55 protein-coding genes, 1 tRNA gene and 1 pseudogene (1 of these 57 only partly in view) are annotated in these 55,800 nt (G+C 65.3%); 46 read left to right on the plus strand and 11 right to left on the minus strand.

Annotation, left to right across the window (positions count from 1 at the left end):
* Positions 1–215: 215 nt before the first annotated feature.
* A tRNA-Ser gene (locus KO516_RS10285) sits at positions 216–305 on the minus strand.
* A 224-nt stretch (positions 306–529) separates the two neighbouring features.
* Between KO516_RS10285 and KO516_RS24545 the strand changes: the two genes are divergently transcribed.
* A complete protein-coding gene (locus tag KO516_RS24545) occupies positions 530–658 on the plus strand; it encodes a hypothetical protein (protein WP_256444177.1) in 129 nt (42 codons plus the stop codon).
* A 288-nt stretch (positions 659–946) separates the two neighbouring features.
* Positions 947–1,462 carry a DUF2478 domain-containing protein gene (locus KO516_RS10290; protein ID WP_216003700.1) on the plus strand — a complete coding sequence of 172 codons (516 nt, stop codon included), beginning with the start codon at positions 947–949 and terminating at the stop codon, positions 1,460–1,462.
* A gap of 84 nt (positions 1,463–1,546) precedes the next feature.
* Here the strand turns inward: KO516_RS10290 and KO516_RS10295 are convergent, their stop codons facing one another.
* Entirely contained in the window at positions 1,547–1,879 is a 333-nt protein-coding gene (locus tag KO516_RS10295) for a helix-turn-helix transcriptional regulator (protein WP_216003701.1), read from the minus strand.
* A 361-nt stretch (positions 1,880–2,240) separates the two neighbouring features.
* Between KO516_RS10295 and KO516_RS24740 the strand changes: the two are divergent.
* The 10 genes and pseudogenes from KO516_RS24740 to KO516_RS10340 form a co-directional block, all read left to right on the plus strand.
* Positions 2,241–2,516 (plus strand): annotated as a pseudogene (locus KO516_RS24740) (succinylglutamate desuccinylase/aspartoacylase family protein); the annotation flags it as partial.
* 193 nt (positions 2,517–2,709) lie between these two features.
* The gene (arsB, locus tag KO516_RS10300; RefSeq protein WP_216003702.1) at positions 2,710–3,762 is read left to right on the plus strand and encodes an ACR3 family arsenite efflux transporter; all 1,053 of its coding nucleotides are present in this window, start codon (positions 2,710–2,712) and stop codon (positions 3,760–3,762) included.
* Positions 3,759–4,040 carry a hypothetical protein gene (locus KO516_RS10305; RefSeq protein WP_216003703.1) on the plus strand — a complete coding sequence of 94 codons (282 nt, stop codon included), beginning with the start codon at positions 3,759–3,761 and terminating at the stop codon, positions 4,038–4,040. The genes arsB and KO516_RS10305 overlap by 4 nt, the downstream gene beginning before the upstream one ends.
* A complete protein-coding gene (gene arsH / locus KO516_RS10310; protein ID WP_216003704.1) occupies positions 4,037–4,753 on the plus strand; it encodes an arsenical resistance protein ArsH in 717 nt (238 codons plus the stop codon). Before KO516_RS10305 ends, arsH begins: the two co-directional genes overlap by 4 nt.
* Positions 4,754–4,817: 64 nt before the next feature.
* Complete coding sequence (locus KO516_RS10315; RefSeq protein ID WP_216003705.1) at positions 4,818–5,135, plus strand: helix-turn-helix transcriptional regulator; 318 nt, start codon at positions 4,818–4,820, stop codon at positions 5,133–5,135.
* 64 nt (positions 5,136–5,199) lie between these two features.
* Positions 5,200–6,390 carry an MFS transporter gene (locus KO516_RS10320; protein ID WP_216003706.1) on the plus strand — a complete coding sequence of 397 codons (1,191 nt, stop codon included), beginning with the start codon at positions 5,200–5,202 and terminating at the stop codon, positions 6,388–6,390.
* An 83-nt stretch (positions 6,391–6,473) separates the two neighbouring features.
* Positions 6,474–6,764, plus strand: coding sequence for a metalloregulator ArsR/SmtB family transcription factor (locus tag KO516_RS10325; protein WP_216003707.1), 291 nt, complete (start codon positions 6,474–6,476; stop codon positions 6,762–6,764).
* Positions 6,761–7,819 (plus strand): permease, encoded by a 1,059-nt coding sequence (locus KO516_RS10330; RefSeq protein ID WP_216003708.1) that lies wholly within the window; start codon positions 6,761–6,763, stop codon positions 7,817–7,819. Before KO516_RS10325 ends, KO516_RS10330 begins: the two co-directional genes overlap by 4 nt.
* A 12-nt stretch (positions 7,820–7,831) precedes the next feature.
* Positions 7,832–8,068 (plus strand): thioredoxin family protein, encoded by a 237-nt coding sequence (locus tag KO516_RS10335; protein ID WP_216003709.1) that lies wholly within the window; start codon positions 7,832–7,834, stop codon positions 8,066–8,068.
* A gap of 91 nt (positions 8,069–8,159) precedes the next feature.
* Positions 8,160–8,564, plus strand: coding sequence for an OsmC family protein (locus tag KO516_RS10340; protein WP_216003710.1), 405 nt, complete (start codon positions 8,160–8,162; stop codon positions 8,562–8,564).
* Between the two features lie 188 nt (positions 8,565–8,752).
* Here KO516_RS10340 and KO516_RS10345 read toward each other — a convergent pair whose 3' ends face one another.
* Positions 8,753–9,772, minus strand: a complete 1,020-nt coding sequence (locus KO516_RS10345) for a 1-aminocyclopropane-1-carboxylate deaminase (RefSeq protein WP_216003711.1) — start codon at positions 9,770–9,772, stop codon at positions 8,753–8,755.
* A 155-nt stretch (positions 9,773–9,927) separates the two neighbouring features.
* Between KO516_RS10345 and KO516_RS10350 the strand changes: the two genes are divergently transcribed.
* The 5 genes from KO516_RS10350 (at position 9,928) to KO516_RS10370 (ending at position 14,912) form a co-directional block, all read left to right on the plus strand.
* Entirely contained in the window at positions 9,928–10,389 is a 462-nt protein-coding gene (locus KO516_RS10350; RefSeq protein WP_216003712.1) for an Lrp/AsnC family transcriptional regulator, read from the plus strand.
* Between the two features lie 177 nt (positions 10,390–10,566).
* Positions 10,567–11,025: a (2Fe-2S)-binding protein gene (locus KO516_RS10355; RefSeq protein ID WP_216003713.1), complete on the plus strand. Its 459-nt coding sequence runs from the start codon at positions 10,567–10,569 to the stop codon at positions 11,023–11,025.
* A 3-nt stretch (positions 11,026–11,028) separates the two neighbouring features.
* Positions 11,029–13,191: a xanthine dehydrogenase family protein molybdopterin-binding subunit gene (locus KO516_RS10360; protein ID WP_216003714.1), complete on the plus strand. Its 2,163-nt coding sequence runs from the start codon at positions 11,029–11,031 to the stop codon at positions 13,189–13,191.
* Positions 13,192–13,194: 3 nt separating this feature from the next.
* Positions 13,195–13,791 carry an Isoquinoline 1-oxidoreductase subunit gene (locus KO516_RS10365; RefSeq protein WP_216003715.1) on the plus strand — a complete coding sequence of 199 codons (597 nt, stop codon included), beginning with the start codon at positions 13,195–13,197 and terminating at the stop codon, positions 13,789–13,791.
* Between the two features lie 206 nt (positions 13,792–13,997).
* On the plus strand, positions 13,998–14,912 hold the full coding sequence (locus KO516_RS10370; protein ID WP_216003716.1) for an AEC family transporter: 915 nt from the start codon (positions 13,998–14,000) through the stop codon (positions 14,910–14,912).
* 9 nt (positions 14,913–14,921) lie between these two features.
* Here KO516_RS10370 and KO516_RS10375 read toward each other — a convergent pair whose 3' ends face one another.
* From KO516_RS10375 to rocF, 3 genes are all read right to left on the minus strand, one after another.
* Positions 14,922–16,211: a sorbosone dehydrogenase family protein gene (locus tag KO516_RS10375; RefSeq protein ID WP_216003717.1), complete on the minus strand. Its 1,290-nt coding sequence runs from the start codon at positions 16,209–16,211 to the stop codon at positions 14,922–14,924.
* A 74-nt stretch (positions 16,212–16,285) separates the two neighbouring features.
* The gene (locus KO516_RS10380) at positions 16,286–17,608 is read right to left on the minus strand and encodes an NtaA/DmoA family FMN-dependent monooxygenase (RefSeq protein ID WP_216003718.1); all 1,323 of its coding nucleotides are present in this window, start codon (positions 17,606–17,608) and stop codon (positions 16,286–16,288) included.
* Positions 17,609–17,824: 216 nt separating this feature from the next.
* The gene (rocF, locus tag KO516_RS10385; RefSeq protein WP_216003719.1) at positions 17,825–18,754 is read right to left on the minus strand and encodes an arginase; all 930 of its coding nucleotides are present in this window, start codon (positions 18,752–18,754) and stop codon (positions 17,825–17,827) included.
* 426 nt (positions 18,755–19,180) lie between these two features.
* Between rocF and repA the strand changes: the two genes are divergently transcribed.
* From repA to repC, 3 genes are all read left to right on the plus strand, one after another.
* Complete coding sequence (gene repA / locus KO516_RS10390; protein WP_216003720.1) at positions 19,181–20,383, plus strand: plasmid partitioning protein RepA; 1,203 nt, start codon at positions 19,181–19,183, stop codon at positions 20,381–20,383.
* Positions 20,383–21,327, plus strand: a complete 945-nt coding sequence (gene repB / locus KO516_RS10395) for a plasmid partitioning protein RepB (RefSeq protein WP_216003721.1) — start codon at positions 20,383–20,385, stop codon at positions 21,325–21,327. The genes repA and repB overlap by 1 nt, the downstream gene beginning before the upstream one ends.
* A 225-nt stretch (positions 21,328–21,552) precedes the next feature.
* Positions 21,553–22,674 (plus strand): replication initiation protein RepC, encoded by a 1,122-nt coding sequence (gene repC / locus KO516_RS10400; RefSeq protein ID WP_371742069.1) that lies wholly within the window; start codon positions 21,553–21,555, stop codon positions 22,672–22,674.
* A 953-nt stretch (positions 22,675–23,627) separates the two neighbouring features.
* Here repC and KO516_RS10405 read toward each other — a convergent pair.
* Positions 23,628–24,269 (minus strand): GntR family transcriptional regulator, encoded by a 642-nt coding sequence (locus tag KO516_RS10405; RefSeq protein ID WP_216003723.1) that lies wholly within the window; start codon positions 24,267–24,269, stop codon positions 23,628–23,630.
* A gap of 188 nt (positions 24,270–24,457) precedes the next feature.
* On the opposite strand from KO516_RS10405, the gene KO516_RS10410 reads away from it, so the two are divergent.
* The 8 genes from KO516_RS10410 to KO516_RS10445 all read left to right on the plus strand — a co-directional run bounded on the left by KO516_RS10410 (position 24,458) and on the right by KO516_RS10445 (position 33,717).
* A complete protein-coding gene (locus tag KO516_RS10410; protein ID WP_216003724.1) occupies positions 24,458–26,065 on the plus strand; it encodes an ABC transporter substrate-binding protein in 1,608 nt (535 codons plus the stop codon).
* Entirely contained in the window at positions 26,065–27,015 is a 951-nt protein-coding gene (locus KO516_RS10415) for an ABC transporter permease (protein ID WP_216003725.1), read from the plus strand. The genes KO516_RS10410 and KO516_RS10415 overlap by 1 nt, the downstream gene beginning before the upstream one ends.
* Positions 27,012–27,869, plus strand: a complete 858-nt coding sequence (locus KO516_RS10420; RefSeq protein ID WP_216003726.1) for an ABC transporter permease — start codon at positions 27,012–27,014, stop codon at positions 27,867–27,869. The genes KO516_RS10415 and KO516_RS10420 overlap by 4 nt, the downstream gene beginning before the upstream one ends.
* Positions 27,866–28,801: an ABC transporter ATP-binding protein gene (locus KO516_RS10425; protein WP_216003727.1), complete on the plus strand. Its 936-nt coding sequence runs from the start codon at positions 27,866–27,868 to the stop codon at positions 28,799–28,801. The genes KO516_RS10420 and KO516_RS10425 overlap by 4 nt, the downstream gene beginning before the upstream one ends.
* A gap of 8 nt (positions 28,802–28,809) precedes the next feature.
* Positions 28,810–29,823: an ABC transporter ATP-binding protein gene (locus KO516_RS10430; protein ID WP_252737526.1), complete on the plus strand. Its 1,014-nt coding sequence runs from the start codon at positions 28,810–28,812 to the stop codon at positions 29,821–29,823.
* A gap of 1 nt (position 29,824) precedes the next feature.
* Positions 29,825–31,411, plus strand: coding sequence for a gamma-glutamyltransferase family protein (locus KO516_RS10435; protein ID WP_216003729.1), 1,587 nt, complete (start codon positions 29,825–29,827; stop codon positions 31,409–31,411).
* Between the two features lie 237 nt (positions 31,412–31,648).
* Entirely contained in the window at positions 31,649–33,040 is a 1,392-nt protein-coding gene (locus KO516_RS10440) for an ATP-binding protein (RefSeq protein ID WP_216003730.1), read from the plus strand.
* On the plus strand, positions 33,037–33,717 hold the full coding sequence (locus KO516_RS10445) for a response regulator (protein WP_216003731.1): 681 nt from the start codon (positions 33,037–33,039) through the stop codon (positions 33,715–33,717). The genes KO516_RS10440 and KO516_RS10445 overlap by 4 nt, the downstream gene beginning before the upstream one ends.
* A 36-nt stretch (positions 33,718–33,753) precedes the next feature.
* On the opposite strand, the gene KO516_RS10450 is transcribed toward KO516_RS10445, so the two are convergent.
* The gene (locus tag KO516_RS10450) at positions 33,754–34,659 is read right to left on the minus strand and encodes a LysR family transcriptional regulator (protein ID WP_216003732.1); all 906 of its coding nucleotides are present in this window, start codon (positions 34,657–34,659) and stop codon (positions 33,754–33,756) included.
* Between the two features lie 108 nt (positions 34,660–34,767).
* Between KO516_RS10450 and KO516_RS10455 the strand changes: the two genes are divergently transcribed.
* Positions 34,768–35,772 carry a zinc-binding alcohol dehydrogenase family protein gene (locus KO516_RS10455; protein WP_216003733.1) on the plus strand — a complete coding sequence of 335 codons (1,005 nt, stop codon included), beginning with the start codon at positions 34,768–34,770 and terminating at the stop codon, positions 35,770–35,772.
* A gap of 219 nt (positions 35,773–35,991) precedes the next feature.
* Positions 35,992–36,801 carry an SDR family NAD(P)-dependent oxidoreductase gene (locus KO516_RS10460; protein WP_216003734.1) on the plus strand — a complete coding sequence of 270 codons (810 nt, stop codon included), beginning with the start codon at positions 35,992–35,994 and terminating at the stop codon, positions 36,799–36,801.
* A gap of 8 nt (positions 36,802–36,809) precedes the next feature.
* On the opposite strand, the gene htpX is transcribed toward KO516_RS10460, so the two are convergent.
* Together htpX and KO516_RS10470 are read right to left on the minus strand one after the other, a co-directional pair.
* Positions 36,810–37,718, minus strand: a complete 909-nt coding sequence (gene htpX, locus KO516_RS10465) for a zinc metalloprotease HtpX (RefSeq protein WP_216003735.1) — start codon at positions 37,716–37,718, stop codon at positions 36,810–36,812.
* Between the two features lie 54 nt (positions 37,719–37,772).
* Positions 37,773–38,174, minus strand: a complete 402-nt coding sequence (locus KO516_RS10470; RefSeq protein WP_216003736.1) for a response regulator — start codon at positions 38,172–38,174, stop codon at positions 37,773–37,775.
* Positions 38,175–38,311: 137 nt separating this feature from the next.
* On the opposite strand from KO516_RS10470, the gene KO516_RS10475 reads away from it, so the two are divergent.
* The 15 genes from KO516_RS10475 (at position 38,312) to KO516_RS10545 (ending at position 53,481) form a co-directional block, all read left to right on the plus strand.
* Positions 38,312–38,941 (plus strand): hypothetical protein, encoded by a 630-nt coding sequence (locus KO516_RS10475; protein WP_216003737.1) that lies wholly within the window; start codon positions 38,312–38,314, stop codon positions 38,939–38,941.
* A gap of 51 nt (positions 38,942–38,992) precedes the next feature.
* On the plus strand, positions 38,993–39,601 hold the full coding sequence (locus tag KO516_RS10480; RefSeq protein WP_252737527.1) for an aspartate/glutamate racemase family protein: 609 nt from the start codon (positions 38,993–38,995) through the stop codon (positions 39,599–39,601).
* 220 nt (positions 39,602–39,821) lie between these two features.
* Positions 39,822–41,423 (plus strand): ABC transporter substrate-binding protein, encoded by a 1,602-nt coding sequence (locus tag KO516_RS10485; protein WP_216003738.1) that lies wholly within the window; start codon positions 39,822–39,824, stop codon positions 41,421–41,423.
* 79 nt (positions 41,424–41,502) lie between these two features.
* The gene (locus tag KO516_RS10490; RefSeq protein WP_216003739.1) at positions 41,503–42,456 is read left to right on the plus strand and encodes an ABC transporter permease; all 954 of its coding nucleotides are present in this window, start codon (positions 41,503–41,505) and stop codon (positions 42,454–42,456) included.
* A gap of 3 nt (positions 42,457–42,459) precedes the next feature.
* Positions 42,460–43,356: an ABC transporter permease gene (locus tag KO516_RS10495; RefSeq protein WP_216003740.1), complete on the plus strand. Its 897-nt coding sequence runs from the start codon at positions 42,460–42,462 to the stop codon at positions 43,354–43,356.
* Entirely contained in the window at positions 43,343–44,389 is a 1,047-nt protein-coding gene (locus KO516_RS10500) for an ABC transporter ATP-binding protein (protein WP_216003741.1), read from the plus strand. Before KO516_RS10495 ends, KO516_RS10500 begins: the two co-directional genes overlap by 14 nt.
* Positions 44,390–44,450: 61 nt before the next feature.
* Complete coding sequence (locus tag KO516_RS10505; protein ID WP_216003742.1) at positions 44,451–45,425, plus strand: ABC transporter ATP-binding protein; 975 nt, start codon at positions 44,451–44,453, stop codon at positions 45,423–45,425.
* A gap of 3 nt (positions 45,426–45,428) precedes the next feature.
* Entirely contained in the window at positions 45,429–46,595 is a 1,167-nt protein-coding gene (locus tag KO516_RS10510; protein ID WP_216003743.1) for an amidase, read from the plus strand.
* Positions 46,592–47,056, plus strand: a complete 465-nt coding sequence (locus KO516_RS10515; protein WP_216003744.1) for a RidA family protein — start codon at positions 46,592–46,594, stop codon at positions 47,054–47,056. Before KO516_RS10510 ends, KO516_RS10515 begins: the two co-directional genes overlap by 4 nt.
* Before the next feature lie 112 nt (positions 47,057–47,168).
* Positions 47,169–49,481 (plus strand): mechanosensitive ion channel domain-containing protein, encoded by a 2,313-nt coding sequence (locus KO516_RS10520; protein ID WP_216003745.1) that lies wholly within the window; start codon positions 47,169–47,171, stop codon positions 49,479–49,481.
* Between the two features lie 301 nt (positions 49,482–49,782).
* Entirely contained in the window at positions 49,783–50,592 is an 810-nt protein-coding gene (locus KO516_RS10525; protein WP_216003746.1) for a transporter substrate-binding domain-containing protein, read from the plus strand.
* A gap of 115 nt (positions 50,593–50,707) precedes the next feature.
* Positions 50,708–51,352 carry an amino acid ABC transporter permease gene (locus KO516_RS10530; protein WP_216003747.1) on the plus strand — a complete coding sequence of 215 codons (645 nt, stop codon included), beginning with the start codon at positions 50,708–50,710 and terminating at the stop codon, positions 51,350–51,352.
* Positions 51,349–52,008, plus strand: a complete 660-nt coding sequence (locus KO516_RS10535) for an amino acid ABC transporter permease (RefSeq protein WP_216003748.1) — start codon at positions 51,349–51,351, stop codon at positions 52,006–52,008. Before KO516_RS10530 ends, KO516_RS10535 begins: the two co-directional genes overlap by 4 nt.
* Before the next feature lies 1 nt (position 52,009).
* The gene (locus KO516_RS10540) at positions 52,010–52,795 is read left to right on the plus strand and encodes an amino acid ABC transporter ATP-binding protein (RefSeq protein ID WP_216003749.1); all 786 of its coding nucleotides are present in this window, start codon (positions 52,010–52,012) and stop codon (positions 52,793–52,795) included.
* Positions 52,792–53,481 carry a UTRA domain-containing protein gene (locus KO516_RS10545; RefSeq protein WP_216003750.1) on the plus strand — a complete coding sequence of 230 codons (690 nt, stop codon included), beginning with the start codon at positions 52,792–52,794 and terminating at the stop codon, positions 53,479–53,481. Before KO516_RS10540 ends, KO516_RS10545 begins: the two co-directional genes overlap by 4 nt.
* 116 nt (positions 53,482–53,597) lie before the next feature.
* On the opposite strand, the gene hutI is transcribed toward KO516_RS10545, so the two are convergent.
* A complete protein-coding gene (gene hutI, locus KO516_RS10550; protein WP_216003751.1) occupies positions 53,598–54,770 on the minus strand; it encodes an imidazolonepropionase in 1,173 nt (390 codons plus the stop codon).
* Positions 54,771–54,848: 78 nt separating this feature from the next.
* On the opposite strand from hutI, the gene KO516_RS10555 reads away from it, so the two are divergent.
* On the plus strand, positions 54,849–55,800 hold the 5' portion of the coding sequence (locus tag KO516_RS10555) for a formimidoylglutamate deiminase (protein ID WP_216003752.1). The gene runs 365 nt beyond the window's last position; only the first 952 of its 1,317 coding nucleotides appear in the window; the start codon lies at positions 54,849–54,851; its stop codon lies off the right edge, out of view.

Raw genomic sequence — 55,800 nt, forward strand, 5'->3', positions numbered from 1 at the left:
TGAATCCTGACCCTAGGCCGAGGGTGCGGACGAGATTCTTGGCCAGTTTGCCGGAGGTGTAGGCCATCGGACGTACCACCTTTCATACCACGGAACGAACAGAACCGAGCACAATCGAAGTGAACCGAACGCAACCAACGAACGAGAATAAGCGCATAATTCCATATACTTATACGCTATCAAGCGCCCCAAGGCCATTCAATGAAAATGGTAGGTGGCGGAGACGAAGGGATTCGAACCCTCGAGACCCTTCCGGGCCTACTCCCTTAGCAGGGGAGCGCCTTCGACCACTCGGCCACGTCTCCGTCGACGCGTATAGCCAAGGGAACATGGGGGTTACAAGGCTATTCTGCCTGTCTCCGAAAAAAACTCTGTCCCAGCAAAAACCTGTTCAAAGTGCACTGAAAGGTAGGGAACGGCACCGAATTTGGACAAGGTCGGAGGTGGTTCTGGAAATCTGAACAGCCGGGATAGGTGGATTTTCCGCGCAACAGCAGCATGATGCTGCGAGCGACGAAAAGACAATGGCATGACGATCACGCCGGACCACAACCCGGCATTCAAGTCGAAAGTGGCGGTGGCCGCTATCAAGTTGGAGAAAATCTTGGTCGAACTGGCGCAGGATGTCGAGCTGCACGCGAACCAGATCAAGCAGTAGCGTGATCAGCTTCCTCAGGGCGCGACCGGCGTGTTTGGTGATGAATGGCCAAGAGGCACGGTTTCGGCGGATATCACGCGGGAAACGCACTCGCACAGCTCACCGATGTTGGAGGGCGTATAAAGCCCATTTGTCTACTCCGGACGGGGTCCCGTTACCGAAGTCCTGAGCCTAAAACTTACATCCGAGGCGCAGCGGGCGTATCGGCGGCCCCGAACCGAGGAAATCTGTTTGCGGCGCCGCCGCGCCCAAGCCACCATGGCGGGCACAAGGCAACGGGAGGCATCGATGCTGGGATATGTGACAGCCGACGGCGCAGGACAGGCGGACCGGCTGATCGCCGCTGCGGCGCAGGCGCTTGGCGCACAAGGCGTGCGGCTGGCAGGCGCGGTACAGGTGAACCTCGACCGCGGGGCAGAGCACAAATGCGCCATGGATCTGCACATCCTGCCGGGCGCGGATGTGGTGCGCATCAGTCAGGATCTTGGCAGCCAGTCGCAGGGCTGCCGGCTGGATCCCGACGGGCTGGAACGCGCGGCGGGCCTTGCACGGGCGGCGCTGGATCGCGGGGCCGACCTGTTCATCGTCAACAAGTTCGGCAAACAGGAAGCCGAAGGGCGCGGCTTTCGCCCGCTGATCAACGAGGCGCTGTCTTGCGGCATTCCAGTTCTTGTCGCCGTAAGCGGCGGCCATCTCGCCGCGTTCGAGGCCTATGCCGACGGTCTTGGCACCGCGCTGACACCGGATCTTGCGTCATTGCTGAACTGGGCCGAAGCGCTGATCCCCAGCGCGGTCCGCGCCTGACGGCGTGGTTTGGCGACGGACCGACCGCGTCAATCGCTGTCTGCATCTGGCCTCGGGCAACGGGCGTGATTGCCCGGCGAAACCCTATGCGCGCGGGTCCAGCAGGCACAGAACCTCCGAGCAGTTCTCGATCCGCCCTTCGCAGCAATCCGCCAGCAAAAAGGTGATCAACGCGCTGACCGCGGACAGGTTGGCCGCGTAGTGGATTTCGCGCTGGTGCCGGGTCGCGGTCAGGAGGCCTGAGCGCTTCAGAATCCCCAGATGGCCCGACAGGGTCGAGGGCACGATGTTCAACCGCCGCGAGATCTCCAGCACTGGCAGCCCGTCCGGGCCGACCCGTATCAACAGCCGGAACACCGCGATCCGCGAGGGTTGGGCAAGGGCTGCAAAAGCATCGATGGCGGTGTCTTGATCCATATTTCGTCAATGCCCGAATTAACGAAGCTTGACAAGCTCCGAAACGTGACTTAGCCCGGACTGAATTCGGTGATTGCCGAAATGACGACGATACACCAACCGCAAGGACGACGCGCGAGGGGGCAGGCACGGCTGGCGATCAGGCGACACCCCCGCTGCGCCGGATCGAAGACCGCCCTTCGCGGCGGCATGAAACCCGCATCAGGAGGCCGACATGTCGGGCACGCAGATCACCTCCGAAATCGACCTGAGCGCACAGGCGGGATATCTGCTTGTGCCGCATTGCGTGCAGCGTTCGGCCTATGGCTGGATCCCAGTGCCAGTGGCGACGATCCCTAGCAGCAACGGGTTGATCGTGGTGATGCTCAGCGGGGTTCATGGCGATGGATATGCAGCGCAGATCTCCCTGCCCCGGCTGGCGCGCGACATGTCGCCAGAGCAGATCCGCGGGCACATCCTCCTGTTGGCGATGACAAACCTGCCCGCCGCGCATGCCGGGCTGCGGGTCTCGCCGCTGGACGATGGCAATCTGAACCGGCTGTTTCTCGGAGATGCTTCGGGCACGCCCACGGACATGATCGCCGACTACCCCGAAAACACCCTGCTGCCGATGGCCGATTACCTGATCGTTCTGCACCCGGGTGGCACGCCGTTGTTCTATCCCGCCACGCTGCTGGGCGCGGTGGTCGGGATGGCCGCCATTCTCGGCGTCAAGATGCCGATAAGGGACGCATTCTGGCAACCGTCATCACCGGCGGCAACACCGCCCCTGCCCGCTTTGCCGAGCTGCTCGGCAACCCCGTCACGCCTCAGAAACAGGACATTTGACCATGACCGATACACCCAATTCCGGCTCAGACGCCATGGGCGCGTTCGAGCGCTACCTGACGCTATGGGTCGCCCTTGCGATGATCGCCGGCATCGTGATCGGGACCGTCGCGCCGGGGCTGGTGTCCGCCATCGCCAGCGCCGAGATTGCCTCGATCAACCTTGTCGTCGCGGTGCTGATCTGGGCCATGGTCTATCCGATGATGGTCAGCGTCGATTTCGGCGCGGTAAAGGGCGTGGCCCGGCAACCCAAGGGGCTGATCGTCACGCTGGCGGTGAACTGGCTGATCAAGCCATTCACCATGGCCTTTCTTGCGGTGCTGTTCTTTGATCATGTGTTTGCCCCCTTCATCGCGCCCGAAGATGCCGCGCAATACATCGCCGGGCTGATCCTGCTCGGGGCCGCGCCCTGTACCGCGATGGTGTTCGTCTGGTCGCAACTGACCCGGGGCGATGCGACCTACACGCTGGTGCAGGTGTCGGTGAACGATCTGATCATGGTTGTCGCCTTCGCGCCGATCGTGGCGTTTCTTCTGGGCGTCACAGATATCGTCGTGCCGTGGGAAACGCTGGCGCTGGCCACCGTGCTTTATGTGGTTCTGCCGCTGCTGGCCGGGCTGGCCACCCGCCGCGTGCTGCGCAGCGCCGAGCGGATCGAGGCATACACCGCCCGCGTCAAGCCGTGGTCGGTGGTCGGCCTGATCCTGACCGTGGCGATCCTGTTCGGCCTGCAGGGCGAAACGATCCTGCAACACCCCTTTTTGATCGCGCTGATCGCGGTGCCGATCGTCATCCAGTCTTACGGCATCTTCGCGCTGGCCTATGGCGCGGCCTATGTCATGCGCGTGCCGCACCGCATCGCGGCGCCCTGCGCGATGATCGGCACCTCGAATTTCTTCGAGCTGGCCGTCGCCGTCGCCATCAGCCTGTTCGGCCTGAATTCCGGCGCGGCGCTGGCAACGGTGGTCGGGGTGCTGGTCGAGGTGCCGGTGATGCTCTCGCTCGTCGCCTTCGCCAACCGCACCCGCGCCCGCTTCCCCGAGACATCCGCATGACCTTTGATTTCGGCGCAGTCATCGACCGGCGACAGGTGCATCCGAAGGTGCCGGGGCAGGACGGCGCGGGGCTGTTTGCCGCCAGCGTCGCCGACATGGATTTCCGCCCGCCCCCGCCGGTGATGCAGGCGCTGGCGGAGCGCCTCGCGCATGGGGTGGTCGGCTATGAACCCGTGCCGGATGGGCTGATAGCAGCGCCGCGCTGCCGACCCGGCCGGACACCCGGCCCAGATGCACGACAGCACCATGATCCAGACCGAAAAAGGAACCCGAAATGAGTGACACGCCAAATCTGGACGAGGCCCATTTCCGCCCCATCGAGGCCGACCGGCTTGGGGCCTGCGATCCGGCGGCAAACCCGCCGAAGATCCTGCTGCTGTACGGCTCGCTGCGCGAGCGCTCGTTCAGCCGCCTGCTGAGCGAAGAGGCCGCCCGGGTGCTGACCCGCTTTGGCGCGCAGACCCGCTTCTTCAACCCCTCGGGCCTGCCGCTGCCGGATGATGCCGAAGCCAGCCACCCAAAGGTGCAGGAATTGCGCGATCTGGTCACATGGAGCGATGGCATGGTCTGGTGTTCTCCGGAACGCCACGGCGCGATGACCGGCATCATGAAGGCGCAGATCGACTGGATCCCGCTGTCGCTGGGGGCGGTGCGCCCAACGCAAGGCAAGACGCTGGCGCTGATGCAGGTCAGCGGCGGCTCGCAAAGCTTCAACACCGTCAACCAGATGCGCATCCTCGGGCGCTGGATGCGGCTGATCACCATCCCCAACCAGTCCTCGACGCCCAAGGCGTTCCTTGAATTCGGAGAGGATGACCGGATGATGCCCTCGCCCTATTACGACCGGATGGTCGATGTGATGGAAGAGTTGATGAAATTCACCGTTCTGACCCGGGAACGGTCCGATTACCTCGTGGACCGCTATAGCGAGCGCAAGGAAACCGGCGAGGCGCTGATCGCGCGCGTCAACGCCAAAGCCGCCGGGATATAGGGATTTGCCAAGGGCGCGGCAAAGAATCCTTCTAAATAACCGGATTTCTGGTTATTTAGGGGGCATGACCCTCAGCAGCCCCCATGCCCGCGCCTTTGCCGCCCTTGGCCACGATGCCCGCCTGTCGATCTTTCGTCTGCTGGTAAAGGCCGGCGATCAGGGATTGCGGGTTGGCGATATTGGCCAGCATCTGGATCTTGCGCCCTCGACGCTGGCCCATCACCTGTCGACGCTGGTCAGCGCCGGGCTGGTCTTGCAGGATAAACAGGGGCGCGAGGTGTTCAACAAGGTCGATTATCCGGCGATGCTGCGCGTGCAAGCGTTCCTGTCCGAAGAATGCTGCACCGGCGTCGCGCTGCGCCCGGGGCAGGATGCCGCATGAGCGCGCCGCGCCGGTCCTATTGCCCCGGCCTGGCTGTTGCGCCCCTGGCATCCGGCCTGACACGATGACAGAGACGATCACCCTTGCCCCGGCGCCGCGATGGCCGGTGATCTCTGCGCTTGGCGTGGTGATGATCTTTACCTGGGGCAGCACCTATTACCTGATGGCCGTGCTCGCGGCGCCGATCGCGCAGGACACCGGCTGGAGCCTTGAGGCGATCACCGGCGCGCTGTCGGCCGGGTTGCTGACGGCGGGCCTTGCCTCGCCCGCCACCGGGCGCGCCATCGCCGCTTATGGCGGGCGGCCGGTTCTGGCCTTTGGCTGCCTGTTGATTGCCATCGGCCTGTTGATCGTTGCGGCGGCAACGCAGATCTGGATATTCTGGGCTGGCTGGCTGGTGCTGGGGTTCGGCATGGCGGCGGGGCTTTACGATCCGGCCTTTGCCGCGCTGGGGCGGCTTTATGGCCTCGATGCCCGGAGCGCGATCACGCAGCTGACCCTTTGGGGCGGGTTTGCCAGCACGCTGTGCTGGCCGCTGTCGACCCTGTTGCTTGACACTTGGGGCTGGCGGGGCGTGGCGGTGGCCTATGCGGTGATCCATCTTTGCGGCACCCTGCCGCTGATCCTGCTGGCCATTCCCGCAGCCCCTGCCAGAGCCAGCCGCGACCACAGGCACAGCGCCCGGCTGCCAGATCTGAGCCGCAAAGAGCGCCGGATCTTTGCCCTGATGGCCGCAATGCTGATCCTCAATGGGCTGGTGGTCGTCACCATCGCGACATGGCTGTTCACCTTCCTTCAGGCCGAGGGCGTGAGCCTTGCGACGGCGGTTGCCCTTGGCACGTTGATCGGGCCGGCGCAGGTCGGCGCGCGGGTGCTGGAGATGGCCGGGCGCGGGCGCCATCACCCGATCTGGACCTTGGCTGCGGCAACGATCGCCATTGCCGTCGGCCTGTGTCTGCTGGCGCTGGATCATCAGCTCGCTGGCGCGGCGCTGGTGATTTTCGGCGGCGGCAACGGGCTGTTTTCCATCGCGCGAGGGTCTTTTCCGCTGAGCGTTTTCGGGGCCGAGCGCTATCCGGCCCTCATGGGGCGTCTGGCGCGCCCATCGCTTGTCGCGCAGGCCGTGGCCCCGATGCTGGGGGCATGGATGATCGGCTGGTCGAGCCCGCAGGAAACGCTGATGCTCACCGCTGCGCTGGCGCTGGCGAATATCGCATTGCTGGCGATGATGTGGGGCGCGCTGCGGCAGAAATAATTCTGCCCGCACCCTCGCTGGTTGATCAGGATCAAGGCCCGCGACCTCTTTATATGCGCAAATGCGCATATAAAGGAGCGCCCATGATTGTCCCGACCCTCTGTGCCCTCGCCGAACCGACACGCCTCGCCGCCATACGGCGGCTCCGGGATGGGCAAGAGCATTGTGTCTGCGAATTGATGGATGCCCTTGGCGCCACCCAAAGTCGGATGTCGCGTCATATGCAGGTTCTGAAACAGGCCGGGCTGGTGGTGGACCGGCGCGATGCGCAATGGGTCCGCTACCGGTTGAACCCGGCTCTCAGCCCGGAACTTGCAAGCATGCTCGACGCGATTCTGATCGCGCAGGACAGTCTTGAAAGGAAAGCCGCATGAGCGCCGAAACACATGCCCCGATGTCCCGTCACAAAGCGCCCGACTGGCTCTGGTACGTGGGCGTGCCCGCGATTGGCGCTGCCCTGTATCTGCTCTACGGTCAGCTCAGCCCGATCGCCGAATGGATCACATCCTTGTTTCCGGTGGCGCGCGACAGCCATAGCGGCGAGGCGATTGCCTTTTTTGCCTATGACGTGCCCAAGGTGCTGCTGCTGCTGACCGGCATCGTCTTTGTCACCGGCGTTCTGCGCAGCTGGTTCAGCCCGGAAAAGACCCGCGCCATTCTTGCCGGCAAGAACGCGGTCTGGGGCTATCCGCTGGCCTCGTTTCTGGGCGTGCTGACGCCGTTCTGTTCGTGTTCTTCGGTGCCCTTGTTCATTGGCTTCGTCTCGGCGGGGATTCCGCTGGGCGTGACGTTTTCGTTTCTGATCGCCGGGCCGATGGTCGGGCCGGTGGGCCTTGGGCTGCTGTATGGTCTGGTCGGCTGGCAGATCGCGACGATCTATCTGGTGTTCGGCTTTACCATCGCCAACGTGGCCGGGTTCGTTCTTGGGCGGCTTGGGTTGGAACGGTATCTGCAGGACTGGGTGCGCGAGTTGAACGCCGGCCCCGTGGGCGATTTTCCCGAAGAGCGGCTGACGCTGGTGGACCGCCTGAAGATCGGTCTGGAGCAGGTGCGCGAGATCGTCGGCAAGGTCTGGATCTGGGTGCTCGCGGGCATCGGCATCGGCGCGGTGATCCATGGCTATGTGCCCGAAGCGGTGATGCTGCGGATCATGGGCGACGACGCATGGTGGTCGGTGCCCGCCGCCGTCGTCGTGGGGGTGCCGATGTATACCAATGCGGCCGGTGTCATTCCCATCGTCGAGGCGCTTCTGGACAAGGGCGCGGCCCTTGGCACGACGCTGGCCTTCATGATGTCGGTGATCGCCCTGAGCCTGCCCGAGATGATCATCCTCAAACAGGTGCTGAAACTCCGCCTCATCGCGATTTTCATTGCCGTCGTGGCGGCTGGCATTCTGGCCACCGGCTATCTGTTCAACATCCTGCTCTGAAAGGTCTCTGCGATGAAAACCGTCAAAATCTACGGCCCGGGCTGCAAACGCTGCGAGGCCACCGAAGCCATGGTCAGGGACACGGCCGCCCGGCTGGGCGTGAAGGTCACGGTGGAAAAGATCTCTGATGCGAAATCCATCGCCATGGCGGGCGTGATGTCCACGCCGGGGGTTTCGGTCGATGGCAAGCTGGTCCACGCGGGCGGATTGCCGGATGCGGCAAAGCTCGAAACCTGGCTGAGCGCATAAACCGCGCCCTGCCCTGCCGGTGCGCCCCTCCGGCGGTTGCCGCTGCGCGGCGCGCTGGCAGGGCGGCCTTGCAACAGATGGAATGGGACCGATGCTTGAGTATCACGTCACCGCACGGCGGCTCGACAGCCACGGCTCTGAGGCCGAGGCCAAGCAGGCGCGGATCGTGCTCGACACTGACATGGCGGGCAGAGCCGACGCCTTCAACCCGGCCGAGATGCTGCTGGCCAGCCTTGCGGCCTGTCTTCTGAAGGGGGCCGAGCGGGTGACCCCGATGCTGGCATTCGACATGCGCGGCATCGAGATCAGCCTGCACGGCACCCGGCAGGACAGCCCGCCAAAGATGCTGCGCATTGCCTATGACATCGTCGTGGAGACCGACGAGAGCGACCAGCGCCTTGCCCTGCTGCACCGCAACCTGCGCAAATACGGCACGATCTCCAACACGCTGGCCGAGGCAACCGAGCTTGTCGGCACGATCCGGCGCAAGGCCTGACGCAAGCGAGGCGCCATCACCAGTGCCCGCGTCTGTAAGCCGGAAAATGTCGTGGCGGCCCCCGCCCCTGATCCGATCCCCCTGCACACAGCGGGTGTCGGCGCGGCTCATCCCCTGCGGGATGCTCATCCGGGGCACGCAGGGGAATTGGCTGGGCCGCCCGGCGGATCGTGGGCGGCGACGCTAAGTCAGCCGTCTTTGTAATGATAGCTGTAGCCGTTCAGCGCGGGCGCACCGCCAAGATGGGCATAAAGAACTCTGGACCCTTCGGGAAAGACCCCTTTCCTCGTCAGGTCGATCATGCCCTGCATGGATTTGCCTTCATAGACCGGGTCGGTGATCATCGCCTCGGTGCGCGCGGCAAGTCGGATAGCCTCGTTGGTATCGGTTGAGGGCACGCCATAGGCGGGATAGGCATAGTCGGGGTTGATGACGATTTCATCCTCGCGCAGCGCGCGCCCCAGCCCGACCAGCTCGGCGGTTCTGTCGACGATGCCGCGCAGCTGCGCCCGGGTCTGATCCGGGGTGCCAGAGGCGTCGATGCCGATGACCCGATCGGCGCGATCCTGCGCCGCAAAGCCAACGATCATCCCGCCTTGCGTCGAGCCGGTGACCACGCAGACCACGATATAGTCGAACTGAAAGCCAAGCTCCTGTTCCTGCTCGGCGACCTCTTCGGCGAACCCGACATAGCCAAGCGCGCCGAACTTGTGCACCGACGCCCCCGCCGGGATCGCATAGGGCTTGCCCCCGGCCTCGCGGACCGACTGGATCGCGTCTTCCCAGCTTTTGCGAATGCCGATATCGAACCCGTCATCGACGAGACGGCTGTCCGCGCCCATCAGCCGGGTCATCTGGATATTGCCGACCCGGTCATAGACCGCATCATGATGCGGCACCCAGCTTTCCTGAATCACCACGCATTTCATCCCCAGCTTGGCCGCCGTCGCCGCCACCATGCGGGTGTGGTTGGATTGCACCCCACCGATGGAAACCAGCGTGTCGGCCCCCTCGGCGATGGCATCGGGCACGATATATTCCAGCTTGCGCAGCTTGTTGCCGCCCATCGCCAGCCCGGAATTGCAGTCTTCGCGCTTGGCGTAGATCTCGACCTTACCGCCAAGCGCCTCGGTCAGGCGCGGCAGGTGTTCGATCGGCGTCTTGCCGTAGGTGAGCGGGTAGCGTGCGAATGGTTCAAGCATCGACATCGGGCGTCTCCAAAATGGGTGTCTGCCCTGACGGTAGCGAAAACCTCTGGAAAGGTGCTTCCAAACTTGCCCGATTATTTGCGCATCTGTATGGATTACAGGTTACGCAATCGCCTAAATTCGCAAAACTAGCATAAAAAACGGAAGATTCTTTCATGGGCGATCTGGACCGAATCGACATCAATATCCTGCGGGCCCTGCAAAGCGACGGTCGTCTGAGCAATGCCGATCTGGCGGCGCGGGTGAATGTCAGCCCGGCCACCTGTCATCGCCGGACCCAGCGGCTGTTCGAAGACGGGTTCATCACCGGCGTCCACGCCCAGATCGCGCCAGAGCCGGTCAACCTTGGATCGGTCGTCATGGTTGGCGTGGTTCTCGATCGCTCGACGCCGGAAAGCTTTGCGGCCTTCGAACAGGCGGTGATCGGGATGAAAGAGGTGCTTGATTGCAACCTCGTGGCGGGCGATTTCGACTACCTGCTGAAGATCCGCGTTCGGGACATGTCTGATTTCAACAAGCTGCACGGCAAGCAACTGATCGCCTTGCCGGGCGTGCGGCAGACCAGAACGTTTTTCGTAATGAAGGAGGTCAAGGACAACGCCCCCTTGCCGTTCTGACACGCCGCTACAAATCTAGGCCTCCGCGCCCGAAAACCACCCTGCGCCAGAGCGGCCTGCACTTGCGGGCAGCGCGCCATGCGGCCAGCCGCCCTTCTGCGATCTATAGACACTGCGACAAAACGTCCTACCTGCCCCTGCAAGCCCAGCAAAGACGCAGATCCAACGGAGGACCGCATGGCCAGGTTCGAACTCAACGGCAAAGAGGTGACGGTCGACGTCCCCGATGACACCCCCCTGCTTTGGGTGCTGCGGGACGAGTTGAAGATGACCGGCACAAAATTCGGCTGCGGCGTGGCGCAATGCGGGGCCTGTACAGTGATGCTCGACGGCATGACCCGGCGCAGCTGCGTCACCCCCATCGGCACCATCGACGGCAGCTCTGTCACCACCATCGAAGGCATCGACGGCCCCGAGGCGCAGGCCGTTCAGGCGGCGTGGGAAAATCTCGACGTGCCGCAATGCGGCTGGTGCCAGTCCGGGCAGGTGATGAGTGCCACTGCGCTGCTGCTCGAAATTCCGAAGCCCAGCGACGAAGATATCGACAACGCCATGGCCGGCAACATCTGCCGCTGCGCCACTTATGTGCGCATTCGCAAGGCGATCCATGACGCCGCCGACACGCTGGAGGGTTGAGCCATGACCAAGATGAACCGCAGAGGGTTTCTGGCCTCTTCCGCCGGGCTGGTGATCGGCCTGTCGCTGCCCATTGCCGCCCGCGCCCAGTCGGGCGCCGCCGCCGCGCTGTCCGGCGGGGCCACGGGGGATGCCAGCTTTGCGCCCAACGCCTTTGTGCGGGTGGCGCCCGATGACACCGTCACGGTGATGATCAAGCATATCGAATTCGGTCAGGGGCCCTATACCGGCCTGTCCACCCTCGTTGCCGAGGAAATGGATGCCGACTGGTCGCAGATGCGCGCCGAGGCTGCCCCCGCCAACAACGCGCTCTACAAGAACCTTGCCTTTGGCTTGCAGGGCACCGGCGGGTCGACCGCCATGGCCAACAGCTACATGCAGATGCGCAAGGCCGGGGCGGCGGCACGGGCGATGCTGGTGGCTGCCGCTGCCGCCGACTGGGGCGTCGATGCGTCGGAAATCACCGTTTCAAAGGGCGTTGTCCGCCACGGCGACAAGACCGCCAGTTTCGGCGCGCTGGCCAATGCCGCCGCGCAGCTGACCCCGCCCGAGGACCCGCCTGTCAAGACCGCCGATCAGTTCGTGCTGATCGGCACCGATCTGCCCAAGCTCGACACCGCCGCCAAGACCAATGGCACCGCGACCTTTACCATGGATCTGTACCGCGACGGCATGCAGACCGTCACCGTCGCCCACCCGCCGAATTTCGGCGGAACCGTCGCGTCCTTCGATGCGGCAGAGGCGCTGAAGCTGCCCGGCGTCAGCGCCGTGCAGCAGATCCCGCAGGGCATCGCGGTTTACGCAGCCTCGACCTATGCGGCGATCAAGGGGCGCAACGCGCTGCGCATCGACTGGGATGACAGCAACGCCGAGACCCGATCGAGCGATGAAATCTACGCCGCCTTTTCCGAAATCGCCGCCGAGGGGGGCAAGGATGCCGAACTGATCGGCAATGGCGCGACCGGTATCGACGGCGCGGCGCAGATCATCGAGGCAGAGTTCCGCTTTCCCTATCTTGCCCACGCCCCGATGGAGCCGCTCGACGGGGTGATCGAACTGCGCGAGGACGGGGTCGAGGTCTGGATGGGCTCGCAATTCCCGGCGCTCGACCTGCCCGCCGTGGCGGGGGTGCTGGGCCTTGATGCCTCGGCCGTGACGGTGAACGTGATGCTGGCGGGCGGCAGCTTTGGCCGGCGCGCGCAGGACACCGCCCATTTCGCCGCCGAGCTGGCCGAGGTCGCCAAGGCAGGCGGACCGGGCACCTATAAACTGGTCTGGACCCGCGAAGACGATCTGGCGGGCGGCTATTACCGCCCCCTGACCGTACACCGCATGCGCGCCGGGCTGGCCGAAGACGGCACGCTGCTGGGCTGGGAAGACGTCATCGCCAACCAGTCGATCATGGCGGGCGGCCCGATGGCGCAGATGATGCAGGACGGCATGGACCCGACCGCCTATGAGGGCGCGACCAAGATGCCCTATGATCTGCGCCATGCGCGCATCGGCTGGGCGCAGGTGGACAGCCCGGTGTCGGTGCTGTGGTGGCGCTCGGTCGGGCATTCGCACACCGGCTACGCCACCGAGGTGTTTCTGGACATGGTGCTGGAGGCGCAGGGCAAAGACCCGGTGCAGGGGCGGCTAGAGCTGATGAAACCCGAGGCGGGGCGCGATCGCGCGGCGCTGGAAAAGGTGGCGCAGATGGCGGGCTGGGATGGAACCAAGGTCAGGGATGGCAAGGGCTACGGCGTCGCGCTGCATGAAAGCTTTGAGACCTATGTCGCCCAGATCGCCGAGGTCGAGGATCGCGGCGGCATGCCGCACGTCACCCGCGTCTGGTGCGCCGTCGATTGCGGCGTGGCGGTCAATCCCAACGTGATCCGCGCGCAGATGGAAGGCGGCATCGGCTTTGGCATCGGCAGCGTGCTGTTCGACGAGATCACGCTGGCACCGGGCGGCACGGTGATGCAGTCGAATTTCGACACGTACCGCATGTTGCGCATTCACGAGATGCCCGACGTGATGGTCGAGATCATCGCCTCGGACGCCGATCCCACCGGCGTTGGCGAGCCGGGCCTGCCGCCCATCGGCCCGGCCATCGCCAATGCATGGCGCGCCCTGAGCGGCACCAATGTCACCACCCTGCCCTTCGCCAAAGCCGGAGTCTGAGCCATGAAGAAGATCCTGATCGCGGCGCTGCTTTGCGGTGCGCCCGCGCTTGCCGACACGGTGGACGGGCTGCGCACCCCCGATGAATTCGCCGGCATCGAGTCCGAGGCCGACCGCTCGGTCGCGCTGTTCGAGGAAATGCTGGTGGTGATCGAACACCCGCGCTGCATGAATTGCCACCCGGTCGACAATTCGCCCCGGCAAGGCATGCAGATGCAGATGCACCAGCCCCCCGTGGTGCGCGGCGTGGCGGATTTCGGCGCGCCGGGGATGCGCTGCACCACCTGCCATGGCTCCGAGAACGTCGCCTTTGCAACCGGAAGCGGCTCGATCCCCGGTCATTCGCCGTGGCAGCTGGCCCCGCTCAGCATGGGCTGGATCGGCAAGAGCGCGGCCGAGATCTGCGCCCAGCTCAAAGACCCCGAACGCAACGGCGGCAAGACCCTTGCGGATCTGCACGAGCACAACGCCGAAGACGGGCTGGTCGGCTGGGGCTGGCATCCGGGCGACGGGCGCGAGCCGGTGCCCGGCACGCAAGAGATATTCGGACAACTGACGCAGGCATGGATCGACACCGGCGCCGCCTGCCCGGCGGGCTGACCCCGCAGCATCCCCCCTTGCCCAAGCCAATGCCACGCCTTGGGCAAGGCTGTTCTTCGCGCTATGCCTCTGGACGGTCAGGCGCGTCTGACCCTTGAAGGCGGGCCGCGCGCGTTGATCCTGATTTGCCCGGATCGGCGGCTGGTTCCGGCGGGCTTTGCGCGCTATGGCTGAGCGACGCATCGCTGCAAAGGACAGTCAGCCGCATGTTATTCCTCACGATCTGGCCGCTCTTCGCGTTGATCTGCCTTGGCTTTGCACTGGCCGCGCGCGGCTTTCCGGCAGAGACGTTCTGGCCCGCCGCCGAACGGCTCAACTATTTCGTGCTGTTCCCGGCGCTGCTGGTGTCGAGCCTTGCCAATGCCCCGGTAAACGATCCGGCGCTGCTGCGCCTTGGGGGGGCGGCGATCGCCACGATCTGCGCCGCCGCCGCGCTGCTGTGGGGGCTGCGCCTGCTGCGCCCCCTGCCCGCCGCGCGCTTTGGCCCGGCGCTTCAGGGCATCGTGCGGTTCAACACCTATCTGGCGCTGTCGCTGCTGGCGCTGCTGGGCGGGCCGGACGCGCTTGAGCGGGCGGCGATCTATCTTGCGCTGGCGGTGCCGCTGGTCAACGTGCTGTCGATCCTTGCGCTGAGCGAGGGCAGCGCCGCGCGCCAACCGCTGCGCCTTGCGGCGACGATGCTACGCAATCCGCTGATCCTTGCCTGCCTTGTCGGCTTTGCGCTGGCGTTGAGCGGCATCGGGCTGCCATTGGGCACGCAAAGCCTGCTGAAACTGCTGGGTCAGGGCAGCCTGCCGCTGGGGCTACTCTGCGTTGGCGCGGCGCTGAACCTGCCGGCGCTGCGGCGCAATCTGTCGGCGCTCGCCGGGGCGGGGGCCGCACGGCTGTTGCTGATGCCGGGGCTGGCGGCAATCGTTGGCCATGCCTTTGCCCTGCCCCGGACCGAACTTCTGGTGTTGATCGTGTTTTCTGCCGTGCCCACCGCGCCAACCGCTTACGTGCTGACCCGGCAGTTGCGCGGCGATGGGCCGCTGATGGCCGGGATCGTCACCGCCCAGACCCTTGCGGCGCTGGCCAGCCTGCCGCTGGTGCTTTGGCTGGTCAGGGCCTTGGCGGGATAAGCCGGGGCGCTAGGCCCCGCTCACCCGCCAGATGACATCCCCGACATCGTCGGCCATCAGCAGCGAGGCCTTGTCCGGCCCGATGGTGACGCCGACAGGGCGGCCATAGGCGGTCTTTTCGTCTTCCGACAGGAAGCCGGACAGGATGTCGCGCGCCGGCCCGCTGGGGGCACCGTTTTCGAAGGGCACAAAGATCAGCTTGTAGCCGCTTAGCTTCGAGCGGTTCCACGACCCGTGCTGGCCAATCACCATGCCATCCCCGAACCCCGGCAAGGTGCCCGCTGGCATCCAGCACAGCCCGAGCGACGCGGTGTGCCCGCCAAGCGCATAATCGGGGGTGATGGCGCGCGCCACCAGCGCAGCGTCCTGCGGCACCCGGTCATCGACCGTCTGGCCCCAGTAGCAATAGGGCCAGCCGTAAAAGCCGCCCTCCTGCACCGAGGTCAGGTAGTCGGGCGGCGTTTCGTCGCCCAGCCCGTCGCGTTCATTGACCACCGTCCAGAGCGCGCCGGTGGTCGGCTCCCACGCCATGCCGACGGCGTTGCGCAGCCCCGAGGCAAAGATCCGCGCCTCGCCGCTTGCCACGTCCAGCTCCCAGATCGCGGCGCGGCCCTCTTCGGCCTCCATCCCGTGATCGCCGATATTCGACAGCGATCCGACCCCGGCATAGATCCGGCTGCCATCGGGCGAGGCCAGCAGGCTGCGCGTCCAGTGGCCGCCCGGTTTGAAATCCACCAGCTTGCGCCCGCTGCCCTGCAACGAGGTCGCCCCCGCAACATGGTCGAACTCTACGATGCCGTCGGTGTTGCCAAGGTAAAATTTATCCCCCACCAGCGCCATGCCAAAGGGCTGGCTCTGGTTCTCGACAAAGACCTCGCGCTGCTCGGCCACGCCATCGCCATCGGCGTCGCGCCACAGGCTGACGCGGTTGGCGCTGACCCCGATGGCCTTGACGCGGCGCATGGTCGCCTGCGCCGCGTGATCCATCAGCTTGCGCGGCGGGCGGGCCTCTCCCTTGGATTCAGCCACCAGAACATCGCCATTGGGCAAGACCTCGATCCAGCGCGGATGGTCCAGCCCGCTGGCAAAAGCGTTGACCTTCAGCCCCGGCGCGCAGGTCGGGACATGGCCGTCTTCCCAGCCTTTGGCGGTGGGCATCTTCAGCGTCATGATGCCCTGTTTGCGGGCCTCGGGGATTTGCGGGGCCGTGCCCACGGCCTGATGGGCGGGTGCGCCAATGCGGCGGGCAAGCGCCACGGCGCCGCCCACCAATGCGGTCGCTTTCGCAATAAGTTCCATGTCTGGCCTCCGGTGATATCTGGCGCGACCGTAACGGGTCTGGTTTGCCCGCAACAGGGCAATCTTCTGCCCGCCTAGAAGGCCAGAAGATTGTCGCGCAGCGTGGCGTGTTCGTAGTTTTTGCGCACCAGCCCGCGGCGCTGCAAGGCTGGCACCAGCCCATCGGTGATCCCCGCCAGCGAGCGGCGCGACAGATCGCCCAGCGTGATCAGGAAGCCATCGCCGCCAGCGGTCTGCATCACCTCTTGCATCTGCGCGGCGACGCTGTCGGGCGTGCCGACCAGATCGACGCCATAGCCCTTGCTGGCGGTATCGAGCACCGCTTCGCGCAGCGTCCGCGCCCCCGCCCGTTCAAGGAACTGCTTCAGACTGCTCTGGTGGCCGTTGGTTGTCAGCTCGCCCACCGGCTGGTCGAGATCGAATTCCGAAAAGTCGATGTTGATGGTCCAGCCCAGCCGGGCAAGGCGCATATCCATGTTCTGTTCGGCCTCGATCCGGCGTTGGTCGGCCTTCCAGCGGGCCATCTCCTCGGTTTCCTCGACGATGGGCGAGATCAGGAACAGCACCTTGCAGCTGTCCGGGTCGCGCCCGTTCTGCACCATCTGCGCGCGGACCTGATCGCGATAGGCGCGCATGTTCTCGGCCCCGTGGGGCGCGGCGACGATGGTATCGGCATGGCGCGCCGCAAATTCGATGCCCATCTTCGAGCCGCCCGCCTGCGCGATGACCGGGCGCTCCTGCACTGTCGGGCCGGAATTGAGCGGCCCGCGCGAGGCATAGTATTCACCCTGAAAATCGATGGTGTTGACCTTGGCCGGATCGAACAGCTGGCCCTGATCCTCGCCCGGCACCAGCCCGCCGACCTGCGCGCCCGGCGCCCAGCTGCCCCAGAGCCCCTTGACGATCTGCGCGTATTCCTCGGCCATGACATAGCGCTGATCATGTTCGGGCATCGCCGGCATGCCGAAATTCTGCGCCGCGAAATCCGAAGATCCGGTGACCATGTTCCACCCGGCCCGCCCGCCGGAAATCTGGTCGAGCGTGCCGGTGATGCGCGCCGTCAGATAAGGGTGATAGGCAAAGGTCGACAGTGTCGGCACGATCCCCAGCCGCGAGGTGGCCGCCGCCAGCAGCGTCGCCACCACCGAGGGTTCCTGACGCGGGATGCACAGCCCGGTTTTCAGGAACAGATCGCGCGAGCCCTGCCAGTTCTCGCCCACATAGATCGAATCCTCGATCAACAGGTAATCGAAACAGGCCCGTTCCAGCCCCTGCGCCAGCTCTTTGAAAAAGCTGGCGCTCTGCCAGTCCTGCCCGATGGTGCCGATGAAGGGCGCGCCCCAGGCATGGACGCTGGATCCCTGCAGGAAATACGACAGGTGAAACGGGTTCGGCATGGTCAATCCTTTGCGGCAAGGCGATCCGGGGGCTGCGCCCGCGCAATCATCCACAGTTGGGTGATCGCGAATGGGCGGACCAGCCAGACCGGGCGCGAAAAACCTTGATCCTGCAAATATCACCGATGCGAAAATTCGCAGATCCGACAATCTGCGCCGATTTCCTGTGCAGCTCGCAAATCCGGGGCCGACCAGCGCCCGCCCCGGCGCGGTTGTTCAGAAGGAACTGCGCGTCATCCGGTCCAGCACGCGGCGACCAAACAGGCTTGCGGTGAGATCGCAGAGCAGCTTGGCGGTCTTGCCGCGCTCGTCAAGGAACGGGTTCAGCTCGACCAGATCCAGCGAGGTGACAAGGCCGCTGTCGCAAAGCGTCTCCATGATCAGATGCGCCTCGCGGAAAGTGGCGCCGCCGGGCACCGTGGTGCCGACGGCAGGCGCGATTGCAGGGTCGAGGAAATCCACGTCGAACGAGACGTGCAGCATCGCCCTCGCGGCCTGCACCCGCGCCAGAAAGGCGCGCAGCGGCACCAGCACGCCGGTCTCGTCGATGGCGCGCATGTCATGCACCTCGAGCCCGATTTCGGTGATGCGCGCGCGCTCGGCGCCATCGACCGAGCGAATGCCCATCATGCAGACGTTGCGCGGATCGACAGCGGCCTGCAGCGGCGGATAGCCCTCGCACCCCGGCTGGCCGGTGAAATAGGCCACCGGCGTGCCGTGCAGATTGCCGCTTTGCGAGGTTTCAAGCGTGTGCAGATCGGGATGCGCGTCAAGCCAGAGCACGAACAGCGGGCGCCCCTGATCCTGCGCGCGCCGCGCCATGGCCGGAACGGTTCCCGCCGACAACGAATGATCGCCGCCCATGAAGATCGGCAGATCGCCCGCCTGCCCCGCGTCATAGGCCGCCTGCGTCAAGACCTCGATCCAGGCGGAGGTTTCCGCCAGATGGTGCAGCGCCGGGTTGGCATGGGCCTGCGGCTCTTGCGGGGCGATGCTGACATCGCCCAGATCGTTGACCTGCCATCCAAGCGCGGCCAGATCCTCGGCGAGCCCGGCGGTGCGCAGGCTGGCCGGCCCCATCAGGCAGCCACGTTGCGATGCGCCGGTCTCGATCGGCGCGCCAAGAAGGGCACAGGTCTGGGACATTGGAGGGTTCCTTGTTCTTTGCTTCGCCGGGGCCGTCAGCCCTGAGACATGGATGCACGGCGGGGCCGCATGGGTAAAGGTGCCGATCACCGGTTTCGCGCGCCGCCCGCCGGGAATCATCCACAGGGCGGATCGGGCTGTTGCGGCCCAAGCTGACCGGGCGATTGCCTGCGGGCCAAACTGGGCGCCGGGGCGTCAAAATCGGGCAGAATCGCGGTTTTTCCATGGAATACAACCGGCTATCCGACGGCGCAAAGCCATTGCCTAAGCTTTCGTTCGATCCTGCGACCGCTTGGGATCAAGAAAATTGTTGTGGATCCAACTCTTGCGTGCAATTAACTTTATCGACGCAAAAACGCGCCAGACGCGCCGTTACGCGTCGACATGAAGACGGTCCGACAAGAGGCCACAAGAGGCAAGAGCAGCATGACCTCGACCGAGACGAATATCGGCGGAAATTCCGTCGCCCATTCGATTTCCGCGAACGCCGAGCGCCTGTCTCTGGCGCTCAATGATCACATGCGCAACAGCTTCCGGCCCGAAAGCCGCAAGACCCTGCGCCGGTTCAGCGCCGCCGAAGTGTCCGAGCTGACCGGCATCAGCATGTCGAACCTGCGCACCCGGCATCAGGATGGCGATTTCCCCGAGGTCGAGACCGACAGCCGCGGCCGCCGCTCTTATACCGCCGAAGAGATCGACCAGATCCGTCATATCATGGCCCGCACCGGTCGCAACGGCGACACCTACCTGCCGGGCCGCCGCGATGGCGACAAGATGCAGATCATCAGCATCGTGAATTTCAAGGGCGGCTCGTCGAAAACCACCAGCGCGATCCATCTTGCGCAGCGCTATGCCCTGCGTGGATATCGCGTTCTGGCACTAGATATGGACCCGCAGGCCAGCCTGACCACCATGTTTGGGTACCGGCCCGAAATCGAATTCGCCGAGGGCGGCACGATCTACGACGCGCTGCGCTACGAAGACCCCCTGCCCCTGAGCGAGATCATCCGCAAAACCTATTTCCACAAGCTCGATCTGGCCCCCGCCGGGCTGATGCTGTCGGAATACGAGACCGAAACCGCCTATGCGCTGCAACATCGCATCGAGCCGCCGTTTACCCAGCGGCTCGCCGTCGCGCTGGACGAGATCGAAGACGACTACGACCTCGTGATCATCGACTGCCCGCCGCAGCTGGGCTTTACCACCATGTCGGCGCTGCTGGCCTCGACCGGGCTGCTGATCACTGTGGTGCCCTCGATGCTCGACGTCGCCTCGATGGCGCAGTTCCTCGAAATGGCGGGCGAGACGATTCGCGCGCTCGAAGACGCGGCCGGGACGATCGATTGGGATTTTCTAAAGTTTCTCGTTGCACGCTACGAGCCGACCGATGTGCCGCAATCGCAGATGGCCGGGTTCCTGCGCTCGATCCTGCTCGACCAAGTGCTCAACGCGCCGATGCTGAAATCCACCGCGATTTCGGATGCGGGCATGACGCAACAGACGATCTACGAAATCGACCCCGGGCAGGTTGTCCGCAAGACGCTTGAGCGCATTCTCGAAAGCGTCAACGGGGTCGCCGATGAATTCGAGGCCACGATTCAGGCCGCATGGGGACGGGGTACCGACTGATGGCACGACGCAACCTGTTTCAGCCCCCTCCCCCGCCGAGCGATCAGCCCGCCCCGGCAAAGCCGCGCTTTCCCGAGACCGGCACCATGAGCGGCGTGCGCTCGACGCTCAAGGATCTGTCGAGCAATGCCGTGCGTGAACTCGACCCCGATTTGATCGACGATGGTGGCCCCAGTGACCGGCTTGCCTTTGGCGAGGCCGAGGTCGATGCGCTGGCCGCGTCGATCCGCGCCCATGGCCAGCAGGTGCCGATCATGGTGCGCCCGCTGCCCGATCAGCCCGGACGATTCCGCGTGGTCTATGGACGGCGGCGTCTGCGGGCGTTGCGGGGGCTGGGACTCAAGGCCAAGGCGCTGGTCCGCTCGCTCTCCGACGAAGAGGCGATTCTTGCGCAAGGCCATGAGAACAGCCAGCGGCTTGACCCGTCCTTCATCGAAAAGGCGCTGTTCATCCGCGAGCTGTCCGATGCGGGCTATGCGCCGGAGATCGTGATGGATGCGCTGGCCGTCGACAAGCCGATGCTGTCGCGCATGAACAAGGTGGCGCGGCATATTCCGGCGGCGGTCATCCAGCAGGTCGGCCCGGCGCATGGCATTGGCCGGCGGCGCTGGGAAGACATGGCGGATGCGGTGCGCGATGGCGACATCGACCTTGTCGCGCTGACCGCGCCGATGCCCTTCGACACGGTCGCATCTTCGGATGCGCGTTTTGAAATGCTCGCAGCTGCCGTGGCAGGGCGCCAACAGAAACCGCCGCGCGCCTCGGGCGCAACCCCCGTCATCCACAGCGATGGCACCAGAATCGCCGAGCTTCGCAGCACCGCCCGTGCCCTGACGCTGAAGCTATCGCGCAGCGATGCGCCGGGCTTTGCCGATTGGCTCGAAGCCAATGCCGAGGACGAGTTGTCGCGGCTGTATGACATCTGGTCGTCGCAGCGCGACTGACCGGACATTCCCAAGAAACCCAGAAAAGGAGCACGACGCAGCCCGGAAAAGAAAGAGCCCCCCAAAGTTTCCCTTGGAGAGCCCGATCTGTGCTTTGCACCCTCAGATCTAACAGCTTCTCCGCCACAGTCAACACCGGCCGATTCGGCTGGGTGTCTTTTTGCGTCTTTTCGTTGAAAAAGTACGTTGGGGGTCATCCGAATTTTTGGATGCCGTGATTAAGCGATGGCATTTACCGAAGTCTCCGCGCCACATCGGCAGCGGCAATCAGAGCTGTTGTCCACGGACAACCTTCCAGAGCGGCATGTCGTCATGTCGGTGCTGCGGCGTGCCGCATCGCTGATCGGCCTCAAGCCCCCTGCCCTTGCGACGCTGGACGCGTTGCTGTCCTGTCTTCCGCCAAAGCGGCACCATCACACGGTGTTCGCCTCGAATGAAACGCTGGTGGCGCGGCGCAACGGTGTCACAGACCGGACGATCCGCCGTCACGTGGCGCTGCTGATCGAGGCCGGGCTGATGGTTCGACGCGACAGCGCCAACCGCAAACGCTTTGTCAAACGCAGTCGCAGCGAAGGGCTTTGCCTGCGCTTTGGCTTCGATCTGTCGCCGCTTTACGCGCGCTTCGCGGAACTTGCGGAACTGGCCGCGCAGGCGGATGCGCTTGGCGAACGACTGGCGCTGCTCAAGACCCGCCTGCGCGCGCTGTCGGCGCGCCGCCTTGCCGCCGATCCAGATGATGCGCTGGCCAGCGAGATCCTGCGCGCCCTGCGCCGCAAGCTGACCGAAACCGACTGCGAAATGCTTCTGGCGCGGCTTGGACAACCCTGTGAACATATCCTCGAATCCGACGTCGCAGCGCCGCAGATGTCCGCCAGCGACAGCCAAAATGTCCGCCACCATCAGAACTCAAATAAAGAACTTATTGATAAGACCGATCCGATCGATGTTCGTGACGTGCTCGACGCCTGCCCCGAAGCGAGGCTCTACGCCCAAGCGCCGATCACCACTGACCGTGATCTTGTACGCCACGGGAGGTTGCTTGCACCGATGCTTGGCATAGACCCGACGATCTACGCCAAAGCCGAACGGAACGCTGGGCCTGGTTGCGCTGCGATTGCGACGCTGTCGATTTTGCAACTTGGCGACAAGGTCCGATCAGCTGGCGCCTATTTCTATCGGCTACTGCTTGGGAAGCCCGACGAGAGGTTCGACCCCTCGGCATTGCTGCGCCATGTGCGCAACGTCAGTTGTCCGCGGACAACAACTGCGGCGCAAACGCAGGAGCAAGCCTTTGGCGTTGTCCGCGGACAACGGTCCGGGACTGGCATGTCTCTGCTGACCAGTTGAGATTCTTCCCAGTGCACATAGACGAGCGTCACAACAAAAGGCAGCGATACCGAAAGCGGCTCACAAGGCTCTTGCCCGTGCAAAATGCGCTTGAACTTGGCACCCGTCAGGTGCGGTCAACCAGTGACCCGGCACAGGCAGATCTCCGGGTGAAGGCCAGGCGTATCTTCGCCATTCCACCAAAACCGTCGGGCACCGCTGATCCGGATCCTGCACGAGATTGCCCTGCGTGGGCTTGAGTCCAAGATGATCAGACGGCAGCAAGCAAGCCACGCCGGAGCGTCTGATTTCTAAATCTGAACCATTTCACGGAAAGCTCCGCTCAGAGATCCCGGCGCCGCTGCGCGCCCGCACGGGGTCGACTTGCCTCGCGGTGTTTCTTAAACCGAGCGAACCGCAGAAATTCACGCCGCCCGCATCGTCGCCAAAGTGCAGCTGATGAACGAGCGTCTGGAGTTCAGCCCAAGCTGGCGTCACTTCATTGCCATGGCGCGGCAGTCCATCGCGCATGACCTATAGGGGCAGGGCGGTCGTCAGTCCCATCACCAGACAGTCGATATTGTCCCCGGACAATCTGGTGCAACGCGCTGCGCTGCGGGGCCTGCCGGGGGCGACGATCACCGCGTGTCCCGTCGCATGTGTGCCAAGGGGGCTGCACAGCGGCATCCGAGAAAAGGGCAAGCCCTCGTTCGCCCTGGGGCGATTGCTCGCCGCCGCGCATGGTGACGTTTATCAACAATGTCGCGCAGCTTGGCAGACCAGATGAACTGTCGGCTGCTTGTGCAATGTTCCGCGATGATCGTTGCAATTTTTGCCGCATCGCGCCGGGGGGCGGGATTGGAAAATCTGTCGATCTGGCCTTGCCGCCCATTGGCAGCGTTGCCGCGAGGATGGCAGGCATCGCGCGCCGGCTCAGAGGGCAGCGCTTTGAGGCCGCCGGGCCTGTCGCGGCCTCAGCCGTCGGTCTTTAGAAGGTCGGTCAGGGTGATGAAGGAAGACGCCACATGTTCGCGCATCTTCAGGCGGGTGGTTTCGCCATCACCTTGCAGGATGGCTTCGGCGATGGCGGCGTGTTCGCGCCGGGAGCTGTCGAGCCGTCGGCCATCAAGCGCGAAGTTGCGCGACCGCCAGACCTGTGTGCGCAGCGTCAGTTCCGCGTGGCTGGCAGAGAGCGTGGCGTTATGGGCACCCTGATTGATCTGCGCGTGAAAGCGCCGGTTGATCTCGGCGTAGGTCTGGGCGTCATCGCCGCAGGCGCGGCCTTCTTCAAGGATCGCCTGAAGCTGCCTGCGCTGAATTTCCGTCATCCGCCGCGCCGCAAGCGCCGCGATGGCGGATTCGATTTCGCCCACTGCCTCGAACAGATCCTGCAGATCGCTGGCCTGCATCTTGCGCACGAAAAAGGCGCGCCTTGGACCGCGCTCGGCAAAATTCGCCTGTTCAAGCCGGTGCAGGGCCTCGCGAATGGGCGTGCGCGAAACATGGAACCGTTCGGCCAGCGTGACCTCTGCCAGCTGCTCACCGGGGGCAAAGGTGCCCGATGCGATCCCGTCAATCAGCAGATCGTATATATTTTGGGCAGTTCTTTCGCTCATGCCGATATCATCCTTAAATGTACCCTTTTATCTTGTTACTGTATACATATCGGGTCAACTTGTTTTTCAGTGAGGCGATGCGGACAGAAACCCCGGATCGCCCGCTTTACAGGAACGGACAGAGCGGAACGCCGCCGGAAGCGACTCTTCGAAAGAAGTGAACAGGCCAACAGGAGTGACAACGGACTATGACCAAGATCGACCACAAGAAAATTCTCGCAGAACGGATGTCTGCCCGGCTCGGGCGCCGCGCCGTTCTCAAGGGCCTTGGCGCGGGCATTCTAGCCGCAACCGCCGGCGGTGCCTTTCCCAACGTTGCCAAGGCGCAGCAATCGGGCCATCTGAAGATCGCCTCGGTCAAGGTGATCGATACGCTCGATCCGCATTTCACCGGCTTCCTGTCGGCGATCCAGATCATCAACAACATCCACAATGGCCTGCTCAAGATCAGCTATGACGGTAGCCAGGTGACGTTCGAGCCGGATCTGGCCGAAAGCTGGGATCTCGAAGACGAAGTGACCCATGTCTTCAAGCTGCGCGACGGGGTGAAGTTCCACGACGGCACGCCCTGCGACGCCGAGGCGGTGAAATTCTCGTTGCTGCGCGTCAAGGAGGGCGAGCCTGCCTCGCCGCACGCGTGGAAGCTGGCGCTGCTCGACAGCATCGAGGTGGTCGATCCGCTGACCATCAAGCTGACCTTCTCGGAACCTTATGCCTTCCTGCCGGTGGCGCTCAATGGGTCCACGGGCCGCGCGGGCACCATCGTCTCGCCCGCTGCCGTGCAGAAATACGGCGCCGATTATGGCCGCAACCCGGTCGGCACCGGGCCGTTCAAGTTCGTCTCTTGGCGCGACAATGACGCCATCGAGCTGGAAGCCAACACCGAGTATTTCGAGACCGGGCTGCCGAAGCTGGAAAAGGTCACCTTCGTGCTGATGCGCGAGGCCTCGACGGCGCTGGCGGCGCTGATGTCGGGCCAGATCCACGGCATGACCGATTGCCCGATGCAGCTGGTCGATCAGGTCGATGCCTTCCCGAACGCCACGCTTTATGGCGAGATCGAGGGCAACTACACCTATGTCGGCATGAACTGCCAGCGCGCGCCGTTTGATGATGTCAACCTGCGCCGCGCCGTGGCTTGGGCGCTGAACCGCGACACGCTGGTCAAGCAGGCCTATTTCGGGCGTGCCCAACAGGCCTATACCCCGATCTCCCCGCCGATGACCGGTTATTTCGACCCCAATATCGCGACCTCGGGCCGCGGCCAGTGGTTCGATCTGGACAAGGCCAAGGAATTCCGCGCCAAGGCTGCCAATCAGGGCGAAATCGAAGTCACCTATATGATGGCCGAACGCGGCCCCGTGGGCACCCGCATCGCGCAGACCGTCGCGCCGATGCTGGCCGAGATCGGCATCAAGGCCAATCTCGAACTGGTCGAACCCGCCTCTTGGGTGCAGCGCCGCAACGGCGGCGATTTCGATCTGTACGATTTCGAATGGGTGGCCGACCTCGACCCCGAGGAAACGCTGTACCCGGAATGGAAATCGGACGGGGCGTGGAACTTCTGCCGCTGGGTCAACACCGACTTCGATGACCTGTGCAAGCAGGCCAGCACCGAGCTGGACGTGGCCGCCCGCGCCGCGCTCTATCACCGCGCCGAAGACCTTCTGATGGATGAAGCGCCCTGCGCGATGATGGCGCATATGCCGATCTACAAGGTGTTCTCGAACGAGGTGAAAGGGTTCAACTACATCCCCGCCGACCTTGTGAACCTGCACACGGTGAGCCTCGGCTGATGATACGACAGGCTTTCGGCAAGGTCGGGCAGACGCTCGTCGTTTTGTTCATCGTCTCGTTTGCCAGCTTCGGGTTGCTGAAGCTGGCGCCGGGCGATCCGATCCAGATCATGCTGGGCTCGGAATACTCGCCGGAAGCCTATGCCGCGCTTTCGGCACAGCTGGGTCTGGATCAACCGTTCCTGACCCAGTACCTCGATTGGGCGAAGAACTTTGTGCAGGGCGACTGGGGCACCAGCTACGTCGCCCGCACAGACATCTTCACCTATGGTTTCCTCGAAGCTCTGCCGGTGACGCTGACGCTGGCGAGCTTTTCGCTGGCCTTCGCGATCCTGATCGGGGTGCCGCTCGGGGTGCTCTCGGCGGTGAAGAAAGACACGATCTTTGATGCGGGCGCGGCGGTGTTCGCGCTGACCGGCACGGCGTTCCCGTCGTTTCTGCTGGGCATCCTGCTGATCTGGTTCTTTGGCGTCAAACTGGGGCTGTTCCCGGTCATGGGCTATGTCAGCCCGTGGCAGGATTTCTGGGGCGGCATCTATCACATGATCCTGCCGGCGCTGACCCTGTCGACCTATTTCATCGCGATGATCACCCGGCTGACCCGCGCCACGCTGATCGAGGTTCTGGCCCAGCCCTATATCGCCGCTGCGCGTGCACGGGGCGAGCCGGGCTGGCGGGTGATCTGGGTGCATGGCGTGCGCAACATCGCGCTGCCGCTGGTCACCATTCTGGGGCTGCAACTGGGCACATTGCTGCAAGGCACGGTGCTGACCGAAACCGTGTTCAACCTGCCGGGGATCGGGCAGATGCTGACCTCGGCGGTGCTGGGGCGCGAATATGGCGTGGTGCAGGCCGGCGTGATGATGACCGCAACGCTGTTCATCGTGGTCAACCTGCTGGTCGATCTGTCCTATCCGTTCCTTGATCCGCGACTGAGAGACCGCAAATGACCCTGGTGGAACCCGCACGGCGGGGCGCGCGCTCGATCTTCCTGCGCCGCCCGTTCTTTACCCTCGCGCTGCTGGTGGCGGTGGGCTACGTCCTCGCCGCGATCTTTGCGCCCCTTGTTGCGCCCTACGATCCGGTGGCGCAGGATTTCAACGCTATGATGCAGGCGCCAAGCGGCGCGCATCTGATGGGCACCGACAGCTACGGGCAGGACATCCTGTCGCGGGTGATCTTTGGCGCGCGCTATGCGCTGATCATCGGCTTCTTTGCCGTGGCCATCGGCGCCATCGGGGGGCTGATCGTCGGGCTTGCGGCGGGACTGTCGGGGGGCTGGGTCGAATGGGCGCTGATGCGGCTGATCGACAGCATCCTTGCGCTGCCCTCGCTGATCCTCGCGGTGGCGTTCATCGCCATTCTGGGGCAGGGGGTCGACAAGGTGGTGATCGCGGTCGGCCTGTCGATGATCGGCCCGTTCGCGCGCACCGTGCGCGCCGACGTGTTGCAGGTGCGCGTGCAGCTGTTCGTCGAGGCAGCGGGGCTGATGGCCATTCCGCGCGCGGTGATCATCTGGCGCCACATCCTGCCCAACGTGATCTACCCGCTGGCGGTGCAGGTCACCATTCGTATCTCCGAGGCCATTCTGGTCTCGTCCTCGCTGTCCTTCCTTGGCATCGGGGTCACGCCCCCGACCCCCGACTGGGGGCTGATGATCGCCGAAGGGCGGGCCTTTGTCAGCTTTGCGGCGTGGATGTCGGCGATGCCCGGCTTTGCGCTGGCGCTGCTGCTGATCGCGCTGTCCATCGTCGGCGATGGCATCCGCGAGGAATTCGACCCCAAGCTCAAGGGCAAGGCATGACGGCGCTTCTGAACATTCAATCCCTGACCGTCGATCGCGGCCCGGCGCGGATTCTCGACCGGGTGACGCTAGAGGTCGGGCAGGGCGAAACCGTCGCGCTGGTCGGGGAATCCGGCGCGGGCAAATCCACCATCGCCACCGCGATCATGCGGCTGCTGGGCGAGGCGCAGACCTCGGGCCAGATCACGCTGGACGGGGCGGGCGATCTGCTGGCCCTGCGCGAACGCGACATGGTGGGCCTGCGCGGGCGCCGCCTGTCGATGATCTTTCAGGACGCGGGGGCGGCGCTCAACCCGTCCTATACCGTGGGGCGGCAGCTGATCTCGGCGGTGCGCCGCAACCTCGGGCTGGACAAGACGGCGGCGCGCGCCCGCGCCATCGAGTTGATGACGCAGGTGGGCATCAACGACCCCGAGGCGCGGCTGACCGCCTATCCCCACCAGCTTTCGGGGGGCATGCAACAACGCGTCATGGTGGCCATCGCGCTGGCCGCCGATCCCGATTTGCTGTTGGCGGACGAGCCGACCTCGGCGCTGGACGTGACGATTCAGGCGCAGATCGTGCGGCTGATCCTTGCCCAGACCAAGGCGCGCGGCGCGGCCTGCATCTTTGTGCTGCATGATCTGGCGCTGGCCAGTCAGGCCTGCGACCGGATCGTGGTGCTGTATGCCGGGCAGGTGGTCGAATCCGGCCCGGCGCGCGACGTGCTGGAAAACGCCCGCCATCCCTATACGCGCCAGCTCAAATCCTGTGTGCTGGAAATCGGCACCCGCGATCTGATCGCCCCCGAGGGCACCGTGCCATCGCATCGCGACATGCCGCGCGGCTGCCGCTTTGCGACGCGCTGCCCGCGCGTGCAGGATCGCTGCTGGGCCGAAGCCCCCCCGCTGGAGGGCGGCGCGCACAGCTTTGCCTGCTGGAACCCGGAATGAGGAAGCCGATGCAAAACGCAGAGCGCCCGGTCTTTGAACTGGTCGATGTGGAAAAGGTGTTTCAGGTGCGCAAGCCCGGTCAACGCTTCGGGCGGCAGACCGTGGGGCTGCATGCGCTTGACGGGGTGCGGCTGTCGGTGGGGCAGGGGGCCTCGCTGGCGCTGGTGGGCGAAAGCGGGTCGGGCAAATCGACGCTGCTGCGGGTGCTTCTGGGGCTGGATGCGCCAACCAACGGGCAGGCGCTGTATCGTGGCCGGGCGATCCGCGAGGCCCGCGCGGGCGGCAGCGATTTCGCCCGCGATGTGGCGATGGTCTATCAGGATGCGCGCGGATCGCTGAACCCGCGCATGACCATCGGCGCGCTGCTGGCCGAACCGCTGCGCCGCTTTGCCGTGGTGCCCGAGGCGCAGATCGGCGCGCGGGTGGAACAGTTGCTGACCCGCGTGGGCCTGCCCGCCGATGCCGCCGCGCGCTATCCCGCCGCGCTGTCGGGCGGTCAGGTGCGCCGCGTCGCCATCGCCCGCGCGCTGGCATCTGAACCCTCGGTGCTGGTGGCGGATGAGGCGGTGTCGGGGCTCGATGTCTCGACGCAGGCGCAGCTACTTTCGCTGCTACGCCGGCTTCAGCAAGAGATGGGGCTGACGCTGGTCTTCATCACCCATGACCTTGGCGTCGCCAGCTATCTTTGCGAGAACATCGCCATCATGTACCTTGGCCGCATCGTCGAAACCGGCCCCACCGATGCGGTGCTTGCCGCCCCGGCGCATCCCTATACCGCCGCCCTGCGCGCCGCCGCGCCGAGCTTTTTCCAACCCATCGCGGAGCCGCTTCCGGGCGAGATCCCAAGCCCGCTCGACCTGCCTGCAGGGTGCCGGTTCTCCGGGCGCTGCCCACGGGTGCAAGGCGATTGCCACGCAAGCGATCCGTATCTGGCGCGGGCGGGGGAGGGGCGCTCTGTCGCCTGCCTTCACCCGCTTGCCTCACCGCAGGCCAGCGCATTGGCCGGAACCTTTCAGGACTGACATGACCTTCGATTTCTTCTCCGCCCGCCGCCCCGAAACCCTGTCTTCGAACGCGATGATCGCCACTTCGCATCCGCTGGCCACCGCCGCGGGGGTCGAGATTCTGACCAGCGGCGGCAGCGCCGTCGACGCGGGCCTTGCCGCGCTTGCGGTGCAATGCGTTGTCGATCCGCTGATGACCGGCATTGGCGGCGATTGCTTTGCGCTTTATGCGCCCAAAGAGGGCGGCGTGAAGGCGCTCAACGGGTCCGGGCGCGCCCCGGCGGGGGCCACCGTCGCGGCGCTGAAAGCCGCCGGGCTGAGCGACGAGATCCCCCAGACCAGCCCGCATGCGGTGACCATCCCCGGCGCGATCTCGGCCTGGTGCCTGCTGCATCGCGATCACGGCACGATGCCGATGGCGCGGCTGTTTGCGCGGGCCATCGGCTATGCGGAAAACGGCTTTCCCGTCACCCCCCGCGTTGCCGCCGACTGGGCTGAAAACGCCGCGCTGATCGGGCAGGACGCGCCCGCGGCGGCGGTATTCCTGCCGCAGGGCCGTGCGCCCCGCGTCGGTGAAATCATCCGCCAGCCGTTGCTTGCGGATCGCCTGCGCGAGATTGCCGAAAAGGGCGCGGCGGGGTTTTACACCGGCGACACCGCCGCGAGCATGGCGGCCCATCTGCAATCGCTTGGCGGGCTGCACAGCGAGGCCGATTTCCATGCCGGCGAAAATCAGGCGTTCTGGACCACGCCGATTTCCGCCCGCTACAACGATCTCGATATCTTTGAATGCCCGCCCAACGGGCAGGGGGTGGCGGCGCTGCTGATCCTGCGCATCCTGTCGAAATTCGACCTTGGCCCCGATCTGCCGTTGGCCGACCGCATCCACCTGCATGCCGAGGCGACGAAGCTGGCCTATCACCACCGCGATGCGCTGCTCGCCGATCCGGAGCAATGCCCGGGCCTCGCCGAAACGCTGCTGTCCGATGCGGTAGTCGATACCCTTGCGGCGCGCATCGACATGGCCCGCGCCATGCCCCCGGCGCTGTGGGACGAGCCCGAGCACGAAGACACCATCTACCTGTCGGTGGTCGACGCCGATGGCAACGCGCTAAGCCTGATCAACTCGATCTTCCACGGCTTTGGCTCGACCCGGCTCGATCCGAAAACCGGCGTGCTGTTCCATTCGCGCGGCGCCAGCTTCCGGCTGATCGAAACCCACCCGAACGCCATCGCCCCCAACAAGCGCCCGATGCACACGATCATTCCCGGCATGGCGGTGCAGGATGGCAAGGCGGTGATGCCCTTTGGCGTGATGGGCGGGCATTATCAGGCGGCCGGGCAGGCGGCCTTTGTGTCGGGCGTCAGCGATCTTGGTCTGGACCTGCAGGCGGCGATGGATGCGCCGCGCAGCTTTGCCGTCGGCGAGGTGCTGCAGATCGAGCCGGGCGTGCCGCAGGATGTCCGCGAGGCGCTGCAGGCGCGCGGCCATACGCTGCAGGTGGTGACCAGCCCGCTTGGCGGATCGCAAGCCATCCGCATTGGCGATGGCGTGCTGCATGGCGGCAGCGATAGCCGCAAGGATGGCTCGGCGCTCGGGTTCTAGGCACTGGTGGCGTGATCCGCCCCGCGTTCAGGTCGGCCCCCGATGCGCCTTTGGTGCGCCGGGGGCCGATGTGTCTTGGAAATGAGCGTTCGCCGCGCGCGGATCGCTCCGCAGGCGCGGGCAGGGGCAATAAACAATCGCTTGATTGGACGGCGCGCCCAAGGCGCGGCTATACGCGGCCCGATGCATTCTGCCTGCACAATCGCAGGCCATCACCGGGAAATGGACCGCGCACCTATGTCACTGACCACAAAGATATTCCTCGCCATCGCTGTCACCGCGGCGCTGGTGATCGGGACCATGTCGCTGTTGGTGGCCTTGTCGATGCGGGACGGATTCTCGCAATATCTGCTGCGCGGCGAACTGGCCCGGTTCGACCGGCTGGTGGACGAACTGGCCCTCGCCTTCGATCCGGGCAGTCCGGGCTGGCCACAGCTGGCGCATGACCCGCGGGCGTGGCACGAATTTGTGCGCAGCCACTTCGCCCCGCCCGGTGTGCCGGAGCTGAGAGAGATCGCTGGCGATCCGCTGTTGATCGCAGGCCGATTGCTGCTGCTGGACCCGTCCGGTGCGCCGATTGCCGGGGCGCCGCCGCGCACCGAGCGCTATGAGCAGCGCCCGATCTGTTTCGATGGCGATTGCGGCACCGAAGGCCCGCTTGGCTATCTGCGGCTGAACGCAGCGTCGCTTTCGGACAGCGCCAGCGATGCCTTCTTCATTCGCGGGCAATATGCCTCACTGGCGTTTTCCGCGCTGGTTGCATTGCTGATTTCCGGCGCGGCGGCGTTTGTGATCGCCCGGCAGGTTCTGCTTCCGATCAAGCGGCTGGAAGCGGGGGCAAAGAGCCTTGCATCGGGCGATTACAGCGAAAGGATCGATCTGGATCGCAGCGACGAGCTGGGCGATCTGATCGGGCATTTCAACACGCTGGCCGAAACGCTGGCGCGGACCTCGCGGGCCGAACGCGAATGGATTTCCAACACCACCCACGAGCTGCAAACCCCGCTGTCGGTGCTGCGCGCGCAGATCGAGGCCCTGCAGGATGGCGTGCGCCGGGCCGACCCGGAAACGCTGGCCGAAATGCACGCGGCGCAGATGCGGCTGTCGCGCCTCGTGCAGGATCTCAAGATCCTGACCTATGCGCGCGAGGCTGAATTCGTCGCCGATCTGACCCGCCATGATCTGGTGCAGATCGCCGCCGAGGCGGTCGAAGTCGCGCGCCCGGCCCTGAGCGGCGCGGGCATCGACATTGTCTGCGCCTTCCCCGACGGGCTGGACGTGTCCTGCGACCGGCTGCGGATCGCGCAGGTGTTCGACAACCTGTTGCAGAACGCCGCGCGCTATACCGATGCCCCCGGCACGGTGCGGCTGACGATCCGGCGCGGCGATGGGCTCGCGCAGGTGTCGATCGACGACACGGCGCCCGCCCCGCCGAATGACGTGCTGCCAAGGCTGTTCGAGCGGTTTTTCCGGGCCGAAGGCTCGCGCTCGCGCGCGCTTGGCGGCTCGGGCCTTGGCCTGAGCGTCAGCAAGGCGATCATCGAGGCCCATGGCGGTAGCATTGCCGCCGCCGCCTCGGATCTGGGCGGGCTGAACGTGACCTTTACCCTGCCGGAGATGCAATCATGATCAAGCCGCGCATTCTGATCGTCGAGGACGAGATGGCGCTTGCCTCGGTGCTGCGCGACTACCTGCTGCGCGATGGCATGGCGGTGGACCTGCTGACCGAAGGCTCTCATGCGGTGGAAACCGCCCTTGGCACGCCGCATGACCTTGTCATCCTCGATCTGATGCTACCGCGTGTGGACGGGCTGAGCATCTGTCGCCAGTTGCGCCAGCGTTCGGACGTACCGATCATCATCACAACCGCGCGGGTCGAAGAAATCGACCGTCTTCTCGGGCTTGAACTGGGGGCGGATGATTATGTCTGCAAACCCTATTCCCCGCGCGAACTGGTGGCGCGGGTGCGCGCCGTGCTGCGGCGGCGGCCCGTGGGCGGAGGGGCGGCAAAGCCCGAACCGGCGGCGCGGCTGCAGATCGACCCAGAGGCTTGGCGGGTGACGCTCGACGGGGTCGATCTTGCCCTGACCCGGCGGGAATTTTCGCTTCTGGCCGCCTTGGCCGCCCGTCCGGGGCGGGTGTTTTCGCGCGATCAGCTGCTGACCCTCGCCTTTCCCGATGACACCGAGGTGTTCGACCGGACCATCGACAGCCATATCCGCAATATCCGCCGCAAGATCCATGCCACCACCGACTGGGAGCCGATCCGGTCGGTCTATGGCGTCGGCTACGCCTTTGACGGCTGAGTCCGGGCGCCCGCAGGCCGTGCCCACTGGCGCCGCTCAGCCCCGCCATGCATCGCGATTGCCAAGCCGCTCGATCAGGAAATCCATGAAGATCCGGGTTTTCGGGGTCAGCACGTTGGAGCGCGGATAGACCAGCCACAGCACCGAGAAATCGTTCGAACGCCAGCCGGGCAGCACCCGCCGCAAGCGGCCTGCGTCAAGCTCATGCGCGACGCTCCACAGCGAATTGATCGACAGCCCGGCCCCGGCAATCGTCGCCTCGCGTTGCGCATCGCCATCGTCGACGATGGTGCGGCAGCGCATCGCCTCGGGGCTTAGCCGGGCGGTTTCTCCGGCGGCGTTGACCAGTTCGCGCGGCGCAAGGCTGTTCCATGCAATGAAACTGTGCCCGGCCAGATCCGCTGGCTGCGCGGGCGTTCCATGCGCCTCAAGATAGGCGGGCGCGGCGCACAGGATGCGGGTGTCATCGGCCAGCTTGCGCCCCTTGAGGCTGCTGTCGGCCAGCGGCGCGCTGCGCAGCGCAAGATCGAAGCTGCCTTCGATGGCGTCGAACCGTGTGTCCGACAAGCGCAGATCCAGCGTCAGATCGGGATAGGCGGCGTGGAGCTCTGGCAGCAGCGGCATGATGTGCAGCTGGGCAAAGCTGCTGGGCGCGGCAAAGCGCAGGGTGCCACGCGGCCCGGCGCTCGACCCGCCAAGCGCGATGCGGGCAGCCTCGGCCTGCGCGAGGATCTCGCGGGCATAGGGCAGGAAATCCGACCCTTCGAGCGACAGCGACACCCTGCGCGTGGTGCGGTGCAGCAACTCGGCGCCAAGCTCGTGTTCGAGCTTGGCAAGCCGGGCGCTGGCGACCGCGGGCGCAAGCCCAAGCGCCCGCCCGGCGGCGCTGATATTCAGCCGCTCGGCGGCCATGACGAACAGGCGCAGGCTGTCGGTGTCCATGTGATTATATCCAATATCCGAATACTCAATGCGGAAATGCGCCGTTTTATATTCAACATCAATGGGTATTTCTAGCACCAAGCAAAGCCAATGCGATGGAGATCAAAGATGAAAGCGATTGGATACGATGTGGCCGGCCCGGTGGATGCCCCCGACGCGCTGCGGATGTTCGAAACCCCCAAGCCAGAGGTCGGGCCGCGCGATCTGCTGGTCGAGGTCCGCGGTGTCTCGCTCAACCCGGTGGATGTGAAGCTGCGCGAAAACCGCGCGCCCGAGGCCGGGCCGGATATCCTTGGCTTTGACGCCGCGGGTGTCGTGGTGGAAACCGGCGCCGAGGTCACCGGCTACAAGGTTGGCGACGCGGTGTTTTACGCCGGCGACGTGACCCGCCCCGGATCGAATGCGCAGTATCAGGCGGTGGATGAGCGCATCGTCGGTCGCAAGCCCGCCTCGCTGGATTTCACCGAGGCCGCAGGCATACCGCTGACCGCCATCACCGCATGGGAAATGCTGTTCGACAGCTTCCGCCTGAGCGAAGGCGGCGGTGCGGGAAAATCGCTGCTGGTGATCGGCGGCGCTGGCGGGGTCGGATCGATCCTGATCCAGCTGGCCAAGACGCTGACCAAGCTGACGGTGATCGCCACCGCCTCGCGCCCGGAAACGCAGGACTGGGTGCGCAAGATGGGCGCCGATCACGTCATCGATCACCGCGGCGACATGGCCGCGCAGGTAAAGGATCTGGGCCTTGCGCCGGAATACGTGGCGGCACTGACCGCGACCGATCAGCATTACCCGGCGATCCTCGATCTGATCGCGCCGCGCGGCCATATTGCGCTGATCGACGATCCGCAGGGGCTGGATATCGCCCCGGCCAAGCCCAAGGCCCTGACCATCAGCTGGGAATTCATGTTCACCCGCTCGATGTTCGAAACCGCCGATATCGAGCTGCAGCGCGACCTGCTCAACCGGGTGTCGCAGATGCTTGATGACGGCACGCTGCAATCGACCGTGACCGAGCGCCTCGGGCAGATGAGCGCCGCGAGTTTGCTTGCCGCCCATGCCCGTCAGGAAAGCGGGCGCGTCATCGGCAAACAGGTGCTGAGCGGGTTCTGAGACCCCGAGCCGAAGCGAAGAAAGCTGGCACCCTCTGCGGTACGGGTCTGAGGATCTGCGCAGAGGGGCCAGCCGGTGGGGCAAGGCCGTGGCCGGGTGCCGATCGCACTGCGCGCCCTATGTGGTGCTGCACCTGCGGTGCAACGCCGCCGATCTTGAAACCACGATGAAACGCCTTGCAGACGAGATCCTGCCCGGCCTTGCACGATAGGAAGCATCATGCCCAGGACCATCCTCATCACCGGCGCCACCGACGGGCTTGGCCTTGAGACCGCCCGCCGCCTGTCTGCGCGAGGCCATCACCTGCTGATCCACGGGCGCAACGCCGACAAGCTGTCGGCGATCGCGGGCGAATTGCGCAGCTTGGGCGCCGCGCAGTTCGAGACCTACCGGGCCGATCTGTCGGATCTGTCGCAGGTCGCCCGGCTGGGGCAAGAGCTGCGGGCAAAACATGTCCGCATCGACGCGCTGATCAACAACGCCGGAGTCTTCAAGACCGACAATCCGCTCACCAAGGACGGTCAGGATATCCGCTTCGTGGTGAACACGCTGGCCCCGGCCTTGCTGACCCGGCTGCTGCTGGCGGTGATCCCGCAGGGCGGGCGCATCGTGCACCTGTCTTCGGCGGCGCAGGCGCCGGTCGATCTGGCGGCGCTGGCGGGGCTCTGGGCGCTGGAGCCGATGGAGGCCTACGCCCAGAGCAAGCTGGCCCTGACCATGTGGAGTCAGACGCTGGCCGCAGAGCTTGGTCCGGATGGGCCGGTCACCGTGGCGGTGAATCCCGGCTCGTTGCTGGCCACCAAGATGGTGCGCAAGGGTTTTGGCATGGCGGGCAAGGATATCGGCATCGGCGCCGACATCCTGATCCGGGCGGCGCTGTCAGACGATTTCGCAGGCGCATCGGGGCGTTATTTCGACAATGACGCGGGCCGCTTTGCCCCGCCCCACGCCGATGCCGCGGACGCGCAGACTGTCGATCGGATCGTCTGCGCCATCGAGGCCCGGATCGCCCCGCATCTGGGGGGCTGAGCGCTGCTTTAGCCCCAGGGGCCGCCCTTGCCTTGCGCGCGCGATGGCGGCGGCGGGGCAGGGCGCGCGCTGGCCCGTCCCGGCATCGCCGCCGCCAGCTTGCGCAGCTCGGCGATGCGGTTTTCCGTCGCCGGGTGGGTGGCGAACAGGCTATCGCGGGCATGGGCATGCAGCGGGTTGATGATGAACATATGCGCCGTCGCCGGATTCGCCTCGGCGGCGTGGTTGTCGATGCGCGACGCCCCCGCCTGAATCCGCGCCAGTGCCGAGGCCAGCCATAGCGGATGGCCACAGATCTCGGCCCCGGCCTTGTCGGCGGCATATTCTCGGGTGCGCGAAATCGCCATCTGCACGAGGCCCGCCGCCATCGGCGCCAGCAGCATCATCGCGATCGAGCCGATGATGCCGACGCCCTCGCGCCGCCCGCCAAAGAACATGCCGAAATTGGCCAGCATGGTGATGGCACCGGCAAAGGTCGCGGTGATGGTCATGATCAGCGTGTCGCGGTTGCGGATATGCGCCAGCTCGTGGGCGATCACCCCGGCCAGCTCTTCGCGGCTCAGCTGTTGCATCAGCCCGGTGGTCACCGCCACGGCGGCATCCGACGGGCCGCGCCCGGTGGCAAAGGCGTTGGGCTGGGCCTGTTCGATGATATAGACCTGCGGCATCGGCAGCCCGGCGCGCTGCGACAGATCGGCCACCATGTCCGACAGCCCGGACGGATCGCGGCGCGGCACCGGGCGGGCGTTGTGCATGCGCAGCACCATGCCCGCCGATCCCCACCACGCGAATAGGTTCATCGCCGCCGCGACGATCAGCGCGATCAGCGCACCGCCCGCGCCGCCCAGCAGATAACCCACCCCCATAAACAGCGCCGTCATCGCCGCCATCAGGATCGTTGTCTTGATATAGCCCATGTTTCGGACCCTCCTGCCGACTATATGGGCACCCGCGCGGCCGGGCGAAAGCCCCTAATCGGCCGCGGCGGCGCGCATGCGCCCCAGCTCGTCGGCGATCTGCTGCGGGCTGCTCGGCTTGGCGACAAACCCGGCAGGCGGGCATTGGCTGCACAGGGTCTCGCGCTCGCCGTGGCCGGTGTGAAAGATCACCAGCGTTCCGGCCTGAGCCAGTTGCAATGCCAGCTGCTCAGAGCTGCCGTCGGGCAGGTTTACGTCAAGGATGGCCGCGTCGAACCGTTCGGCCCGCATGGCGGCTTGCGCCTCGCGCAGCGAAAAGGCGCAGACGGTGCGGGCCGCGCCCATCTCTTGCGCCGTCAGTTCCAGATCAAAACTGATGATCGCCTCATCCTCAAGGATCAGCACGCTTGCCCCGGTGAGATTGCCTGTCATTGCACGATACCGCAGCTCATTCATCAGTCCATCCTGTGGGTTTCGTCGCCAACGCTCTGACGGCCCATCCGGTTCCGCCGCCGGTCACGTTTTGGCAAGACCTGGCGCAGCCGACGCGGCGTGATCTTGCCCCCGCGCGGGGATGCGATTACCTCGCGCATATGAGTCATCGCATTTTTGTCATGGAGCCGCGCGACGACGGCTCGGCGCGTCTATCGCTGGCCATATCCGGAGCCGGTCGCGGCATCAGGCGGATCGCCTGCGAGCTTGACGCGGGGGATGTGCTGCAACTTGTGCTGTTCTGCGAGGCGGCGGGGGTGCGCGATCTGTTCGGCGACAGCGCCCGCTCAACGCTGGAGCTTGACGGGCTGCAGATCGAAGACGATCCTGCCGCCGAAGAGCTGCGCCTGACCCGGCGCACCGGCTATTCGGAACAGGTCGGCAGCCTTGGCCGGGCGCTGTTTCAGACCGAGATGGCGGGGCTGGTCGATATCTGCCTGACCCGCGCCGAAGACAGCCGCCATGGGGCGGTGCTCAAAGAGATGATCTCGCGGGTGCCGGTGCCGATGCCGCTGTATCCCCGGCTGGATGCCGACGCGGGCGAGGCGCTGCGCCACCGCTTGCACGAAATGGCGCTGATGCTGCTGGCGGATGCGTCGCAAACCCGTGGCTCGGCGCTGGGGCGTCTGCTGCGGGGCAAGAAAACCCAAGAGCAGGCGCAGGACGAGGTGACGGCGCTGGTGGGGGCGCTGGCGCGCAGCCTGTTCCCGCGCGCGGCGCTGTCGCATTAAACGCGGATCGGCCTTGGTCCGCGCCCCGAAACTCGCCGCGCGGAGGCAGGCATGACGCTGTATCTGATGAACCCCAACAGCAACGCGGGCACAACGCAGGCCATGCTGGGCATCGCGCGGCGGGTGCTGCCGCAGCTGGTGGGCTGGACCGCGCCCTCGGGGCCGGGAATGATCATCGACGCCCCGGCGCTGGAGCGGGCGGGGGCGCTGGTTGCGGCGGCGGATCTGCCGGGCGCGCGCGGGGTCATCGTATCGGCCTTTGGCGATCCGGGCCGGGGCGCGCTGGCGGCGCGGCTGGACTGCCCGGTGGTTGGCATCGGGCAGGCGGCGGCGGCAGCAGCGGGGCAGGGCGGGCGCCGCTTTGCGGTGGTGACCACGACACCGGGGCTGAAGACCCAGATCGACGCGCTGATGGGCGACTATGTCGGCTGTTTCCTGACGCAGGGCGATCCGCTGGCGCTGATGCAGGACGCGGGCGCGCTCGACGCGGCGCTGCTCGATGGCATCGCGGCGGCGGCCCGGGCAGGGGCGCAGGCGGCGATCATCGGCGGCGGCCCGCTGGGCGAAGCAGCCGAGCGGCTGGCGGCGCATTCGCCAATCCCGCTGGTCGCGCCGATCCGCGCCGCCGCCGAGGCGCTGTGGACGCAGGTGCAAGGCTGAAACCTCCCGTTTTTGCATAATTCGTATGCAAACGTTTCAGTTTCGATGAAAAAATAGTCACACGCCTGCGGCGCACCCCGTCACCGCCGGGGTGACACGACTCTGGTCTGGTGCCGGAAAGTCATGGCGGGCCACATATCCGCCAGCGCCTCGCGGCAAACGTCGGGGCCGGATAAAAAAGCCAATCTTAATAATTGGTTGGCCCGACACGGAGATGACTATGTCCAGATTCACCCGAGGGATCAGTATCCTCGCGACCGCAGCCGTCATGGCCTGTGGCACCCTGGCCCAGGCGCAGGGCACATTGCGCATCGGCATGACCGCCGCCGATATTCCCCTGACCACCGGCCAGACCGATCAGGGCGGCGAAGGCATGCGCTTCATGGGCTATACGGTCTATGACTCGCTGATCGAATGGGACCTGACCAGCGCCGACAAGGCCTCGACCCTGATCCCCGGCCTTGCCACCGAATGGTCGGTCGGCGAAGACGAGCTGACCTGGACCTTCAAGATCCGCGAAGGCGTGACCTTCCACGACGGCTCGCCCTTCACGGCGCAGGTCGCGGTGTGGAACTTCGACAAGCTGCTGGTCGACAGCTCCGAACAATACGACAGCCGTCAGGCCGCGCAGGGCAAATCGCGCATCCCCGCCGTCGCGTCCTATGAGGCGGTCGATGATTACACGCTGGTCATCACCACCAAGGAACCGGACGCCACGCTGCCCTACCAGCTGGCATGGATCCTGATGTCGTCCGAGGCCAACTGGGAAGCCATGGACAAGGATTGGGAAAAGGTCGCAGCCGCGCCGTCGGGCACCGGCCCGTGGAAGCTGACCGAATTCGTGCCGCGCGAGCGCGCCGTTCTGGTTCCCAACGAAAACTACTGGGACGAAACCCGCATCCCGCAGCTGGATGAAATGATCCTGATGCCGCTGCCCGAGCCGAACGCCCGCGCCGCCGCGCTGCTGTCGGGTCAGGTCGACTGGATCGAGGCCCCCGCCCCCGACACCATCCCCGCGATGGAAGGCAACGGTTTCGTCATCTCCTCGAACGCCTATCCGCACAACTGGACATGGCACCTGTCGCGCCTCGAAGGCTCGCCCTGGAATGACATCAACGTGCGCAAGGCCGCCAACATGGCGATCGACCGCGAAGGCATGATGCCGCTGCTCGGTGGTCTGATGATCCCGGCCAAGGGCTTTCTGCCGCCGTCGTCGAACTGGTTCGGCAATCCCGAATTCGATCCGTCCTATGATCTCGAGGCCGCCAAGGCCCTGATGACCGAGGCTGGCTATGGCCCCGACAACCACCTGACCGTCAAGGCGCTGATCTCGCCGTCGGGATCGGGGCAGATGCTGCCGCTGCCGATGAACGAATTCATCCAGCAGAGCCTTGCGGAAATCTGGATCGACGTCGAGTTCATGGTCGTCGAGTGGAACCAGATGATCAACCTGTGGCGCGCTGGCGCGGCGGATGCCTCTGTCGAGGGTGCGCAGTCGATCAACTTCACCTACTTCATCCAGGACCCGTTCACCGGCCTGATCCGTCACCTCGACGAGAACCTGATCGCGCCCAACGGCACCAACTGGGGCCATTATTCCGACCCGGAAATGCAGGCGCTGTTCGACGAGATCAAGACCACCTTCGATCCGGTCGAGCAGGAGAAGGTTCTGCAAAAGACTCACGAGAAGTTCGTCAACGAAGCGCTGTTCCTCTTTGTGACGCATGATGTCGCCCCGCGCGCCATGGCCCCCAAGGTCAAGGGCTTCGTGCAGGCGCAGAACTGGTATCAGAACTTCTCGGGCATCACGATCGAGGAATGATCCCGGCGCGGCCCCCTGCGGGGGGCCGTCCTTTCGCGGCCGCGTCGTTCGGGCAGGGCCGCAACACGCAAGGTATCCCATGCTCAGCTATCTTATCCGCCGTCTCATTCTGGTGCTGCCGGTGGCCTTCGGGGTCTCGGTTATCTGTTTTCTGCTGGTGCAGATCGCGCCGGGCGATCCGCTGACCGCGATCATGCCGGTCGACGCCACCGCCGACGAACAGGCGGCGATGCGCGCCGCCTACGGGCTCGATAAGCCGCTGCCCGTGCAATACGCCATCTGGATCGGCAACCTCGTGCAGGGCGACATGGGCAAATCCATCGCCACCGGGCGGCCCGTTGCCGCCGAGGTGTTCGGCGCGGTGAAGAATTCGCTGCTGCTGGCGGTAAGCGCTGCGGTCATCGCCTTTCCCATCGGCATCTTCCTTGGCTTCCTTGCCGGGTATTTTCAGGGCACATGGATCGACCGCGCGGTGACGGCGGTGTCGATCATGGGCGTGTCGGTGCCCAATTACTGGCTGGGCATCGTTCTGGTCATCATCTTTTCGGTCAACCTTGGCTGGTTGCCCTCTATGGGCGCAGGGCCGGGCGGCTCGTCGGCGTGGGAATGGGACTGGCTGCACATGCGCCATCTCGTGCTGCCCGCCGTGACGCTGGCGGTGGTGCCCATCGGCATCGTGTCGCGCACCGTGCGCGCCCTCGCCGGAGACATCCTGACGCAGGATTTCGTGCAGGCGCTTTATGCCAAGGGCATGAGCCGCGTCGACGTGCTGCGCCATGTGGCGCGCAACGCCGCCGCCACCGCGCTCAGCGTCATGGGCTTGCAGCTGGGCTATCTGCTCGGCGGCTCGATCCTGATCGAGACGGTGTTCAACTGGCCCGGTTCCGGCTTCCTGCTGTCGAACGCCATCTTCCAGCGCGACCTGCCGCTGCTGCAAGGCACGATCCTTGTGCTGGCGCTGTTCTTTGTCGCGATGAACCTGATTGTCGACGTGGCGCAGGCCGCCATCGACCCCCGCATTCAAAGGACCTGAACCATGGCCCTTTCCGAAACTCCCGTCGAGATCGCCGCCGAACCGGCGCCCGTCGCCAGCCCGCAGGGCTATTGGTCCGGGGTCGGCGCGCGGCTGCTGCGCGATCCGCTGACGATGATCTGTCTTGGCGTCGTGGCGCTGTTGATCCTGTCGGCGGTGTTCGCGCCCTGGCTGGGCCTGGCCGATCCCTACAAGGGCTCGATGATCGCGAGGCTCAAGCCCATCGGCACCGAGGGCCATATCCTTGGCACCGACGAGCAGGGCCGCGACATGCTGGCCCGGCTGATCTATGGCGGGCGGCTGACGCTGTTCATCGGGCTGACGCCGGTGGTGCTGGCGTTTTTCATCGGCGGCGCGCTTGGCGTGGTGGCGGGCTATGTCGGCGGCTTCGTCAACACCATCATCATGCGCACGGTCGATGTGTTCTTTGCCTTTCCCTCGGTGCTGCTGGCCATCGCGATCAGCGGTGCGCTGGGGGCGGGGATCGTCAATTCGCTGGTCTCGCTGACCATCGTGTTCATCCCGCCGATCACCCGCGTCGCCGAGGCGGTGACCTCGGGCGTGCGCGCGCTTGATTACATCGACGCGGCGCGGGCCACCGGGGCCAATGCGCTGACGGTGATCCGGGTGCATGTGATCGGCAACGTGCTCTCGCCGATCTTTGTCTATGCCACCTCGCTGACCAGCGTGTGCATGATCCTTGCCGCCGGTCTGTCCTTTCTGGGCATCGGCGTGCGCCCGCCCGAACCGGAATGGGGGCTGATGCTCAACACGCTGCGATCGGCGATCTACGTCAACCCGTGGCTGTCGGCGCTGCCCGGCGTGATGATCTTCATCACCTCGCTGTGCCTGAACCTGCTGTCCGACGGTCTGAGGAGCGCGATGAATGTCCGTGACTGATTACACCCCCACCATCGACACCGGCGGCCCGGCGCAACCGCTGCTGACCGTCAACCATCTGCGCAAGTATTTCCCGGTGCGCGGCGGCATTCTGGGCCGCACGCAGGCGCAGGTGCAGGCGGTCGATGGCGTCAGCTTTGCCGTCGCCAAGGGCGAGACGCTGGGCATCGTCGGCGAATCCGGCTGCGGCAAATCCACCACCGCCAAGCTGCTGATCGGCCTGACGGAAAAGGACGCGGGCGAGATCATCTTCGACGGCCATGCGCTTGGCGAGCGGCTGTCGTTGAAGGATCTGCGCCGCAGCGTGCAGATGGTGTTTCAGGACAGCTATGCCACGCTGAACCCGCGCATGACCATCCTTGCCTCGGTGGCCTTTGGCGCGCGGGTGCAGGGGCTCGAAGACCCCGAGGGGCTGGCGCGCAAGATGATGGATCGCGTCGGGCTTGACCCCAATCGCTTTGCCCATCGCTATCCGCATGAACTGTCGGGCGGGCAGCGCCAGCGGGTCAACATCGCCCGCGCGCTGGCCATGTCGCCGCGGCTTGTGGTGCTGGACGAGGCGGTGTCGGCGCTGGACAAATCGGTCGAGGCGCAGGTGCTGAACCTGCTGTCGGATCTGCGCGCCGAATTCGGCCTGACCTATATCTTCATCAGCCACGATCTGAACGTGGTGCGCTATATCTCGGACCGGATTCTGGTGATGTATCTGGGCGAGGTGGTGGAAATCGCCCCCGTCGACAGCATCTGGCAGGAACAGGCGCATCCCTACACCCGCTCGCTGTTTTCCGCGATGCCCTCGATGGACCCGGACAACCGCACCCAGACCCCGCCGCTGGCGGGCGATCCGCCCAACCCGATTGATCCGCCCAAGGGCTGCCGGTTCCACACCCGCTGCCGCTTTGCCTCTGATGTGTGCAAGGCCAAGACCCCGTCGCTGGCCGGGCTGGCCCGCAATCAGGCGCATCAGGTGGCCTGCCATCTGTATGATTCCACATCGGGGCATCCGCAGGCAGGGCAGGGGATTCCGGCATGATCTTTTCCAAGAGCTGCAAGCGCGACACCTTCTGGACCGCCCCCAAACCCGAGGACGGCGAATGAAACTTCTCGATATCAGCAACCTGTCGGTGAAGTTCTCCGGCAAGCGCACCGTTCATGCCATCAACAATGTCTCGCTTAGCATGGAGCAGGGCGAGACGCTGGCGCTGCTTGGTGAATCCGGCTCGGGCAAATCGGTGACGCTCAAGGCGTTGCTGGGGCTGCTGCCGCCCAAGCGCACGCAGATCGACGGGCAGGTGCATGTCAACGGCACCGATGTGCTGGGGCTCAAGGGCAAGGCGCTGCAAAAATACCGCGGCGGCGAGGTGTCGATGGTGTTTCAGGAACCGGCGCTGGCGCTGGACCCGGTTTATACCGTCGGCCACCAGATCGCGGAATCGGTGATGCGCCACAAGGGCATCGACAAGGCCAACGCCATGGCGACGGCGCTTGATATGCTTGACCGGGTGCGCATCCCCTCGGCCAACCGGCGGCTGCACAACTACCCGCACGAATTGTCGGGCGGCATGCGCCAGCGGGTGATGATCGCGCTGGCGCTGGCCTGCAAGCCCAAGCTGCTGCTGGCGGACGAGCCGACCACGGCGCTCGATGCCACGGTGCAGATTCAGATCCTGCTGCTGCTGCGCGAGTTGCAGAAAGAGTTCGGCATGGGGGTGATCTTTGTCACCCATGACATCGGCGTGGCGGTGGAAATCTCCGAACGCGTCGCGGTGATGTATGCCGGGCAGATCGCCGAAGAAGGCACCACCCGCGAAATCATCCGCGACCCGCGCCACCCCTATACGCAGGGCCTTCTGGCGGCCAACCTGCATGACGTTGCGCGCGGCGCGCGGCTCAACGCCATTCCCGGCGCGCCCCCGGCGCTGGAGAGCAAACCCGACAGCTGCGCCTTTGCGCCGCGCTGCCCCGTGGCCATGCCCGAATGCCGCGCCGCGCTGCCCCCGGTGTTCGAACCGGGGCCGCGCCGCCGCGTCGCCTGTTTGCGCGCCAACGAACCCATTGCAGCGGAATAACCCATGCTGATCGACCACGACCCCTATCATTGCTACATGCCCTATCCGGCGGTGCCGGTGGCCAGCGCGCCCGACGGCCCGCTCAAGGGGCTGACCCTTGGCGTCAAGGATATCTACGACGTGGCGGGCTATCGCACCGGCTGCGGCTGCCCGCTGAAACTGGCGATGTCGGATATCAAGACCACCACCGCACCGGCGATTCAGGCGCTGCTGGATGCGGGCGCGGCGTTCAACGGCAAGCTGCACACCGACGAGCTGGCTTGGTCGATGTATGGCATGAACGCGCATTTCGGCATGCCGGTGAACCCCAATGCGCCGGGGCGGATTCCGGGCGGCTCGTCTTCGGGCTCGGGGGCGGCCTGCGCCGGGGGGCTGGCGGATATCACCGTGGGTTCGGATACCGGCGGATCGGTGCGCGCCCCGGCGGCGTTCTGCGGCACATGGGGCATCCGGCCCACGCATGGGCTGATCTCGCTGGAGGGCGTGATGCCGCTGGCGCCGAGCTATGACACCTGCGGGCTGTTCGCCCGCGACGGCGCCACCTTGCTGCGCGCCATGACGGTGCTGCTAAGCGACACGGCGCCGCTGCCCGATGCCCCCAAGCTGCTGAAATCGCGTGAGATGTTCGCCCATCTGGGCGAGGCGCAGCGCGCCGCAACCCTCGCTGCTTTTGACGTCGATGCGCAGGAGGTGGATCTCTACCCCGAGGGCATGGACGCGGCCTATGAAACCTTCCTGACCTCGATGGGCGGCGATGCGAAACGTCATATCGTGCCGTTCATCCGCCAATCGGGCATGCCGCTGGTGCGCGGCATCGACGGGCGCGCCGCCGGGGCCGAGGCGCTGAGCGATGCTGCCATCGCCGAGGCCGAACTCAAGCGCGCCGCCTTTGCCGAACATGTCACGGGGGTGATGGATGGCGGCGTGCTGATCGCGCCGGTGGTGCATGACGTTGCATTCTTCCCCGACGCCCCGACCGAGGTGTTCGACGGTTTCCGCCATGTCTCGCAGCGTATGCTCTGCGTGGCCGGGCTGGCGGGCTTGCCGCAGGTGGTGTGGCCGGCGGGCACGCTGGACGGCGCGCCTTGGGGCGTGTCGCTCATCGGGCCGCGCGGCTCCGATCTCTCGCTCATCAAACTCGCACTTACTTTGCAAAAGGACGCGGCATGACTTGCCCCATCGAAGCCAAACTGACCGAACTGGGCCTTGCCCTGCCGCCCTCTGCGCCGTCGCGGGCGCTGTATCTGCCGGGCAAGGTGACCGGCAAAACGCTGTTCGTGTCGGGCCATATCTGTGAATGGGAAGGCGTGCCGAAATATTTCGGCCCGGCCGCGCCCGGCTTTGATCTTGACGAAGGCTTTGCCGCCGCCCGCATGTGCGCGCTGAACCTGCTTTATAACATCAAGGCGGTCACCGGCTCGCTGTCCTCGGTGGCGCAAGTGGTCAAGCTTAACGGCTATGTCGCCGCCACCCCGGATTTCGGCCAAGGCCCGGCGATCGTCAACGGCGCCTCGCAGCTGTTCATGGATCTTTACGGCGAGGCGGGCCGCCACGCGCGCACCGCCGTCAACGTCTCGTCGCTGCCTGAATGTGCGCTGGTCGAGGTCGAGGCGGTGGTCGAGCTGCACTGAGCGCGCAGGACGCCGGGAATATCACGTTGGGGCTGGTTTCAGCTGGCGCATGGGCTAAATCGAGCGCGAACGGCGCTTGACGCACGACTGAAACCAGACCCGACGGGACGATATGACGACAGTGAAAACCTGGATCGCGAGCCTGCTGATCCTTGCCAGCCTGATGCTTGGCATCCTCTCTCCAAGCCTTGCTGCTGCGCAGGACACGGCGTCTGAAACGCCGACGCAAAGCAGCCTCGAGCTGCTGCTTGAGGTGATCGAAAACGATGACAGCCGCGCCGCGCTGATCGACGAGCTGAAGGCGGCAACCACCGCCGCCGAGCCGGTCGATGATCAGGTGGTCGACGCGCTGGCTGATGCCGCCGGGCAGAGCGAGCCAGCGGAAGGCACCTCCCTCAGCCGCCGCATCGCCGAAATCACCCAGACCGTGGCGCAGGACATCGCGGCGGGGCTCAGCACCGCGTGGGATCAGATCGCAAGGGCGCCAGCGGTGTTCGACGGGCTTCAGGGCGGCGAGATCGGCGTGCTGATCGAGGCGCTGGAACAGCTGGGCCTGATCATCGTGGTGACGGTGGCGATCTTCCTCGTGCTGCGGCGGATCGGCAAGCGCATCTATGCAAGGCTGGGCGCGCGCGCCGAAGCGGCAGGCGCGGTACGCACCGTGCTGCTGTTTCTGACAACGGCGCTGATCGATGCGTCCATCGTGGTGATCAGCTGGGCGGCGGGCTACCTGATCGCCACCATGTTCATCGGCGGATTCGGCGAGATCGGCATTCGCCAGACGCTCTATCTCAACGCTTTCCTGCTGGTCGAGATGTGCAAGGTCGTGGTGCGGCTGATCCTGAGCCCGGCGGCGGGCAACCTGCGGGTGATGCCGGTGTCGAACGGGGCCGCGAAATATCTGGCGCGGCGGCTGAATTTCATGGTGGGGCTGGTCGGCTACGGCCAGCTGCTGGCGGTGCCCATCGTCAATGCCAGCGTGAATTACGCGGCCGGGCGCGCGGTGTCGGCGCTGGTGGCGCTGGTGGTCGTGGGCTTTGCGATCTGGCTGGTGCTGCGCAACCGCCAGCCGGTGGCCGACTGGCTGCAACGCGGCGGCCGTCGCCCCGAAGACATCGTGCAGGAAGCGCGGCTGGAACAGGCCGAAGCGCTGCCGGAAAACACCGCCCCGGATGAATACACCATGGGCACGGCAGAACAGGCGCACAAACGCGGCGCCTTCCAGACGCTGGCGCGGCACTGGCACTGGCCGGCGCTGATGTATCTTGCGGTGATGCTGGTCCTGGTGCTGGTACAACCCGGAGACGTGGCCTTTACCTCGCTGCTCAATTCGGGTCAGGTGCTGCTGGTGGTGATCGCGGGCATCGCGCTGTCTGGGGCGATGACGCGGGTGATGCTCAACGGCGTACAACTGCCCGAGACCATCAACGCCCGCATGCCGCTGCTGCAACGGCGGCTCAACACCTTTGTGCCCAAGGCGCTGTTCGTGCTGCGCTTTGTGATCTTCGTTGCGGTTGTGGCCTTTGCACTTGATGCCATCAGCCTGATCGATCTACACGCATGGATGGCCAGCCGGATCGGTGTCGAGCTGACCGGCACGCTGTTCAGCGTGGCGGCGGTTCTGGTGGTGGCCTTCGGCATCTGGGTGGCGCTGACCTCTTGGGTGGATTACCGGATGAACCCGGAATATGGCTCGGTGGCGACGGCGCGGGAAAAGACCCTGTTGTCGCTGCTGCGCAACGCGGCGACCATCGCGCTGGTGATCATCACGCTGATGTTCGTGCTGTCGGAAATCGGGCTGGACATCGCGCCGCTGCTGGCATCCGCCGGGGTGCTTGGCCTCGCCATCGGCTTTGGCGCGCAAAAGCTGGTGCAGGACATCATCACCGGCGTGTTCATCCAGCTGGAAAACGCGATGAACGTCGGCGACGTGGTGAACCTGAATTCGACCTCGGGTGTGGTTGAAAAGCTGACGATCCGCTCGGTGGGTCTGCGCGATGTTTCGGGGGCCTATCACCTGATCCCGTTCAGCTCTGTCGACATGGTCACCAACTATGTGCGCGAATTCGGCTATGCGGTCTGCGACATGGGCGTGGCCTATCGCGAGAACATCTCGGATGTGAAGCAGGCGATGCTGGACGCGTTCGAGCAGCTGCGCGCCGATCCCGATCAGGCGGCCAACATCATGGGCGATCTTGAATGGTTCGGGATCAACGCCTTTGGCGACAGCGCGGTGGTGGTGCGCACCCGGATCAAATGCGTTCCGGGCAGCCAGTGGGGCGTGGGCCGCGCCTACAACGGCGTGCTCAAAGAGGTGTTCGACGCGCGCAACATCGAGATCCCCTTCCCGCATCAGACCATCTTTCTGGGCGAGGCCAAGGACGGCAGCACCCAGACGGTCAACATCCGCTCGGACGCATCGTGACGATCCGGGCCGCGCGGGGCATCCTGCGCGGCCCGACCAGCGGGCGCGCAGATTTTATCGCAGAGACTCCTTGATGTCGCATCGCGCCACAGTCAGAGGTTGTGGAAGCCCCGCGTATCTGCCTAAATTACGGGCATTCGCCCGGTCTTGCTTCAAAAACCCGGCTCAGCGTGTTTGTTTTTCTGTCCCTTTGTCGTTGTTCCATTTGTATAGGCATATGAACCTGCCCGCCTGAGGCAGGACAGGAACATCGACCAACGCAAGGCCCCCGCAGATGGGCCGAACAGGGAGTTTCACCACCATGCGCAAACATCTTTTCGCCGCCGCGGCGCTGTGTGCCTCGGCCGTCATGGCCCATGCCGACGCGCTTGATGACGTCATGGCCGCTGGCGTGATGAAGGTCGGCACCGAGACCGCCTTCGCCCCCTTCGATTTCATCGATGCGGGCACCCACACCGGCCTGAACATGGATGTGTTCACCGAGATCGGCAAGGACATGGGCGTCGAGATCGAATGGATCACCCTTGACTGGACCGGCGTTCTGCCCGGCCTCGAGGCGGGGCGTTTCGACGTGGTCGCTGGCCCCGCCACCATCACCGCCGAGCGCATGAAGCGCTACCGCTTCTCCTCGCCCATCGCCGAAGCCACCGTGGCGCTGCTCGCCTGTGCCAAATGCGACATCGAAACCCCCGAAGACATCGCCGGCAAGGCGATCGGCGGCGCGACCGGCACCGCGCAGCTGGCCCAGCTTCAGGAATTCGCCGCAACGCTCGACACCCCGCCCACCAGCATCAGCGAATACGTCTCGTTCAACGAAAGCTACGCCGACATCGCGTCGGGTCGCATCGAGGCTGTCGCCAACTCGCTGCCCAACATCGCCTTTGTCGCCAGCCAGCGCCCCGAAGTGTTCAAGGTCGTGAAGCCCGCCTTCGGCACGCCGACCTATTTCGGCTACCCGGGCCGGATCGAGCCGGAATACGCCTCGCTGATGGACAAGATCGACGAGATCCTGCTGGCCATGAAAGCCGATGGCCGCATGGCAGAGCTTCAGGAAAAGTGGTTCGGCACCACCTTCGACATGCCCGACTACATCACCGAGCCCAACATCTAAGACCAACCGGGGCGGCCCTGCGTCGCCCCGTCTGACCAACCGGGGGTGGCCCTGCGCCGTCCGTGCTGAACAACCGCGGGCGGCTTTGTGCCGCCCAGCCTGACCAAGGCCGCGCATGACCTGGAAACTGTTTTCACTGCTGCTCGAGGCGTCGTTGATGACGATCTTCGTCAGCACGGTATCGATCCTGCTGGGGCTGGTCATGGCGATCATCCTGTCGGGATTGCGCATGTCGGGCAACCGGGTGGCCTATGCCGGGGCGGGGGTGTTCATCAGCTTCTTTCGCGGCGTGCCGCTGCTGGTGCAGCTTTTGCTGATCTTCAACCTGCTGCCGGTCATCGGCATCACCCTGCCGAGCCTTGCCACCGCCATCATCGGTCTGTCGCTGTGCACCGCCGCCTATCAGGCGGAGAACCTGCGCGGCGGCTTTGAGGGCGTCGCCCCCGGCCTGATCGAATCCGCCGAAATGGCCGGGTTCACCAAGGTGCAGAGCTTTATCTGGATCCGCACCCCCATCGCGCTGCGCGTGACCTTCCCGGCGCTGGTGAACGAGGCGATCCTGATCCTCAAGGCCTCGTCGCTGGTGTCTGTGGTCGGGCTGATCGAGCTGACCAAGATGGCGCAGAACCTGAGCGCCTCGACCTACCAGCCGCTGCCGATCTTTGCCTCTGCTGGTCTGATCTACCTCGCCATCAACCTCGTCGTCGCCTGGATCGGGCGGCGCGCGGAAAACGCCCTGCCCGGATTGCCCAGCCGATGAGCTTTGATTTCGCCGTCATCCTTGCCAAGCTGCCGCAGATCCTGTCGGGGCTGGGCGTCACCATCCTGATCTGGATTGCGGGCACGCTGGCCGCCGCCGTTCTGGGCTTTGTCATCGCCACCCTGCGCCGCTTTGGCGGGCGCCCCGTCGATGTTCTGCTGCAACTGCCCATCGAGGTGCTGCGCGGCACGCCCTTCCTCGTGCAGATCTTCCTGCTGTATTTCGGCGGGCCCTATATCGGGCTGCGGCTGGATCCGTGGGTTGCTGGCTTGCTGGGCATTTCGATCTATGGCGCCGCCTATTACGCCGAGATCTTTCGCGCTGGCTATCAATCGGTGCCGCCGGGCCATGTCGAGGCCGCCGAATGCGTCGGCCTGACGCGCAACCAGATCATCACCGCGATCCTGCTGCCAGAAATGGCGCTGCTGGTGATGCCGCCCTCGATCAACATGGCGGTGATCCTGCTCAAGGAAACCGCGCTGTTGTCGCTGATCACCGTCCCCGAAATGACCATGACCGTGCAGGCCATCGGATCGCAGCAATATGCCTTTGTCGAGGCGCTGGTGATCCTTGCGCTGGTCTACTGGGCGCTGGTGGAGCTCGCCAATTGGCTGGGCCGCCTCGCCGAACGCAACCTTTCGAAGTTGAGCGCCTGACATGTCCGATCCTGCCATCAAGGTTTCCCACGTTTCCAAGCAGTTCGGCGACACGCAGGTGCTGCGTGACATCTCGCTCGAGGTGGCGCCGGGCACGGTGTCCTGCCTGATCGGCCCGTCGGGGTCGGGCAAATCGACGCTGCTGCGCTGCATGGCGTTTCTGGAACAGGCCACGTCTGGCAACATCCATATCGAGGGAGAGCCGCTGGGCTTTACCGATGGGCCGGGGCGCAAGCGCCAGTCGCCCGCCGAGCTGCGCCGGGTGCGCTCCAAGATCGGCATGGTGTTCCAGCAGTTCAACCTGTGGCCGCATATGACGGCGCTGGGGAACGTGTCGCTGGCGCTGCGCCGGGTGCGCGGCATGGGCCGGGCCGAAGCCGAAGAGCGCGCCATGAAACAGCTCGACAAGGTCGGACTGAAAGAGCGCGCGCACCACTACCCGGCGCAGCTGTCGGGCGGCCAGCAGCAGCGCGTCGCCATCGCCCGGGCGCTGGCGCTGGACCCGACGATCATGTTCTTTGACGAGCCGACCTCGGCGCTGGACCCGGAACTCACCGGCGAGGTGCTCAGCGTGATGCGCGAGTTGGCCGCCGAGGGCATGACCATGGTGGTGGTGACGCATGAAATCGGCTTTGCCGCCTCGGTCGGCAACCGCATCGCGTTTCTCGATGGCGGTCGGCTGCTGTTTCACGACACCCCCGAGGTGGTGTTCGCCGCCCCCCGCGAGCCGCGGCTGGAGCAGTTCCTCGACACCTACCTCGATCGCGGCGCCGCCATGTTGAAATGACCTCTGCCAAGGGAGAGGAGCCAGCGAAATCGCTGCACGATCAGATCCGCGAGGATCTGGAGGCGCATATCCTGTCGGGTGACTGGCCGCCGGGGTATCGCGTGCCCTCTGAACTGGGTCTGGCCAAGCATTACGGCTGTTCGCGGATGACGGTGAACAAGGTGATGACCCAGCTTGCCAGCGCCGGGCTGGTGCTGCGGCGGCGGCGGGCCGGGTCGGTGGTGCTGCCGCAACGCTCGCAGAACGCCGTGCTGGAGATTCACAACGTCAAGGACGAGGTTCTGGCGGCGGGCGGCTGGTACAGCCACGAAATCCTGTCGCGGCGGGTGACAGATGGCGGGGTCGATCTCAGCTGCCTGCACCGCAAGGATTCCGTGCCCTTCTGTTTCGAACATCGGGTTATCGCGCTGGACTCGGTGCCAGATGCGCGTGACGAACCCTTTGCCGATCAGCCCCCCGGCACATGGCTTCTGGCGCATGTGCCGTGGTCCGAGGCCGAAAACGAGATCACCGCCGAGGCCGCCGACGCAGTCTCCGCCGCCCGGCTGGGCATCGCCCCCGGCGCGCCGCTGCTGGTGATGACCCGGCGCACATGGAAGAACGGCGATCTGGTGACCGAGGCGCGGTTTGTCTATCCCGGCGGCGGCCACAGGCTGCGGGCGCGCTTTACACCGACGCCGGGCTAGGCAGGGCGGTTATCCCGGAATGCGCGGCAGGCGCAGCCGGATCAGCCTGTCAGTCCGGGCAGGGCAAAGGGGCGCGGCACCTCATCGTGATACCGCGACGGTGCTGGGGGGCAGGGTTACGCGATCTCTCCGGCAAAGACGCGGTGTTTCAAAGGGTTGAAGCCGATGCGCGCCACCAGCTGCGCGGCGCTGTCGGCGTTCCACAGGCAGAAATCGGCGGCCATGCCGGGCGCGATCACCCCCACATCCGCCAGCCCCAGCGCCTGCGCGCCAACGCTGGTCACCCCGGCGAGGCATTCCGGCACCGTCATGCGAAACAGCGTCGCGCCCATGTTCATGGTCAGCAACAGCGAGGTCAGCGGCGAGGTGCCGGGGTTGCAATCGGTGGCCAGCGCCATCGGCACCCCCGCCTCGCGGAAGGCCTGCACCGGGGGCAGGCGGGTTTCGCGCAGCATGTAGAAGGCGCCGGGCAGCAGCACCGCGACGGTGCCAGCCTTGGCCAGCGCGCTGGCGTCAGGCCCGGCGGCGTATTCGACATGATCCACCGACAGCGCCCCGTGCCGCGCCGCCATCCGGCAGCCGCCCTGACGCGACAGCTGCTCGGCATGAAGCTTGACCGGCAGGCCCAGATCGGCGGCGCGCTCGAACAGCGGCTCCAGCTCTTCGGTGCTAAACGCGATGCTTTCGCAGAACCCGTCCACCGCGTCGACCAGCCCGTCTGCATGGGCGCGGTTCAGCCCTTCGATGCAGATGTCATCGATATAGGCGGCGCGATCGGTGGTGCCAGCGGGCAGGGCGTGGGCAGCAAGCCACGTGGTCACCACCCGCACCCGGCGCTCGCTCGCAAGGCGGCGGGCGGCGCGCAGCATCCGCAATTCGGTTTCGATCTCAAGCCCGTAGCCGGATTTCACCTCGATGGTGGTGACGCCCTCGGCCAGCAGCGCATCGAGCCGGGGCAGGGCCTGCTCTAGCAGATCATCCTCGCTCAGCGCCCGCGTCGCGGCGACGGTCGCGGCGATGCCGCCGCCCTCGCGGGCGATTTTCTCATAGCTTGCGCCTTCGAGCCGCAGTTCGAATTCGCGCGCCCTGTCGCCGCCATGGATGATATGGGTGTGGCAATCCACCAGCCCCGGCGTCATCAGCGCGCCGCCGCAATCGACAACGTGGTCCGCCTTGAGGCCGGAGCCGACGGCGGTGATGCGCCCGTTTTCGGTCACCACGTCGAGCGGCTCGGCGGTGACGCCGTCTTTCCCGGTCACCACCTGTGCATTTGTCCACAGCGTCTGCATCGCTCTGCCTTCCCTTGAGGGTTCGATAAATATAGACTTTTTGCAGGCAGGCGGAGAAGCCCGCAAGGGGAGAGCAGCATGAAGATCGAGGCAAAGCGGGCATTGCTGCCCGATGGCTGGGCGGAAAACATCTGCGTGACGGTGGCGGATGGGGTCATCGCCGATGTCGGGCCGGGCAGCGGAACCGGGGTCGATGCGCTGCTGCCCGGCGGGCAGAACCTGCACAGCCATGCCTTTCAACGCGGCTTTGCCGGCATGACCGAAACCCGCGGGCCGGGGCAGGACAGCTTCTGGACATGGCGCGAGATGATGTACCGCTTTGCGCTTGGCCTTGATCCCGAGGGCATGATGGCGATCGCCGAGATGGCCTATATCGAGATGCTCGAAGCCGGTTACACCCGCGTTGGCGAATTTCACTACCTGCATCACGGCCCTGACGGGCGGCCCTATGCCGACCCCGCCGAGATGTCGGCGCGGATCTTTGCGGCGGCGTCGGAAACCGGGATCCGGCTGACCCATCTGCCGGTGTTCTATGCCCATGGCGGCTTTGGCCGGGCGCAAGCGGGGGGCGGGCAAAAGCGGTTCCTGCACGGGCTGGAGGCGTTTGCCGCGCTGGTGGCGCGCTGCGACGGGCTGGCGCGGCCCGGCGATGTGGTGGGCTATGCGCCCCATTCGCTGCGCGCCGCCGATGCCGATGATCTGGCCGCACTGGCCGAGGCGCTGCCCGGCCGCCCGGTGCATATCCATGTCGCCGAACAGATGCGCGAGGTCGAGGATTGCCTTGCCATCTTCAACCGCCGCCCGGTGGAATTGCTTTATGAAATCGCCGATGTCGGCCCGCGCTGGTGCCTGATCCATGCCACGCATCTGGCGGCAGAGGAAATCGCGCTGATCGCCCGCTCGGGCGCGGTGGCGGGGCTATGCCCGGTGACCGAGGCCAACCTTGGCGATGGCATTTTTCCGGCGCAGGCGTTCCTTGGGCAGGGCGGGCGCTTTGGCATCGGCACCGACAGCAACATCCGCATCCGGC

This window comes from Citreicella sp. C3M06 (genome assembly GCF_018860705.1).
Lineage (GTDB): Bacteria > Pseudomonadota > Alphaproteobacteria > Rhodobacterales > Rhodobacteraceae > Salipiger.

Excerpts from the sequence above, each read along its gene's own strand:
- KO516_RS24545 (WP_256444177.1), top strand. The coding sequence starts at position 530 with ATGACGATCACGCCGGACCACAACCCGGCATTCAAGTCGAAAGTGGCG.
- KO516_RS10290 (WP_216003700.1), top strand. The coding sequence starts at position 947 with ATGCTGGGATATGTGACAGCCGACGGCGCAGGACAGGCGGACCGGCTG.
- KO516_RS10295 (WP_216003701.1), bottom strand. The coding sequence starts at position 1,879 with ATGGATCAAGACACCGCCATCGATGCTTTTGCAGCCCTTGCCCAACCC.
- arsB (WP_216003702.1), top strand. The coding sequence starts at position 2,710 with ATGACCGATACACCCAATTCCGGCTCAGACGCCATGGGCGCGTTCGAG.
- KO516_RS10305 (WP_216003703.1), top strand. The coding sequence starts at position 3,759 with ATGACCTTTGATTTCGGCGCAGTCATCGACCGGCGACAGGTGCATCCG.
- arsH (WP_216003704.1), top strand. The coding sequence starts at position 4,037 with ATGAGTGACACGCCAAATCTGGACGAGGCCCATTTCCGCCCCATCGAG.
- KO516_RS10315 (WP_216003705.1), top strand. The coding sequence starts at position 4,818 with ATGACCCTCAGCAGCCCCCATGCCCGCGCCTTTGCCGCCCTTGGCCAC.
- KO516_RS10320 (WP_216003706.1), top strand. The coding sequence starts at position 5,200 with ATGACAGAGACGATCACCCTTGCCCCGGCGCCGCGATGGCCGGTGATC.
- KO516_RS10325 (WP_216003707.1), top strand. The coding sequence starts at position 6,474 with ATGATTGTCCCGACCCTCTGTGCCCTCGCCGAACCGACACGCCTCGCC.
- KO516_RS10330 (WP_216003708.1), top strand. The coding sequence starts at position 6,761 with ATGAGCGCCGAAACACATGCCCCGATGTCCCGTCACAAAGCGCCCGAC.
- KO516_RS10335 (WP_216003709.1), top strand. The coding sequence starts at position 7,832 with ATGAAAACCGTCAAAATCTACGGCCCGGGCTGCAAACGCTGCGAGGCC.
- KO516_RS10340 (WP_216003710.1), top strand. The coding sequence starts at position 8,160 with ATGCTTGAGTATCACGTCACCGCACGGCGGCTCGACAGCCACGGCTCT.
- KO516_RS10345 (WP_216003711.1), bottom strand. The coding sequence starts at position 9,772 with ATGTCGATGCTTGAACCATTCGCACGCTACCCGCTCACCTACGGCAAG.
- KO516_RS10350 (WP_216003712.1), top strand. The coding sequence starts at position 9,928 with ATGGGCGATCTGGACCGAATCGACATCAATATCCTGCGGGCCCTGCAA.
- KO516_RS10355 (WP_216003713.1), top strand. The coding sequence starts at position 10,567 with ATGGCCAGGTTCGAACTCAACGGCAAAGAGGTGACGGTCGACGTCCCC.
- KO516_RS10360 (WP_216003714.1), top strand. The coding sequence starts at position 11,029 with ATGACCAAGATGAACCGCAGAGGGTTTCTGGCCTCTTCCGCCGGGCTG.
- KO516_RS10365 (WP_216003715.1), top strand. The coding sequence starts at position 13,195 with ATGAAGAAGATCCTGATCGCGGCGCTGCTTTGCGGTGCGCCCGCGCTT.
- KO516_RS10370 (WP_216003716.1), top strand. The coding sequence starts at position 13,998 with ATGTTATTCCTCACGATCTGGCCGCTCTTCGCGTTGATCTGCCTTGGC.
- KO516_RS10375 (WP_216003717.1), bottom strand. The coding sequence starts at position 16,211 with ATGGAACTTATTGCGAAAGCGACCGCATTGGTGGGCGGCGCCGTGGCG.
- KO516_RS10380 (WP_216003718.1), bottom strand. The coding sequence starts at position 17,608 with ATGCCGAACCCGTTTCACCTGTCGTATTTCCTGCAGGGATCCAGCGTC.
- rocF (WP_216003719.1), bottom strand. The coding sequence starts at position 18,754 with ATGTCCCAGACCTGTGCCCTTCTTGGCGCGCCGATCGAGACCGGCGCA.
- repA (WP_216003720.1), top strand. The coding sequence starts at position 19,181 with ATGACCTCGACCGAGACGAATATCGGCGGAAATTCCGTCGCCCATTCG.
- repB (WP_216003721.1), top strand. The coding sequence starts at position 20,383 with ATGGCACGACGCAACCTGTTTCAGCCCCCTCCCCCGCCGAGCGATCAG.
- repC (WP_371742069.1), top strand. The coding sequence starts at position 21,553 with ATGGCATTTACCGAAGTCTCCGCGCCACATCGGCAGCGGCAATCAGAG.
- KO516_RS10405 (WP_216003723.1), bottom strand. The coding sequence starts at position 24,269 with ATGAGCGAAAGAACTGCCCAAAATATATACGATCTGCTGATTGACGGG.
- KO516_RS10410 (WP_216003724.1), top strand. The coding sequence starts at position 24,458 with ATGACCAAGATCGACCACAAGAAAATTCTCGCAGAACGGATGTCTGCC.
- KO516_RS10415 (WP_216003725.1), top strand. The coding sequence starts at position 26,065 with ATGATACGACAGGCTTTCGGCAAGGTCGGGCAGACGCTCGTCGTTTTG.
- KO516_RS10420 (WP_216003726.1), top strand. The coding sequence starts at position 27,012 with ATGACCCTGGTGGAACCCGCACGGCGGGGCGCGCGCTCGATCTTCCTG.
- KO516_RS10425 (WP_216003727.1), top strand. The coding sequence starts at position 27,866 with ATGACGGCGCTTCTGAACATTCAATCCCTGACCGTCGATCGCGGCCCG.
- KO516_RS10430 (WP_252737526.1), top strand. The coding sequence starts at position 28,810 with ATGCAAAACGCAGAGCGCCCGGTCTTTGAACTGGTCGATGTGGAAAAG.
- KO516_RS10435 (WP_216003729.1), top strand. The coding sequence starts at position 29,825 with ATGACCTTCGATTTCTTCTCCGCCCGCCGCCCCGAAACCCTGTCTTCG.
- KO516_RS10440 (WP_216003730.1), top strand. The coding sequence starts at position 31,649 with ATGTCACTGACCACAAAGATATTCCTCGCCATCGCTGTCACCGCGGCG.
- KO516_RS10445 (WP_216003731.1), top strand. The coding sequence starts at position 33,037 with ATGATCAAGCCGCGCATTCTGATCGTCGAGGACGAGATGGCGCTTGCC.
- KO516_RS10450 (WP_216003732.1), bottom strand. The coding sequence starts at position 34,659 with ATGGACACCGACAGCCTGCGCCTGTTCGTCATGGCCGCCGAGCGGCTG.
- KO516_RS10455 (WP_216003733.1), top strand. The coding sequence starts at position 34,768 with ATGAAAGCGATTGGATACGATGTGGCCGGCCCGGTGGATGCCCCCGAC.
- KO516_RS10460 (WP_216003734.1), top strand. The coding sequence starts at position 35,992 with ATGCCCAGGACCATCCTCATCACCGGCGCCACCGACGGGCTTGGCCTT.
- htpX (WP_216003735.1), bottom strand. The coding sequence starts at position 37,718 with ATGGGCTATATCAAGACAACGATCCTGATGGCGGCGATGACGGCGCTG.
- KO516_RS10470 (WP_216003736.1), bottom strand. The coding sequence starts at position 38,174 with ATGAATGAGCTGCGGTATCGTGCAATGACAGGCAATCTCACCGGGGCA.
- KO516_RS10475 (WP_216003737.1), top strand. The coding sequence starts at position 38,312 with ATGAGTCATCGCATTTTTGTCATGGAGCCGCGCGACGACGGCTCGGCG.
- KO516_RS10480 (WP_252737527.1), top strand. The coding sequence starts at position 38,993 with ATGACGCTGTATCTGATGAACCCCAACAGCAACGCGGGCACAACGCAG.
- KO516_RS10485 (WP_216003738.1), top strand. The coding sequence starts at position 39,822 with ATGTCCAGATTCACCCGAGGGATCAGTATCCTCGCGACCGCAGCCGTC.
- KO516_RS10490 (WP_216003739.1), top strand. The coding sequence starts at position 41,503 with ATGCTCAGCTATCTTATCCGCCGTCTCATTCTGGTGCTGCCGGTGGCC.
- KO516_RS10495 (WP_216003740.1), top strand. The coding sequence starts at position 42,460 with ATGGCCCTTTCCGAAACTCCCGTCGAGATCGCCGCCGAACCGGCGCCC.
- KO516_RS10500 (WP_216003741.1), top strand. The coding sequence starts at position 43,343 with ATGTCCGTGACTGATTACACCCCCACCATCGACACCGGCGGCCCGGCG.
- KO516_RS10505 (WP_216003742.1), top strand. The coding sequence starts at position 44,451 with ATGAAACTTCTCGATATCAGCAACCTGTCGGTGAAGTTCTCCGGCAAG.
- KO516_RS10510 (WP_216003743.1), top strand. The coding sequence starts at position 45,429 with ATGCTGATCGACCACGACCCCTATCATTGCTACATGCCCTATCCGGCG.
- KO516_RS10515 (WP_216003744.1), top strand. The coding sequence starts at position 46,592 with ATGACTTGCCCCATCGAAGCCAAACTGACCGAACTGGGCCTTGCCCTG.
- KO516_RS10520 (WP_216003745.1), top strand. The coding sequence starts at position 47,169 with ATGACGACAGTGAAAACCTGGATCGCGAGCCTGCTGATCCTTGCCAGC.
- KO516_RS10525 (WP_216003746.1), top strand. The coding sequence starts at position 49,783 with ATGCGCAAACATCTTTTCGCCGCCGCGGCGCTGTGTGCCTCGGCCGTC.
- KO516_RS10530 (WP_216003747.1), top strand. The coding sequence starts at position 50,708 with ATGACCTGGAAACTGTTTTCACTGCTGCTCGAGGCGTCGTTGATGACG.
- KO516_RS10535 (WP_216003748.1), top strand. The coding sequence starts at position 51,349 with ATGAGCTTTGATTTCGCCGTCATCCTTGCCAAGCTGCCGCAGATCCTG.
- KO516_RS10540 (WP_216003749.1), top strand. The coding sequence starts at position 52,010 with ATGTCCGATCCTGCCATCAAGGTTTCCCACGTTTCCAAGCAGTTCGGC.
- KO516_RS10545 (WP_216003750.1), top strand. The coding sequence starts at position 52,792 with ATGACCTCTGCCAAGGGAGAGGAGCCAGCGAAATCGCTGCACGATCAG.
- hutI (WP_216003751.1), bottom strand. The coding sequence starts at position 54,770 with ATGCAGACGCTGTGGACAAATGCACAGGTGGTGACCGGGAAAGACGGC.